General features: G+C 67.4%; 40 protein-coding genes and 2 pseudogenes (2 of these 42 cut by a window edge). 26 read left to right on the top strand and 16 right to left on the bottom strand.

What is annotated here, in order from left to right; translation table 11 throughout:
• On the top strand, positions 1 to 1,025 hold the 3' portion of the coding sequence (locus ACVKN3_RS05425) for a monovalent cation:proton antiporter-2 (CPA2) family protein (RefSeq protein ID WP_285404195.1). The gene continues 778 nt to the left of window position 1, outside the view; only the last 1,025 of its 1,803 coding nucleotides appear in the window; its start codon lies beyond the left edge, outside the window; the stop codon is at positions 1,023 to 1,025.
• Positions 1,026 to 1,270: 245 nt separating this feature from the next.
• Here the strand turns inward: ACVKN3_RS05425 and ACVKN3_RS05420 are convergent, their stop codons facing one another.
• Positions 1,271 to 4,711, bottom strand: a complete 3,441-nt coding sequence (locus ACVKN3_RS05420) for an ankyrin repeat domain-containing protein (RefSeq protein ID WP_354513690.1) — start codon at positions 4,709 to 4,711, stop codon at positions 1,271 to 1,273.
• Positions 4,712 to 4,801: 90 nt separating this feature from the next.
• Positions 4,802 to 5,104: a YcgL domain-containing protein gene (locus tag ACVKN3_RS05415; protein WP_036138187.1), complete on the bottom strand. Its 303-nt coding sequence runs from the start codon at positions 5,102 to 5,104 to the stop codon at positions 4,802 to 4,804.
• Between the two features lie 225 nt (positions 5,105 to 5,329).
• Between ACVKN3_RS05415 and ACVKN3_RS05410 the strand changes: the two genes are divergently transcribed.
• On the top strand, positions 5,330 to 6,754 hold the full coding sequence (locus tag ACVKN3_RS05410) for an OmpP1/FadL family transporter (protein WP_285404190.1): 1,425 nt from the start codon (positions 5,330 to 5,332) through the stop codon (positions 6,752 to 6,754).
• Positions 6,755 to 6,827: 73 nt separating this feature from the next.
• Here the strand turns inward: ACVKN3_RS05410 and ACVKN3_RS05405 are convergent, their stop codons facing one another.
• The 5 genes from ACVKN3_RS05405 to trxA all read right to left on the bottom strand — a co-directional run bounded on the left by ACVKN3_RS05405 (position 6,828) and on the right by trxA (position 12,003).
• The gene (locus ACVKN3_RS05405) at positions 6,828 to 7,523 is read right to left on the bottom strand and encodes a UPF0149 family protein (protein WP_285404188.1); all 696 of its coding nucleotides are present in this window, start codon (positions 7,521 to 7,523) and stop codon (positions 6,828 to 6,830) included.
• Between the two features lie 9 nt (positions 7,524 to 7,532).
• Positions 7,533 to 8,903 carry a glutamate--cysteine ligase gene (locus tag ACVKN3_RS05400; RefSeq protein ID WP_285404186.1) on the bottom strand — a complete coding sequence of 457 codons (1,371 nt, stop codon included), beginning with the start codon at positions 8,901 to 8,903 and terminating at the stop codon, positions 7,533 to 7,535.
• Between the two features lie 261 nt (positions 8,904 to 9,164).
• Complete coding sequence (locus ACVKN3_RS05395; RefSeq protein WP_354513693.1) at positions 9,165 to 9,338, bottom strand: hypothetical protein; 174 nt, start codon at positions 9,336 to 9,338, stop codon at positions 9,165 to 9,167.
• A 285-nt stretch (positions 9,339 to 9,623) separates the two neighbouring features.
• The gene (gene rho, locus ACVKN3_RS05390) at positions 9,624 to 11,522 is read right to left on the bottom strand and encodes a transcription termination factor Rho (RefSeq protein ID WP_285404182.1); all 1,899 of its coding nucleotides are present in this window, start codon (positions 11,520 to 11,522) and stop codon (positions 9,624 to 9,626) included.
• Positions 11,523 to 11,676: 154 nt separating this feature from the next.
• Positions 11,677 to 12,003: a thioredoxin TrxA gene (gene trxA / locus ACVKN3_RS05385; RefSeq protein WP_036143580.1), complete on the bottom strand. Its 327-nt coding sequence runs from the start codon at positions 12,001 to 12,003 to the stop codon at positions 11,677 to 11,679.
• A gap of 430 nt (positions 12,004 to 12,433) precedes the next feature.
• Between trxA and ACVKN3_RS05380 the strand changes: the two genes are divergently transcribed.
• The 12 genes from ACVKN3_RS05380 to ACVKN3_RS05325 all read left to right on the top strand — a co-directional run bounded on the left by ACVKN3_RS05380 (position 12,434) and on the right by ACVKN3_RS05325 (position 28,052).
• Entirely contained in the window at positions 12,434 to 14,212 is a 1,779-nt protein-coding gene (locus ACVKN3_RS05380; protein ID WP_285404180.1) for a DEAD/DEAH box helicase, read from the top strand.
• Between the two features lie 90 nt (positions 14,213 to 14,302).
• Positions 14,303 to 14,980 carry a cell division ATP-binding protein FtsE gene (ftsE, locus tag ACVKN3_RS05375; protein WP_285404178.1) on the top strand — a complete coding sequence of 226 codons (678 nt, stop codon included), beginning with the start codon at positions 14,303 to 14,305 and terminating at the stop codon, positions 14,978 to 14,980.
• Positions 14,977 to 15,957: a permease-like cell division protein FtsX gene (gene ftsX / locus ACVKN3_RS05370; RefSeq protein WP_354513696.1), complete on the top strand. Its 981-nt coding sequence runs from the start codon at positions 14,977 to 14,979 to the stop codon at positions 15,955 to 15,957. The genes ftsE and ftsX overlap by 4 nt, the downstream gene beginning before the upstream one ends.
• A 60-nt stretch (positions 15,958 to 16,017) precedes the next feature.
• The gene (locus ACVKN3_RS05365) at positions 16,018 to 16,812 is read left to right on the top strand and encodes a response regulator (protein WP_354514012.1); all 795 of its coding nucleotides are present in this window, start codon (positions 16,018 to 16,020) and stop codon (positions 16,810 to 16,812) included.
• Entirely contained in the window at positions 16,809 to 17,504 is a 696-nt protein-coding gene (gene ung / locus ACVKN3_RS05360) for a uracil-DNA glycosylase (protein WP_354513698.1), read from the top strand. Before ACVKN3_RS05365 ends, ung begins: the two co-directional genes overlap by 4 nt.
• Positions 17,505 to 17,747: 243 nt before the next feature.
• The gene (gene rpoH / locus ACVKN3_RS05355; RefSeq protein ID WP_285404172.1) at positions 17,748 to 18,608 is read left to right on the top strand and encodes an RNA polymerase sigma factor RpoH; all 861 of its coding nucleotides are present in this window, start codon (positions 17,748 to 17,750) and stop codon (positions 18,606 to 18,608) included.
• Between the two features lie 83 nt (positions 18,609 to 18,691).
• Positions 18,692 to 19,372, top strand: a complete 681-nt coding sequence (locus ACVKN3_RS05350; protein WP_285404170.1) for a response regulator transcription factor — start codon at positions 18,692 to 18,694, stop codon at positions 19,370 to 19,372.
• On the top strand, positions 19,356 to 20,726 hold the full coding sequence (locus ACVKN3_RS05345; protein ID WP_285404168.1) for a sensor histidine kinase: 1,371 nt from the start codon (positions 19,356 to 19,358) through the stop codon (positions 20,724 to 20,726). The genes ACVKN3_RS05350 and ACVKN3_RS05345 overlap by 17 nt, the downstream gene beginning before the upstream one ends.
• A 79-nt stretch (positions 20,727 to 20,805) precedes the next feature.
• Entirely contained in the window at positions 20,806 to 24,012 is a 3,207-nt protein-coding gene (locus tag ACVKN3_RS05340; protein ID WP_354513701.1) for an efflux RND transporter permease subunit, read from the top strand.
• Positions 24,002 to 25,177 carry an efflux RND transporter periplasmic adaptor subunit gene (locus ACVKN3_RS05335; RefSeq protein ID WP_354513703.1) on the top strand — a complete coding sequence of 392 codons (1,176 nt, stop codon included), beginning with the start codon at positions 24,002 to 24,004 and terminating at the stop codon, positions 25,175 to 25,177. The genes ACVKN3_RS05340 and ACVKN3_RS05335 overlap by 11 nt, the downstream gene beginning before the upstream one ends.
• Positions 25,164 to 26,585 (top strand): efflux transporter outer membrane subunit, encoded by a 1,422-nt coding sequence (locus ACVKN3_RS05330; protein ID WP_354513705.1) that lies wholly within the window; start codon positions 25,164 to 25,166, stop codon positions 26,583 to 26,585. Before ACVKN3_RS05335 ends, ACVKN3_RS05330 begins: the two co-directional genes overlap by 14 nt.
• 27 nt (positions 26,586 to 26,612) lie before the next feature.
• Positions 26,613 to 28,052, top strand: a complete 1,440-nt coding sequence (locus tag ACVKN3_RS05325; protein WP_354513707.1) for a coniferyl aldehyde dehydrogenase — start codon at positions 26,613 to 26,615, stop codon at positions 28,050 to 28,052.
• 310 nt (positions 28,053 to 28,362) lie between these two features.
• On the opposite strand, the gene tal is transcribed toward ACVKN3_RS05325, so the two are convergent.
• The 3 genes from tal to ACVKN3_RS05310 all read right to left on the bottom strand — a co-directional run bounded on the left by tal (position 28,363) and on the right by ACVKN3_RS05310 (position 33,122).
• Complete coding sequence (tal, locus tag ACVKN3_RS05320; RefSeq protein ID WP_285404161.1) at positions 28,363 to 29,316, bottom strand: transaldolase; 954 nt, start codon at positions 29,314 to 29,316, stop codon at positions 28,363 to 28,365.
• A gap of 88 nt (positions 29,317 to 29,404) precedes the next feature.
• Positions 29,405 to 31,579, bottom strand: coding sequence for a primosomal protein N' (locus ACVKN3_RS05315; protein WP_354513709.1), 2,175 nt, complete (start codon positions 31,577 to 31,579; stop codon positions 29,405 to 29,407).
• Positions 31,580 to 31,949: 370 nt separating this feature from the next.
• Positions 31,950 to 33,122, bottom strand: a complete 1,173-nt coding sequence (locus tag ACVKN3_RS05310) for a DUF3667 domain-containing protein (RefSeq protein WP_354513711.1) — start codon at positions 33,120 to 33,122, stop codon at positions 31,950 to 31,952.
• An 85-nt stretch (positions 33,123 to 33,207) separates the two neighbouring features.
• Between ACVKN3_RS05310 and ACVKN3_RS05305 the strand changes: the two genes are divergently transcribed.
• Together ACVKN3_RS05305 and sppA are read left to right on the top strand one after the other, a co-directional pair.
• Entirely contained in the window at positions 33,208 to 34,596 is a 1,389-nt protein-coding gene (locus ACVKN3_RS05305; RefSeq protein ID WP_285404158.1) for an MATE family efflux transporter, read from the top strand.
• Between the two features lie 53 nt (positions 34,597 to 34,649).
• Positions 34,650 to 36,581, top strand: coding sequence for a signal peptide peptidase SppA (gene sppA, locus ACVKN3_RS05300; RefSeq protein WP_285404157.1), 1,932 nt, complete (start codon positions 34,650 to 34,652; stop codon positions 36,579 to 36,581).
• Between the two features lie 3 nt (positions 36,582 to 36,584).
• Here the strand turns inward: sppA and ACVKN3_RS05295 are convergent, their stop codons facing one another.
• Positions 36,585 to 36,800 (bottom strand): hypothetical protein, encoded by a 216-nt coding sequence (locus ACVKN3_RS05295; RefSeq protein WP_036138147.1) that lies wholly within the window; start codon positions 36,798 to 36,800, stop codon positions 36,585 to 36,587.
• A 49-nt stretch (positions 36,801 to 36,849) separates the two neighbouring features.
• Positions 36,850 to 37,650 carry an ABC transporter ATP-binding protein gene (locus tag ACVKN3_RS05290; protein ID WP_354513714.1) on the bottom strand — a complete coding sequence of 267 codons (801 nt, stop codon included), beginning with the start codon at positions 37,648 to 37,650 and terminating at the stop codon, positions 36,850 to 36,852.
• A gap of 46 nt (positions 37,651 to 37,696) precedes the next feature.
• Between ACVKN3_RS05290 and ACVKN3_RS05285 the strand changes: the two genes are divergently transcribed.
• Complete coding sequence (locus ACVKN3_RS05285; protein WP_354513716.1) at positions 37,697 to 38,479, top strand: SDR family oxidoreductase; 783 nt, start codon at positions 37,697 to 37,699, stop codon at positions 38,477 to 38,479.
• A 12-nt stretch (positions 38,480 to 38,491) separates the two neighbouring features.
• Here the strand turns inward: ACVKN3_RS05285 and ACVKN3_RS05280 are convergent, their stop codons facing one another.
• Both ACVKN3_RS05280 and ACVKN3_RS05275 read right to left on the bottom strand, forming a co-directional pair.
• On the bottom strand, positions 38,492 to 39,130 hold the full coding sequence (locus ACVKN3_RS05280) for a DUF4124 domain-containing protein (RefSeq protein WP_285404152.1): 639 nt from the start codon (positions 39,128 to 39,130) through the stop codon (positions 38,492 to 38,494).
• A 17-nt stretch (positions 39,131 to 39,147) separates the two neighbouring features.
• Positions 39,148 to 40,092 (bottom strand): DegV family protein, encoded by a 945-nt coding sequence (locus ACVKN3_RS05275; protein ID WP_285404151.1) that lies wholly within the window; start codon positions 40,090 to 40,092, stop codon positions 39,148 to 39,150.
• A 194-nt stretch (positions 40,093 to 40,286) separates the two neighbouring features.
• Between ACVKN3_RS05275 and ACVKN3_RS05270 the strand changes: the two genes are divergently transcribed.
• The 3 genes from ACVKN3_RS05270 to ACVKN3_RS05260 all read left to right on the top strand — a co-directional run bounded on the left by ACVKN3_RS05270 (position 40,287) and on the right by ACVKN3_RS05260 (position 42,809).
• A complete protein-coding gene (locus ACVKN3_RS05270; RefSeq protein ID WP_354513718.1) occupies positions 40,287 to 41,072 on the top strand; it encodes an AMP nucleosidase in 786 nt (261 codons plus the stop codon).
• Positions 41,073 to 41,243: 171 nt separating this feature from the next.
• On the top strand, positions 41,244 to 41,921 hold the full coding sequence (locus ACVKN3_RS05265; RefSeq protein ID WP_354513720.1) for a hypothetical protein: 678 nt from the start codon (positions 41,244 to 41,246) through the stop codon (positions 41,919 to 41,921).
• A gap of 12 nt (positions 41,922 to 41,933) precedes the next feature.
• Positions 41,934 to 42,809, top strand: a complete 876-nt coding sequence (locus tag ACVKN3_RS05260) for an EamA family transporter (RefSeq protein ID WP_354513721.1) — start codon at positions 41,934 to 41,936, stop codon at positions 42,807 to 42,809.
• 144 nt (positions 42,810 to 42,953) lie between these two features.
• Here ACVKN3_RS05260 and ACVKN3_RS05255 read toward each other — a convergent pair whose 3' ends face one another.
• Positions 42,954 to 46,076: a TonB-dependent receptor gene (locus ACVKN3_RS05255; protein ID WP_354513723.1), complete on the bottom strand. Its 3,123-nt coding sequence runs from the start codon at positions 46,074 to 46,076 to the stop codon at positions 42,954 to 42,956.
• A 476-nt stretch (positions 46,077 to 46,552) separates the two neighbouring features.
• On the opposite strand from ACVKN3_RS05255, the gene ACVKN3_RS05250 reads away from it, so the two are divergent.
• Positions 46,553 to 48,211, top strand: a complete 1,659-nt coding sequence (locus tag ACVKN3_RS05250) for a Na+/H+ antiporter (protein WP_285404147.1) — start codon at positions 46,553 to 46,555, stop codon at positions 48,209 to 48,211.
• 6 nt (positions 48,212 to 48,217) lie between these two features.
• Here ACVKN3_RS05250 and ACVKN3_RS05245 read toward each other — a convergent pair whose 3' ends face one another.
• On the bottom strand, positions 48,218 to 49,003 hold the full coding sequence (locus ACVKN3_RS05245) for a TatD family hydrolase (protein WP_354513725.1): 786 nt from the start codon (positions 49,001 to 49,003) through the stop codon (positions 48,218 to 48,220).
• 336 nt (positions 49,004 to 49,339) lie between these two features.
• Between ACVKN3_RS05245 and ACVKN3_RS05240 the strand changes: the two genes are divergently transcribed.
• The 5 genes and pseudogenes from ACVKN3_RS05240 to ACVKN3_RS05220 all read left to right on the top strand — a co-directional run.
• Positions 49,340 to 51,298: a S8 family serine peptidase gene (locus ACVKN3_RS05240; RefSeq protein WP_354513727.1), complete on the top strand. Its 1,959-nt coding sequence runs from the start codon at positions 49,340 to 49,342 to the stop codon at positions 51,296 to 51,298.
• A 122-nt stretch (positions 51,299 to 51,420) separates the two neighbouring features.
• Positions 51,421 to 51,864, top strand: coding sequence for a post-PEP-CTERM-1 domain-containing protein (locus tag ACVKN3_RS05235; RefSeq protein ID WP_285404143.1), 444 nt, complete (start codon positions 51,421 to 51,423; stop codon positions 51,862 to 51,864).
• Positions 51,861 to 53,843 carry a PA domain-containing protein gene (locus ACVKN3_RS05230; protein ID WP_285404142.1) on the top strand — a complete coding sequence of 661 codons (1,983 nt, stop codon included), beginning with the start codon at positions 51,861 to 51,863 and terminating at the stop codon, positions 53,841 to 53,843. The genes ACVKN3_RS05235 and ACVKN3_RS05230 overlap by 4 nt, the downstream gene beginning before the upstream one ends.
• Before the next feature lie 123 nt (positions 53,844 to 53,966).
• A pseudogene (locus ACVKN3_RS05225) lies at positions 53,967 to 56,495 on the top strand (ESPR-type extended signal peptide-containing protein); the annotation flags it as partial.
• 171 nt (positions 56,496 to 56,666) lie between these two features.
• A pseudogene (locus ACVKN3_RS05220) lies at positions 56,667 to 57,671 on the top strand (YadA family autotransporter adhesin); its annotated part runs 297 nt beyond the window's last position; the annotation flags it as partial.

Raw genomic sequence — 57,671 nt, 5'->3', positions numbered from 1 at the left:
GGCACGAACTGGAATCCAACATCGAGCCGTTCAAGGGGCTGCTGCTGGGGCTGTTCTTCGTCAGCGTGGGCATGTCGGTCGACCTCGCGCTGCTGGTGGCCAAGCCGCTCCTGGTGCTGGGCATGGTGGCCTTGCTGCTGGCCGTCAAGGCGATGCTGATCGTGCCGCTGGGCCGGCTGATCGGTGCACTGACCACCGCGGATTCCGTGCGGCTTGCCGCCGTGCTGGCCAGCGGCGGCGAGTTCGCGTTCGTCATCCTCAACCTCGCCCAGCAGAACCGCCTGATCGACGATAGCCAGCGCGGGTTGATGGTCATGGCCATCTCGCTGTCCATGGCGCTGACACCGCTGCTGGTGCTGGCAGCCTCCCGGCTGGTCCACGAGCGTGTGCATACGCCCGACCGCGCCTTCGACACCATCGAGTCCGATACGCCGCGGGTCATCATCGCGGGCTTCGGCCGCATGGGCCAGATCGTCGCGCGCATGCTGCGCGCACAGGACATCCCGTTCGTCGCCCTGGAAAGCTCGGTGGAGCAGGTGGATACCTCGCGGCGGTTCGGTGGCACGTCGCTGTTCTTCGGTGACCCCGCGCGTCCGGAAATGCTGCGGGCGGCGCAGGCCGACAAGGCCGAGGTGTTCGTCATCGCCACCGACGATCCCGAGGCGAACATCCGCACCGCCCGGCTGGTCAGGCGACAGTACCCGCACCTGAAGATCATCGCCCGTGCGCGTAACCGCCAGCATGCCTTCCGTCTGATGGATATCGGCATCGAAGAACCCGTGCGCGAGACGTTCTACTCCAGCCTGGAAATGACACGCCACGTGCTCCAGTCGCTGGACATGCCGGCGGAGGTCGTCGACAGCCGCATCGCCCGTTTCCGCAAGCACGACGAGCAGGTGCTGCGCGCGCAGTACCTCGTCTACGACGACGACGCGGCCCTCATCCAGTCCTCGAAGGAAGCCCTGCACGACCTGCAGCAGCTGTTCGAAGCCGACGCCGTTGACGAGCGCGAGCGCGATAGTTGAGCCACGTCGATCTCGCGTCACACGACAAGCACGGCATGCATGACATGCGCGACATGCATCTGTAGGAGCGCGCGATGCGCGCGACATCTTTTTGCGATAACCCGGCAGCTGGCGCGCCAGCATGAAAGGCGCCGCGAGAAGATGTCGCGCGCATCGCGCGCTCCTACAGGGTCATCGCGCCGGCAAGCGGTGTCACCGTGCCGACATGTCGGCGGCGAAGCAAAGTCGGCGGCGCAGCAAAGGGGTCAATCGGGCTGGGCGGGCTGCCGGAGTGTCTGGCGTACGCTGGGTACGGTGCCGACCCGGCTGCCCAGTTCATGCGCGATGTCCACATAGCCCAGGTGTCGTGCGACATCGCCGGCGGTCCGGCCGAAGCCATCGGCGGCGTTGCGGTTGGCGCCGCGCTGCAGCAGCACGCGCGCCGGCCCGAGCAGGGCATGCATCGCGCTGGCGTGCAGCGCGCTGACGCCGCGGTGGTCGGCATGCTCGATCCGGGCGCCGGCATCCAGCAGCACCGGTACCAGGGCGCCGAGGTGAGTGGCATCGGCAGGGGCGCCCGGGCGCAGGTTCGCACCCAGCAACATCAGTAGCGGGGTCACGCCGTCCTTGTCGGCCTTGTTCGCATCGGCGCCCTTGCCGATCACGGTGTCTAGCAGGCGCCGCGCACGCAGGCTGTCGCTACTGCCGAAGCAGTACTGCGCGGCGGCGTGCAGGGCGGTGTGGCCGTGGGCGTCCTCGGCTTTCGCATCGGCACCGGCACGCAGCAGCATGTCGGCGATCTCCGGATAGCCCAGCGCGGCGGCGATCATCAGCGCCGTGGTCTCGCCCGGCAACCGCTGGTCGGCCGACACGCCATGCGCGAGCAGGGCCTCGACAATCGTGTCGCGTCGCGCGTTGACGGCTGCCGCCAGCGGCGTGATGCCGGAGGCGGCGGCGAGGGTCGGATCGGCGCCGGCCTGGAGCAGGTGGTCGACGACGTGACGCTGTCCGGCGCCGGACGCGCGAAGCAGGCCGGTCGCGCCCTGGTGGTCGCGTGTGTCGACGGGGAAGCCCAGTTCGATCAGCCGGTCCACGGCTTGCACATCGCCCGCGGCGGCGGCGGCGGGAAGATCGTCGGCACGCAGGGGGCGACGCGGCAGAGGCCACGCTGTCCAGCTGAGCCAGCGCTCCACATCGCCGTGTCCGATGCCCAGTCCGTAGGGTGTCTCGCCATTGACGTCGGCCGCCTCGGGATCCGCGCCGTGGGCGACCAGCAGGCGTACCAGCGGCAGGCTTTCGCCACCTTGCTCGAGCGCCGCGTGCAGCGGCGTGCGTCCGCCTGCGTCGCGAACGTTCGGGTTCATGCCGCGGGCGAGCAGGGCACCCAGCAGCGCGGTACGGCCCGTGGAGGCGGCCATGTGCAGGGGCGTGCGTCCGCGGGCGTCGGCACCGAACGGATCGGCGCCGGCCTCGAGCATCGCCAGGGTCAGGCGTTCGTCGGCGCCGTCGAGGCGGCAGATCGCCTGGCCGAGCAGACCCGCGCCGGCCGGGCTGGCGCCGGCCCGCATCAGTTGCAGCAGGGCGTCGGCCGACTGCGGCAGCTGGGGTAGCAGTGCATCGAACAGGCGGCGTCCGGCCTGGGGCGCGTCGCCGGGTGCACCCAGCCGTGCCTCGGCATGCAGGCCGTGGTCGAGCAGCCATGCGCGTGCTGCCTCGAAACCGGGACCCGCAAGGTCGACGTAGAGGGCCGACAGTTCCTCCACGGGCCAGGCGCGCACCTTGGTGGTGAACGTGGAAGCCACGGCCCAGTGGCCGAAGCGCAGGGCATCGTAGAGGTGCAGGGGCGAATCGGCGCCAGCCTCCGGCACGACCGACTCGCTGAGCGATGTCGGCAGCGGTGTTTCCGGATCGAGCAGCGCCACGAAATCCCAGCGTCCGGCCCCGGCCGCGTGGTCGAGCGCGCTCCGGCCGTCCGCGCCGGGCTCTTTCGGCTGGGCGCCGAGCGCCAGCAGCGCCCGCACCGTGGCGGCCTGGGCCCGGGGCGACTGGCAGGCGAGGGTCAGTGCGTCGCGGCCGTGGCCGTCGCGCGGCGAGGCGTCCGCGTGGGCGTCGGCCAGCAGCTGGACGATGCCCTGCGCGCCGGCGCGCGCGGCTTCCATCAACGCCGTCGTGCCGTGGCGATCGGCGAGGTTGGGTTGCGCGTGCGCCTGCAACAGCGCGCGGGCGATCTGTTCGTGCCCTTCGGCGGCCGCGGCCATGAGCGCTGAGCGGCCGTGGGCGTCGGTGGCGTTCACCGCCGCCTTGTAACGCAGCAGTACCTTCACGCCCTCTGCGTCGTCGTCGGCAATGCCGGCTGCCGCGACCAGTGCGGGTTCGCCGCCCACGGGCGAGGCCTTGGCGCCGTGTTCCAGGAGAAACCTCACCAGCGCCCAGTTGGCTGCGCGGCAGGCGATCGCCAGGGGCGTGTCACCTGCCGCGTTCACCGCATCCACCGGTGCGCCGGCGTCCAGCAGCATGGCCGCCACGGTCGGTTCGGCACTCAGTACCGCGCCATGCAGTGGCGTGTTGCCCTCGTTGTCGACGGCGGCCGCATTCGCGCCATTGGTGAGCAGGGTAAGTACGGCGTCCGGCCGGCCGTGCCAGCTGTCGCGCGTGGCGGCGTGCAATGCGGTGACGCCCTGGTGGGCGCGATCGACCTTCGCGCCCCGCGCGATCAGCGCACGCAGCAGGCGTGAATCGGGTGACAGTGCCGCCAGTGTCAGCACCGGCCGCTGGTCGCGGTCGCCGGGCTCGGCGCCGGTGTCCGGTTCGGCACCGGCCTCGACCAGCGCAACGGCGCGCGCGATATCACCCTCGCGGGTGGCGAGCAGCAGGGCACGCTCGCGGACGCCAGGCTGGCTTTCTTCCGTGCTGAGCACGGGAATGGGTGCCGGCGGGATGTCTGCCGGGCGCTCCGCGTCCTGCCCGACGTCTTCACGCGACGGGATGCCGCCCCGTTTCGCACCGAGGCGTACGCGGCGATCCGGGAGCAGCGCGCGCAAGGTGCGATTGGCGATCACCATGCCTGCCACTGGCAACAGGACCACGCCGTAGAGCGCCAGCGACGCGAGGCGCATTTCCGCAGGCAGCACGCCGTACAGGCCGGACAACGCCACGGCGCAGAACGCCAGCACCAACAGGCTGAGCGCCGCCGGGAGGAAATGGGAGAAGAAGCGCTCCTCGGCGGACAGGTGGCGGCCGAAACTCACCGAGCGCGCCAGCGCCGTGAAAATCCACGAGGCCGTTCCGCTGTCTTCGGGGTACGCGTCGTCCCAGAGGAAGATCAGGCCGAAGGCGGGCCAGGTCCGCCATAGCGCGGCAAGCGCCACGACCAGGGTGGCAGCCAGCAGGAGCGCCGCGCCCAGGCTGGGGGCCTGGGTCAGCTTGAGCAGGGGCCAGGCCACCAGCACGAAGACCACGAACGTATACGCCGTGAAAATCACCACGTAGGCCGAGCCCCGGCGCAAGGCCGTGCGCAGGTAGCTGGTTTCGGGGTCGAAGCCGATGGCATGGCACACCGCGCCCATGACCAGCGCATTCGCCAGCAGCAGCGGAATCAGCGCCAGCGGTGACGCCGTGAGGCCGGCGCAGGCGACCGCAGCAAGGACGGGAATGAACCAGGGCAGCGCTTTGAGCAGCGACGGTCGACGACGTTTGGGATTGGCCATGCGCGGGAGTATACGGACGCGCATGGCCGTACGCGGTAACGCGGCGTTAACCCTGGTAACGCACCGCGCGCCCGGCGCGGTTTCGCCTGCTCAGGCCCTGACGAGCATCTGGTCGGGGTCGATCTCGCGATTGTGGTTCGGCTGGTTGCACACGGTGAGCGTTTCGCCCGGAGGCGTCTGCAGGTGCCAGCCGCATCCGGCGAGGTTGATGAGCACTTGCTCAGTGTCGTTATGCGGCAGCTTGCGCTGGGGCGTCAGTTCCACCTCGAGCACGAAGCGCAGTTCGCCCAGCAGGAGCACCAGCGGTTCGGGAAGCATGTCGAGGCCATCCCGGCGGGTCATCCAGACGTAGGTATCGGGCTTGCGAAGGCTTGCGTAGACATAGCAGTGCATGACGGCGGTCTCGCTGGCGGTTCGAGTACCTAAGGTAGCAAAAGGCCGGCGCCCGCGGGCGCGTGCGGACCACATTCCTGCAGATTTGTTGCACCGGCACTTGCAAATTATTCGTCAAGTCGTCCAGAGTTCCCCCGCAGATTGTTAAACGCGCGTATGAAAACAAGAACGTTTCCGTTGCGCGACTGTGACATCGACCCAGACAGAACAAGCAGGAGCCCCACCATGCAGACGTTGATCCGTACCCGCCCGTTGGCCGTCGCCGCCCTTTCGCTGGCCATCGCCGGCGCGCTCGTGGCTCCGCAGGCCGCCCACGCCAGTGCCTTCCAGCTGAAGGAAAACAGTGCCGCCGCGCTCGGCCGCGCTTTCGCCGGCTCCACCGCGGCAGGTGACGATGCGTCCGTCATCGTGAACAACCCGGCCGCCATGAGCATGCTCAAGGGCACCACGTTCCAGGCCGACGTCACCGGCATCAACTTCAGCACCAAGTTCCACGGCACCGCCACCGACGCGCAGGGTCGTCCCATCTCCGGCGGCAACGGCGGCGACGCGGGCACCACCATCCCGGTGCCGGCCTTCTACGTGGCCACCCAGGTCAGCGACCGCTGGCACGTCGGCTTCGGCCTGACCGCGCCGTTCGGCTTCAAGACCGAATACGACGGCGACTGGAAGGGTCGTTACAACGCTATCAAGTCCGACTTCAAGTCGTATGACGCCACCCTGTCGGCCTCGTTCGACGTCACCGACAACTTCGCCCTGGGCGTCAGCGCCATCGCGCAGAAGACCACGGCCGAACTGACCAGCGGCATCAACTACAACACCGTGGGCCTGGGCCTGATCCAGCGCGCCGCCGCGGCCGGCCAGCTCTCACCCGCCGTGGCCCGTGCCCTGGCCGCCCAGTACGCGGCCGTGGTGCCGCCGGGCAGCGATGGCGTGGCCAAGATCAAGGGCGACGACTGGGCCTACGGCTGGCAGGTCGGTGGTCTGTGGAAGCTCACCCCGAACGACCGCATCGCGCTGAACTACCGCAGCAAGATCAAGCACACGCTGGAAGGCACGGGTAACTTCACGATGCCGAGCAACGTCTCGGCCGTGCTGTCCAACCCGACCGTCGGTGCCCTGCTCGGCAGCGGCCAGCCGCCCTTCACCCACACCAACGGCACCGCGGGCTTCACCACGCCGGTCGTGGCCACCGCCAGCTTCTGGCACCAGGACGTCAAGTTCGGCCTGGGCTTCGACCTGTCGTGGACCAAGTGGGACGAGTTCAAGGACCTGACGGTCGACTACTCGAACCCGAACCAGCCGTCCACCAGCGAGAACTACAGCTGGCGCAACAGCTACTTCCTCTCGGCTGGTGGTGAGTACTACCCGACCGACAAGCTGACGCTGCGTGCCGGTATCGCCGTGGACAGCACCCCGACCTACGACGACACCCGTTCGCCGCGCGTGCCCGACTCCACCCGCAAGTGGCTCGCGTTCGGCGTCGGCTACAAGGCCACGGAGAACTTCGAGCTCAACGCGGGCTATGCGCACATCTTCGTCAACAAGGCGCACATCGCGGGCGTCACCGATGCGACGGGCGACCGCCTGGTCGGCCAGAACGACGACAAGGGCAACCTGCTCAGCGTGTCGGCCAAGTACCAGTTCTGATCGCTTCGTCGATCGGCTGAGGCCTGATACAAAAAAACCTCCCCGGCAACGGGGAGGTTTTTTTATGGGCGGATCAACCGCCCGCGCCGCAGCACTTCTTGTATTTCTTCCCGCTGCCGCACGTGCAGCTGTCGTTGCGTCCGACCTTGGCGTCCTCGCGACGCGACGGGCGCCCGTGTTCCGGGTGACGCCGGCGATACAGCGCCGCCAGCTGGAACGGAATCTCGTTGAGCAGTGTCATCCGCTCCTCGAAGGTGGGTAGCGGCACCTCCGGGGTACCGGGCTCCGGATCGACCTGGTCGGCGGTGAGCGTGAGCAACATGCCGACGAGGGGATAGGTGGACTCGTCGAGCCACTCGGACCATTCCTCTTCCCACGCGTTGATGGCGAAGCGGAAGCCGAGCGCCCAGTCGCTGGCGAGCGGGAAGTCACCGTCGTACGTGCTGACGTCCTCGAGTTCGTCGAATGCCTCGGGAGAGTCGACGAAGGGCAGCGACTCGTCCGCCATGATCTTCGGATCGCCCGAGACACGCGCCTCGATCACCGCCCAGAACTCCTTGAGCAGTTCGGCAACCTCGGCATGCACCGCCTCGGATTCCCACGGTATCGCCTCGCCCGCGTCGAAGATGGCCATGCAGTCGTCGATGTCGACCTCGGCCGGCCCGACGATGGCTGCGGAAAACAGACCGTCCAGCGTTTCCAGCGAATAGCGGTTGGTCGAGATCAGGAGGTCGTCGAGTCGGCCTAGCCGCGTTTCATTCATCTGCATGGTGGTTGCTCAGTAAGCGTAGTCGCGGAAGACGGGATCGACGCTGCCGTTCCATGGGCCGTGGAATAGCTCGAGCTTGGTATCGGCCTGGGTCTTGCCGGACAGGGCGATCTCCTCCAGCGGCTCGAGGTACACCGACTCGTCCACGCCGCGGTGGCCCAGGCGGTTTCGCCGCTTCAGGCCCTCACGGGCGATCTTCACCGCTTCCAGCGAGAGTTCGCGCACGCTGTGATCGCGGAAACGCAGGGCAAGCGCCTCTTTCGGCACGCCGTCGCGCAAGGCATGACGCTCGGCCTTCGTGAAGTCCTTCACGAGATCCCATGCGGCATCCAGTGCAGTGTCGTCGTACAGCAGACCCACCCAGAAGGCCGGCAGGGCACACAGCGAATTCCACGTGCTGGTGTCGGCGCCGCGCATCTCCAGGTATTGCTTGAGGCGTACTTCGGGGAAGGCGGTGGTCAGGTGATCGGCCCAGTCCTTCATGTCGGCCCGTACACCAGGCAACGCCGGCAACTCGCCGCGCATGAACTTTTTGAAGTCCTGTCCGGCCAGGTCGACATACTTGCCGTCGCGGTAGCTGAAGTACATCGGTACATCGAGGATGTAATCGACATAGCGCTCGTAGCCGAAGCCGTCCTCGAACACGAAGTCGAGCATGCCGGTACGGTCGGCATCGGTGTCCGTCCATACATGCGAGCGGAACGACTTGTAGCCGTTGGGCTTGCCCTCGGTGAAGGGCGAGTTGGCGAACAGCGCGGTGGCGATGGGTTGCAGCGCGAGCGCGACGCGGAACTTCTTCACCATGTCCGCCTCGCTGGAGAAGTCGAGGTTGACCTGGACGGTGCAGGTGCGGGTCATCATGTCCAGGCCGAGCGAGCCCACCTTGGGCATGTACTCGCGCATGATCTTGTAACGCCCCTTGGGCATCCAGGGCATCTGGTCGCGGCGCCATTTCGGCTGGAAGCCCATGCCGAGGAAGCCGATGCCGAGTTCTTCCGCCACCGAGCGCACCTCGCGCAGGTGGTCGGTCACTTCGTCGCAGGTGTCGTGGATCGTTTCCAGGGGCGCACCGGAAAGCTCCAGCTGCCCGGCGGGCTCGAGCGTGATGTTGGCCATGCCCTTGGTCAGCGCCACGGGAATGTCGCCTTCACGGGCGACGTCCCAGCCGAAGCGCGTGGCCAGCGTTTCCATCAGCTGACGAATGCCGGGGCGGTCGCCGTCGAACGGGGGCGGGGTCAGGTCGTCGCTGTAGAAGCCGAACTTCTCGTGCTCCGTGCCGATCCGCCAGGCCTCGCGCGGCTTCTCGCCCTTGGCGAGGTACGCCACCAGGTCGTTACGGTCGCCGATGGGCGTGCTCTTGGCGGCGCTGGGGATGGACACAGGGGCTTTCCTTGAAGAGGGGGGCTTTAGGCCGGATGCAGCCCACATGGGGGCGCGCGCCCGACGGAAAAAGGTGCCATGCGGCCGCGCAGGGTAACAAAAGGCAGGGCGTCCTGCCGCCACGAAAGCGGCGCCGGTCGGTCGTTCATGACCGCCGAACGGCCAAAGAAAAGCCCCGGCGCTTGCGCCAGGGCTTAGGGACCGCCATGAGGCGTCGCCGTGAGTCGCGGGACGCCCCCGCCTCGCGGGGGCATCGATCGATCATGCGGCGGAGATGACGATGCTTTCCCCGTCGGTGAACCGAACTTCTTCTTCACTCCCCTCCTCGAGCCTGTCTTCGGAAAGCGCCTTGCCTTTCGCATCCATCACCCGAACCATGATCGGACCGGTATCGCCTGGTTCGTCATTGACGATCGTGACCTTTAAATGCTTCATGCCGTGTTCTCCATGGGTTTGGCTAGATAGTCCATCACGATCACGCGACGCACCAGCGCCGTGGCGTCGCGTCACGGCGGCCGACAAAGAGAGGCTGGAGTGCCTTGCATTTTACGTTGCCCAATTCGCTTACGGGTAAGCGCCGAGCGAGGTATCGCGATCAGCGCTTCATCGACGTTTCGTGAGCGCCCAGGGTGACCAGGCCGTCCCCTGCCTGGGTTCGCGGTAGCGTCCACAAAAAAGGCCGCCCACGGGCGGCCTTTTTTCCTGTGCGATGGATCGCGGTCAGCGCTTCATCGAATTGAAGAACTCGTCGTTTGACTTCGTGTTCTTCATCTTGTCGAGCATGAACTCCATCGCCGCCAGCTCGTCCATCGGGTGGAGGAGCTTGCGCAGGATCCAGATCTTGGCGAGCAGGTCCGGATCGATCAGCAGGTCTTCGCGGCGCGTGCCGGAGCGGTTGATATCGATGGCGGGATAGACGCGCTTCTCGGAGATGCGCCGGGACAGGTGCACTTCCATGTTGCCGGTACCCTTGAACTCCTCGTAGATCACCTCGTCCATCTTCGAGCCCGTATCGGTCAGCGCCGTGGCGATGATCGTCAGGCTGCCGCCTTCCTCGACGTTGCGTGCCGCGCCGAAGAACCGCTTCGGACGCTGCAGGGCGTTGGCGTCGACACCGCCGGTGAGCACCTTGCCGGAGCTCGGCACCACCGTGTTGTAGGCGCGGGCGAGGCGGGTGATCGAGTCGAGCAGGATCACCACGTCCTTCTTGTGCTCGACCAGGCGCTTGGCCCGCTCGATCACCATCTCGGCCACCTGCACGTGGCGCACCGCGGGTTCGTCGAAGGTGGAGCTGATCACTTCGGCGCGAACCGTGCGGGCGATTTCCGTGACTTCCTCGGGGCGCTCATCGATCAACAGCATGATCAGATGGACGTCCGGGTGGTTGTACTGGATGGCCTGCGCGACGTTCTGCAGCATCATCGTCTTGCCGGATTTGGGCTGGGAGACGATGAGGCCACGCTGGCCCCGACCGATGGGCGCCACCAGGTCGAGGATGCGGCCGGTGATGTCCTCGGTGGAGCCGTTGCCGCGCTCGAGCTTGAACGACTTGCGCGGGAACAGCGGCGTGAGGTTTTCGAACAACAGCTTGTTCTTCGACGCCTCCGGCGGATCGCCGTTGATGTCGTCCACCTTGAGCATCGCGAAGTAGCGCTCGCCTTCCTTGGGATGGCGGACGCGTCCGGTGATGTAGTCGCCGGTGCGCAGGTTGAAGCGACGGATCTGGCTGGGCGAGACGTAGATGTCGTCCGGGCCGGCCAGGTACGACTCGTCGGCCGAGCGCAGGAAGCCGAAGCCGTCCTGCAGGATTTCCAGCACGCCTTCCGCCCAGATGCCGCCGCCCGACCGGGCGTGGGCCTTCAGGATGTTGAACACCACATCCTGCTTGCGCTGGCGGGCCACGCCTTCGCGCACGCCGAGCGACTCGGCGAACTCGAGCAACTGGATGGCGTTCTTGCGCTTGAGCTCGGTCAGGTTGATCAGGCGATCGTTGCTGCCGGCATCGGCGTTCTCGTCGTCGTCGACGGGGTAGCCGTTGTTATTGTTGTTGCGCGGATGCTGATAATTGCCACCGCCGCCATTGCCGTTGCCCGGATTGCCGCCACCACCACCGCCACCGCCGCCCGGACGGGGCGGGTTGCGCTCGTTGCGGCGACGACGGCCGCGGCCTTCGCGCTCGGCATTGTTGGCGTTGTTGGGGCCACCGTTGGGGTTGGCGCCACCGTTGGGATTGCGGTCGTTACGGTTCTGCTGCGGGTTGGGGTTGTCGCCCCGGCCCTGCGGCTGGCCGTTCTGACCGCCCTGGCCGCCGCCCTGGGGCGGGTTGGCCTGGCCACCGTCGCGGGACTCGCCTTGCGGCGAAGCCGGTCGGGCATCCGCGGGCGGCGCCGAGGTGTTACCCAACTGCAGTTCCGCCTGGGGGGCGGGCGCGGGCATCGGTGCGGGCACGGGTGGCAACGGCGGCGGGGCCTTGACCGGAGCCGGTGCGGGAGCACTCGTCTCTACCGCCTGCGTTTCGGCAGGCGGCGCCTTGCGGCGCGTACGGGGACGCGGTTCGGTCGCAGGCGTGTCGCCGGCGCCCTTGGCGTCGTTGGAGTCTTTGGTTTCGATATCGGACACGGGCAAACCTCACGGGGCGCCGTTAAAAGAAGAAGGGAGAGGGTTCGCGACTGGGGGGACAAGCGGTGTCCCGGCGAACCCCTAGAGCCTAGCATCGCGTGAGGCGCGACGTAAAGCGCCTCACGCGGTGGCTCGGGTCATGCGATGAACCGGATCAGAGGGCGCCGTCGATGAACTTGGCCAGCTGGCCCTTGCCCACGGCACCGATCTGGGTGCCTGCCACCTTGCCGTCCTTGAACAGCATGAGGGTGGGAATGCCGCGCACGCCGAACTGACGCGGCGTCTGCTGGTTCTCGTCGATGTTGATCTTGACGATCTTCAGCTTGCCCTCGTATTCGCCGGCCAGTTCGTCGAGCAACGGCGCGATGGACTTGCAGGGGCCGCACCATTCCGCCCAGAAGTCGAGCAGGACGGGGGTGTCGGAATCGAGGACTTCCTGCTGGAACGCAGCGTCGCTCGTATGGGTGATCTTGTCGCTCACCGTTATCTCCAAAAAGGGGTGACTGGGGGGCTTGACGACCGTAACGCTCACATCGGCTACACTAAGGCGCCTCATGTCGCGGGTCGCACCGGAAGCGAAGGTCCTGGCCATTGCAGCCTCGAGCCCTCCTTCCAACGCAACTAGGGGCGCGCTTCAAGCGTTTCAAGGGCGCCGACGGGATGGTTTCCGTTGACATAGGTGAGAAGGTTACCCGTTTTCCAGCCTTTTCACCTATGCCAGCGGAAGCCGTCGGGTCGCGCGCCGCCGCCTCCGGCCATCGTGCGCCGGGCGCGTCGTAAGGCCGCCGGTGGTAACCGGCCGCCCCCGACTCTCCCGTGACGCCGGTCGGATCACCCACCGTCCCCCGACCCTACGGTCGCCGGGGATGCCGCCGCGCATGTGCGTGGCGCGACGCAGGCCATTCCTACCTATGTCCGAAACCGTTCTCACCGACGTCTTCTACGAAAACCTCGACCTCCATCCGTTGCTCCACCAAGGTCTGGCCACCGCGGGCATCACCCGCTGCACGCCCATCCAGGCACTGACCCTGCCGGTCGCCCTGCTGGGACGCGACGTCGCCGGCCAGGCGCAGACGGGCACGGGCAAGACCTTCGCCTTCCTGGTCGCCCTGATGGACCGCCTGCTCAAGCACCCGGCCGCGGCGGACCGCAAGGATGCCGATCCGCGTGCCCTGATCATCGCGCCCACCCGCGAGCTGGCCATCCAGATCGAGAAGGATTTCCAGACGATCGGCAAGGCCACCGGCCTGCGCAGTGCGCTGATCTACGGCGGGGTGGACTACGACAAGCAGCGCCAGCAGCTGCGCGACGGCTGCGACATCATCATCGCCACGCCCGGCCGCCTGCTCGACTACTACAAGCAGGATGTGTTCGGTTTCGGCGCGGTCGAGGTCATGGTCATCGACGAAGCCGACCGCATGTTCGACCTCGGCTTCATCAAGGACGTGCGCTTCATCTTCCGCCGCCTGCCGGCCCGCGAGAAGCGCCAGGTGCTGCTGTTCTCCGCCACGCTCAGCCACCGCGTGCTGGAGCTGGCCTACGAACACATGCACGAGGCCGAGAAACTGGTGGTGGAGACGGAGAACGTCACCGCCGACCGGGTCCGCCAGGTCGTCTACTTCCCCTCCAAGGAAGAGAAGATGCCCCTTCTGCTCAACCTGCTCGAAGAGAGCAAGACCGAGCGCAGCATCATCTTCGTCAACACCAAGGCCGCCGCCGAACGCATCACCGATCGCTTGAAGCGGCACAACTTCCGCGTCGGCGCCATCTCCGGCGACGTGCCGCAGGTCAAGCGCCAGAAGCTGCTCCAGCGCTTCCAGGATGGCCAGATCGACCTGCTCGTGGCCACCGACGTTGCCGCGCGCGGCCTGCACATCCCGGCGGTCAGCCACGTCTTCAACTACGACCTTCCGCAGGACGCCGAAGACTACGTGCATCGCATCGGCCGTACCGCCCGCCTGGGTGCGGAGGGCGACGCGGTCAGCTTCGCCTGCGACCTGTATGCGATGGGCCTGCCGGACATCGAGACCTACATCAACCAGAAGATCCCCACCGCCTCCATCGAGGCGAAGATGCTGGTGATGCCGGCACCGCGTCCGCGCGCCGACGGCGTGCAGGACGAAGTGGACGATCCGAACGACACCGGCGGCCACATCCCGACCCGCGGCGCGCCGCCGGAGAAGGGTGGCCGTGCCGGCCGCGACGGTCGTGGCGGGCCGTCCCGTTCCGGCGAGCGTCCGGCCAGCCGTGAGCGCCGCCCGCGTCCGCCGCGCGAGGACCAGCCCGTGGGCGGTTTCACCGCGGCATCCACCGAAATACCGATGACGACGGTCGTGGTCGCGGAGTCGGTCGAGCAACTGCCGGCTGCCGCCGAGGCCATGGCCGCCGACGGCGCGGTGAAGAAGCGTCGCCGCCGTCGCGGTGGTCGCGGTCGTGGCGCACGGGAGGGCCTCGACGTGGCGACCGACGGCCAGCAGGTGGTCGAGGCGGCGGCCACGGCCGATCGCCCGGCGTCGCCGCCGGGCGCGCGCCATAAGGACGAGGGTCCGGCCGAGTCGAACCCGGGGCGTCGTCCGTCACGCCAGGTGGCGGCGAACCGTCCCGCCGGCACGCCGGCTCCCGCGGAAAAGACGCACGAGAAAAAAGTCGGCTTCTTCCGCCGCATCGGTCGCCTCTTCGGCAGCCGCTGAGGTGCCTGCGGGCCGCCTGCATGCAGGCGGCCCGCAAAACCGTCACGACATCCCTTATCCTCTGAGGCTGAACAGCCAACGGGTGACGCGGTGATCGGTTTCGATCTGGTGAGCAAACGATACGAGGGCGATCACCAGGCCCTTACCGACGTCTCGTTCCAGGTCGCGGCGGGCGAGATGGCCTTCGTGACCGGCCATTCCGGCGCGGGCAAGAGCACGCTGCTCAAGCTGCTGGCCATGATCGAGCGCCCGACCAACGGCGTCGTCACCCTCGACGGCCAGAAGCTCAACACCGTCCGCTCGGCGGACATTCCCCGCATCCGCCGCAAGCTGGGCATGGTTTTCCAGGACCACCGGCTACTGATGGATCGCAGCGTGTTCGCCAATGTCGAACTGCCGCTGGTCATCGCCGGCATCGCGCCCGCGGATCGTTCGCGCCGGGTGCGCGCGGCGCTCGAGAAGGTCGGCCTGCTCAGCTACGAGAAGCAGTTGCCCGATGCCCTCTCCACGGGCGAACAGCAGCGGGTGGGCATCGCGCGCGCCATCGTCGCCAAACCGGCCGTGCTGATCGCCGACGAGCCCACCGGTAACCTCGACCCCCAGCTGGCGATGGAAATCATGACCCTGTTCGCCGAATTCCAGCAGGTGGGCACGGCCGTGCTCGTCGCCAGCCACGATCTCATGCTCATCAAGCGCATGAAGAAGCGCGTGGTCGTGCTGGACCACGGCAAGCTGGTGGCCGATGTGCCTGCCACGGAGGTGGTATGAACGCCGCTCGCGACACCCGCCGCCCTGCCGAACCCGCCAAGACCCAGCGCAGCGAAGCGCGCCGGATGGGGGCCTGGCGCGAACACCACGCGTGGAGCCTCTCGATCAGCCTGCGGCGCCTGGCCGCGCGTCCGCTGAGCACGCTGCTCACGGTGGCGGTCATGGGCGTGGCGCTGGCGTTGCCGCTGGCGTTCTACCTGCTGCTGGGCAATGTCGAGCGCATGGGTGACGCCCTCGGCCGCAACCAGTCCATCAGCGCCTTCATGAAGCCGGGCCAGAACGGCGCCATGGCCGAGACCGCGGCCTCCGCGTTGCGTGGGCGTCCCGAAGTGGCCGACGTGGTCGTGCGCACGCCCAAGGACGGCCTGGACGAGCTGGCCGAGGTCCAGGGCTTTTCCGGGTCGCTGCAGTCGCTGGACGTGAACCCGTTGCCCTACGTGCTTTCGGTGCAGCCGCGCAGCGGGCTGTCCGCCGAGGATGCCGGACGCCTGGTCGAGGCGATGAAGGCCACCCCCGGGGTCGACATGGTGCAGGACACCGGTGCGTGGCGACAGCGACTGGACGCCCTGCTCGGCGTCGGTACGCGCGCCGTGAGCCTGCTCGCCACGCTGCTCGGCATTGCCGCGCTGCTGGTCGTGGGCAACACCATCCGGGTCGATATCCAGAGCCGGAGCGCGGAGATCGGTGTGCTGCTGCTGGTGGGCGCCAGCCGGCCCTTCGTGCGTCGGCCCTATCTTTACGCGGGCCTCTGGCTCGGCTTCCTCGCCGGCGTGCTGGCGGTGGTGCTGGCCGTGACGCTGGAGCTGGCCATGGCCGGGCCAGTCGGGCGGCTCGCCGCGGCGTACGATGGCAGCGTCAGTTTCGGTGGCCTGCCGGCGTGGTTGCTGCTTTCGGTCCCGTTCGCCGCGGCCCTGCTCGGCTGGCTGGGTGCGCGGCTGGTCAGCGCGCGGCAGATCCGCCGCGCCGCGGCGGTCTGACAGGAGGGCACCCGGGTGGCGACTCACATCGGTTCGGGCGTGGCCGGCACGGCCCCGCGGATGCTCCTGGTCGACGGCTCCCGGGTCGTTCGCCAGCTCATTTCCCGGGTCGTCACCGCGGAAGTGCCTGGCGTGGAGATCGTGGGCGTGTCCACCGGCGCGGAGGCCCAGGTCGAGCTGCAGCGCGGCGTGTTCGATTTCGTCACCGTGGCGTTGCGCCTGCCCGATATGGATGGCCTGGACGTGGCCCGCTTCGTGCGCGAATCCGCGCCGCAGATCTACATGCCCATCGTGGTCGTTTCGGGCGACGTCGAGGAACGCCTCCATCGGCGTGAACTGGGCGAGTTCGTCACCGACTATTTCGACAAGTCGCTGGGCTTCGAGGCCCTGGCCGAATTCATCCGCGGCTATGTCCGACCGGAAGGGGGCGCCGAAGGCGAGGTGCTCTATGTCGAGGACAGCCGGGTGGTCGCGCTGGCCACGCGGCGCATGATGGAAAAATACGGCCTGACCGTGCATCACGTGATCAGCGCGGAAGACGCCCTGGTCCACCTGCATGAGGCGAAATCCCAGGGGCGGATGGGGGCTGACATCGTGCTGACCGATGTCAGCCTGAAAGGCGAGCTCACGGGCGGCGACCTGGTCGAGCGCATCCGCAACGAGTTTGGTTACGGCAAGGGTCGGTTGCCGACGCTCATCATGACCGGTGACGAAAACCCCGCCAACCAGGCCGCGCTGCTCCGCGCGGGGGCCAACGACCTGGTCGAGAAGCCCGTCGAGGAAAAACTGCTCATCACCAAGCTGCTGTTCCAGCTGCGAGTGGCGCTTCACCTGCGCGAAAGGACACGGGATTGAACGACCGCATCAAGCTGGAGCCGTCCTGGAAGGAACGGATCGGCCCTTACCTCGACCGGCCGGACATGCTGGCCCTGTCGCACTTCCTTCGGGAAGAGAAGGCGGCAGGCAAGGCGATCTTCCCGCCGGGCCCGGAGATCTTCAACGCCTTCGCGCACACGCCGTTCGACCGCGTCCGCGTGGTCATCCTGGGCCAGGATCCCTACCACGGCCCCGGTCAGGCGCACGGGCTGAGCTTCTCGGTGCGCCCCGGCGTGCGGGTGCCGCCGTCGCTGCAGAACATGTTCAAGGAGATTGAAGGCAGCCTCGGCATTCCGCGGCCCGACCACGGCTGCCTCACCCCCTGGGCCGACCAGGGCGTGCTGCTGCTCAACGCGGTGCTGACGGTGGAAGCGGGGCAGGCCGCATCGCACCAGGGCAAGGGCTGGGAAGGCTTCACGGACGCCGCCATCGACGCGCTGAATCGCGAGCGCGAAGGCCTGGTGTTTCTCCTGTGGGGAAGCCACGCCCAGAAGAAGGGCCAGCTGATCGACGGCAAGCGCCACCTGATCCTGCGCAGCGTGCATCCCTCGCCGCTGTCCGCGCACCGGGGTTTCATGGGGTGCGGGCACTTCGCCAAGACAAACGCGTACCTGGCGTCCCGGGGCGAGGCGCCGATCGACTGGTCGCTTCCGCCGGCCGCGGCTCTTTAAAGCCCGCCTCGCGGCCCAATGAGGGTGGGTGCGACGGGCGCGTCACGTCTCCCGTGTCACCGTGCTGCCTTGGCCGGGTGGCAGGGTATCCGTCTGCCTCCTGAATACCCCGGTGGGTCCATCTGGACAGGCTTGGGGTATTTCTGTACCATTCCGTACAGTTAACCGATGAACTTCGGGCTGACTTAGCACTCTCACTGCGGGACTGCTAATCTGCATACAGACTTTTTGGAGGTTCCACACATGTCCCAAGCTCTCGTTACCCGTAACTACGGGCTCCCGAGCGTCGTCGGCAGTCTGGATTCCTACATCTCGGCAGTCCATCGCATCCCGGTGCTCAGCCTAGACGAGGAGCAGTCGCTGGCGCGTCGCTTCCGTGACGACGCCGATCTGGACGCCGCCAAGCAGCTGGTCATGTCCCACCTGCGCTTCGTGGTCCACGTGGCCCGCGGCTACAACGGCTACGGCCTGCAGCTGTCGGACCTGATCCAGGAAGGCAACATCGGCCTGATGAAGGCGGTCAAGCGCTTTGACCCGGACCAGGGCGTTCGCCTGGTCAGTTTCGCGGTGCACTGGATTCGCGCCGAGATGCACGAGTTCATTCTGCGCAACTGGCGCATCGTCAAGGTGGCCACCACCAAGGCGCAGCGCAAGCTGTTCTTCAACCTGCGCAAGAGCAAGAAGCGCCTGGGCTGGATGAACGCGGAAGAAGTGCGCGTGGTCGCCCACGACCTGGGTGTTCCCGAGGCCACGGTGCGCGAGATGGAATCGCGTCTTTCCGGCCGCGATGTGGGCTTCGAGGCTCCGGCCGATGCCGATGACGACGACAAGCCGGCTCCCGCCGCGTTCCTCGTCGACGAAGGTGCCGATCCGTACGAAAATCTCGCCGAGGAAGATGCGAGCAACAACCAAATGGGCGCGCTGTCGTCGGCGCTCGGCAACCTGGATGCCCGCTCGCGCGACATCATCCAGCGTCGCTGGCTGGCCGAGGACAACAAGGCCACGCTGCAGGATCTTGCGGACGAGTACGGCGTTTCCGCCGAGCGTATCCGCCAGATCGAAGCGAACGCGATGAAGAAGATGCGCGTCGCCATCGCCGCCTGAGTGCCGCGTTGGGCGTAAGATCCGGAACGGCCCCTCGGGGCCGTTTTCCGTTGTTCCTTTTCGTTTTGTCGGAGTCGCTGCGGATGCCGAAGGCCCTGGTCATCGAGGACGATGAAGTCACCGCGCGCGACATCGTCGCGGAGCTGGCCGCGCACGGCCTCAGCGCCGACTGGGTGGCCAATGGCCGCGACGGCCTCGCCCGCGCGCTGGCCGACGGCTACGACATCATCACGCTCGATCGCATGCTGCCCGGCATGGACGGCATCGACATCGTGTCCGCGTTGCGCCAGCGCCGCATCGATACTCCCGTGCTGATGATCAGTGCCTTGTCCGACGTGGACGAGCGTGTCCGTGGACTACGCGCCGGCGGCGACGATTACCTCACCAAGCCGTTCTCGCCGGACGAACTGGCCGCGCGTGCCGAAGTGCTGTTGCGCCGACGACGGCCGAGCGCGAACGAGACCCGGCTGCACGTGGCCGACCTGGAACTCGACCTGGTCAAGCACAACGCCCTGCGTAACGGCCAGCCGCTCACCCTGCTGCCCACGGAGTTCCGCCTGCTCGAATTCCTCATGCGGAATGCGGGGCAGGTGGTGACGCGGCAGATGATCTTCGAGCATGTCTGGGGGTTCCATTTCGATCCGGGTACCAATGTCATCGATGTCCATATCGGACGCCTTCGCCGCAAGATCGACGGCAGCGGCCAGCCGCCGCTGATCCGCACCGTGCGCGGATCGGGATACCTGCTTGCGCCCGCTGACTGACGCCTGGCGTTCCGCCACCTCGCGACTGATCCTCATCTACGGGGCGCTTTTCGCGATCTGGTGCGTGGTGTTGCTGGGCGTGGTGCAGTGGGAAACCTCGCGCTACCTGACCGGCGTGGTCGACCAGATGCTGGCCGCGCGCATCCATTACCTGGAAACCACCGATCCGCATCGCCTGCCGGAAACCGTGGAAGCGGCCAGCGCCGTCGACGTGCAGGGCTTCATGTGGGTGGGGCTGTTCGCGGCCGACGGCCGGCGTATCGCGGGCAATATCGCGCACGTGCCGGCCGAGCTGACCGAAGACGGCGTGGTGACCTCGGTGCAGGCCAACGTCCTCGCCTCCGCACGCCGCTCACCGCTGCGCGCCCGCGGTGTCACCCGCCTGTTGCCCGGTGGCCAGCGCCTTGTGGTGGCCAAGGACAGCACGACCATCGATGGCCTGGGCGCGATCATCCGCCGCGGCCTGCTGTGGGGACTGTCGCTCACGCTGATCCCCGGCGTGTTGGGTGGCGTGCTGATCGCGCGTGGCCCCGCGCGGCGCATCCGTGCCATCCAGCAGGCGATGGCGCCCATTCGCGAGGGTGACCTCAGTGTCCGCCTGCCGGTGACGCGTGGCGGCGACGAGGTCGACCTGCTGGCCGCCACCGTCAACACGGCCCTGGGCGAGATCGAACGACTGCTCGGCGAGGTCAAGGGCGTGACCGACAACATCGCCCACGACCTGCGGACACCGCTCACGCGTGTCCGCACGCGGCTCTATCGGCTGCAACAGCAGTTTGCCGCGTTGCCCGAAGGCGACGCGCTGGAGGCGTGCGTGGCCGACATCGACACCGTGCTGGGGCGCTTCCGCGCACTGCTGCGCGTGTCGGAGCTGGAGGATCGCCAGCGCAGTGCGTGCTTCGAGCCGCTCGACATCGGTGCCGTGCTGCGCAACGTGCACGAGTTCTACGCCCCGCTGGCGGAGGACCGCGGCCAGGATTTCCGCCTGGAAGTGGGTGCGCTGCCGCCGCTACGCGGCGATCCCCAGCTCATGTTCGAGGCGTTCGCCAACCTCGTCGGCAACGCCATCAAGTTCACCCCGGACCACGGTACGGTGTGCATGGTGGCCTTGACGGACGCCTCCGGCGAGGCGCGCATCGACATCGCCGACACGGGCCCGGGCATTCCCGAGGGTGAGCGCGAAGCGGTATTCCGGCGCTTCTATCGTGCCGACGAAACCCGCGCCAAGCCAGGGTGCGGCCTGGGGCTGGCGATCGTCAGCGCCATCGTGAGGCTGCATGGCTATTCGCTCGCGGTCGGCGGTGACGAGCGCGGCGCCGTGTTCTCCGTGACATGCCCCGCCGTGCCAGCCTAAACAAATCTTAACTACGGCCTGCGGGCCCGTGGGGGCAAACTTCGCCGCGACGCAGCATTCGCGCACGGAATCCTTTCCCATGATCGGCATCGTCCGGATCGCACTCACGCGACCGTATACCTTCATCGTCCTCGCGTTGTTGATCCTCATCGTGGGTCCGCTGGCGGCGCTGCGCACGCCGACGGATATCTTTCCCGACATTCGCATTCCGGTGATCGCGGTGGTGTGGCAGTACACCGGCCTGCCGCCCGACCAGATGGCCGGCCGCGTGACCTCGCCGTTCGAGCGGGTGCTCACCACGACCGTGAACGACGTGGAGCACATCGAAGCCAATTCGATCCAGGGCTTCGGCATCGTCAAGATCTTCTTCCAGCCGACGGTGGACATCCGCACGGCGAATGCGCAGGTCACCGCCGTCGCGCAGACCCTGCTGAAACAGCTGCCCCCGGGCATCACGCCGCCGCTCATCCTCAACTACAGCGCCTCCACGGTGCCGATCATCCAGCTGGCGCTGTCCGGCAAGGGCCTGACCGAGCAGAACCTGGGCGACCTGGGCCTCAACGTCATCCGCCCGCAGTTGACGTCCGTGCCGGGCGCGGCCATTCCGTACCCCTTCGGCGGCAAGACGCGCCAGGTGCAGATCGACATCGATCCCGGTGCGCTGCAGGCGCGCGGGCTGTCCGCGCAGGATGTGGCCAACGCGCTGGCCGCGCAGAACCTGATCACGCCAGTGGGCACGCAGAAGATCGGCCGGTTCGAGTACACGCTGCAACTCAACAACGCGCCCTCGGTGATCGACGAACTGGGCAACCTGCCCGTGAAGACCGTGGACGGCGCTACCGTGTATATCCGCGACGTGGCCCACGTGCGCGACGGCTCACCGCCGCAGACCAATATCGTGCACGTCGACGGTAACCGCTCGGTGCTGATGACGGTGCTGAAGAACGGCTCCGCCTCCACGCTGGCGATCATCCAGGGCATCAAGGACCGCGTTGCCGGGTTGAAGGAATCCGTGCCTCCCTCGCTGGAGATCAAGCCGATCGGCGACCAGTCGCTGTTCGTCAGCGGTGCCATCGAGGGAGTGGCGCGCGAGGGCGTGATCGCCGCCGCGCTGACCAGCCTGATGATCCTGCTCTTCCTCGGCAGCTGGCGCTCCACCGTCATCATCGCCACGTCGATCCCGCTGTCGATCCTGGGCTCGATCGCCGGACTATCGGCGTTCGGCGAGACCATGAACATCATGACGCTGGGTGGCCTGGCGCTGGCGGTGGGCATCCTGGTCGACGACGCCACCGTGACCATCGAGAACATCAACTGGCACCTGGAGCAGGGCAAGGACGTCGAGACGGCGATCCTCGACGGCGCCGCGCAGATCGTCACCCCGGCCTTCGTGTCGCTGCTGTGCATCTGCATCGTGTTCGTGCCCATGTTCTTCCTCAACGGCGTGGCGCGCTTCCTGTTCGTGCCGATGGCCGAGGCGGTGATGTTCGCGATGATCGCGTCGTTCATCCTCTCGCGCACGCTCGTGCCGACGATGGCGAAGTACCTGCTGCATCCACATACGCACGACGATCCGCATGGCGAGGGCAAGGCGCCGTCGCGCAATCCGCTGGTGCGCTTCCAGCGGGGTTTCGAGTCACGCTTCGAGGCGGTTCGCGAGCGCTACCACGGGCTGCTCGGCATGGCGCTCGCCCATCGCAAGGTGTTCGTGATCGTCTTCATGGCGTTCGTGGTGCTGTCGTTCGGGCTGGTGCCGATGCTGGGGCGTAACTTCTTCCCGTCGGTGGATTCCGGCCAGATCCTCATGCATGTGCGGGCGCCGGTCGGTTCGCGCGTGGAGGAAAGCGCGCGCATCTTTGCCCAGGTAAGCAACGCCGTGCGCCGCATCATCCCGCGGGAAGAACTGGGGACGCTGGTGGATAACATCGGCCTGTCCAACTCGGGTATCAACAATGCGTACAACAACACCGGCACCATCGGTGCGCAGGACGGCGACATCCAGATTGCATTGAACGAGGGGCACGCGCCCACGGCCGATTACATCCGCACGCTGCGCGAGAAACTTCCGCGGGAATTTCCGGGTACGACGTTCTCGTTTCCGCCCGCGGACATCATCAGCCAGATCCTGAACTTCGGCTCGCCGGCACCGATCGACCTGCAGGTGCGCGGCCCCAACCTGTCGGCCAACTTCGCCTACGCCGATCGCCTGTTGCGTGACATCCGCCGCGTGCCCGGCGTAGCCGATGCGCGGATCCAGCAATCGCAGGCCAACCCCACGCTGAACGTGAACATGGACCGCAGCCAGGCCCAGCAGGTCGGCATCACCGCGCGCGACGTCACCAGCAGCCTGGGCGTGAACCTGGCCGGCTCCAGCCAGATCGCGCCTACCTACTGGCTCAATCCGCAGAACGGCGTGTCGTATCCCATCGTGATGCAGACGCCGCAATACGCCATGGACTCGCTGGCCGACCTGCAGAACGTGCCGGTCACGCCCAGCAGCGGCACGGCGGGTTCCCAGATCCTCGGTGGCTTCGCCACCATCGAGCGGACGGCCACCAACGCGGTGGTCAGCCAGTACAACATCCAGTCGATGGTGGAGATCTACGCCACTACGCAGGATCGCGACCTGGGCGCCGTGGCCGCGGACATCCAGCGCATCATCGACGCGCACAAAAAGGACCTGCCCAAGGCGTCGAGCGTGGCCCTGCTCGGCCAGGTGCAGACGATGAACAACGCGTTCTCCGGGCTGATCTTCGGCCTGCTCGGCGCCATCGTGCTCATCTACCTGCTGATCGTGGTCAACTTCCAGTCGTGGAGCGACCCGTTCGTGATCGTCACGGCGTTGCCCGCAGCCATCGCCGGCATCGTCTGGATGCTGTTCGCCACGCACACCACGCTGTCGGTACCCGCGTTGACCGGCGCGATCATGTGCATGGGCGTGGCCACCGCCAACTCCATCCTGGTGGTCAGCTTCTGTCGCGAGCGCCTGGCCGAACTCGGCGATGCCACCGCCGCAGCGCTCGAGGGCGGCTTCGTCCGCTTCCGTCCGGTGCTGATGACCGCACTGGCGATGATCATCGGCATGGGCCCGATGGCGCTGGGCCTGGGCGAGGGCGGTGAGCAGAACGCGCCGCTCGGCCGCGCGGTGATCGGTGGCCTGATCTTCGCCACGATCGCCACGCTGCTCTTCGTCCCCGTCGTTTTCAGCATCATCCACGGCCGTCGCGGCCATGCGTCCCCCACACCACCGGCGAAGCCCTCCGGAGAGCCTGTCCATGTCGCCTGATACGTTGCATACCCCACCGCCGCGTCGTCTGCGCATCGTCGGCATCATCGCCGTCATCGTGGTGCTGGCGATCGTCGTCGCCGGCATCGCCACGCGCGCCAACGACTCGCACAAGCTGCGCGCCTGGACGGACGAGCAGGCCGTGCCCACGGTGAATGTGGTCGAGCCGCAGGGCGGGCAGGGTGGCGGCGAGCTCAATCTTCCCGGCCGGTTGCAGGCCTATGCCCGCGCGCCGATCTACGCGCGCACCAGCGGCTACCTCAAGTACTGGAAAGCGGACATCGGCCAGAAGGTGAAGGCCGGCGACGTGCTGGCCGAGATCGAAACGCCGGATCTCGACCAGCAGCTGCTGCAGGCGCGGGCCGACCTGGCCAGTGCGCGCGCCAACGAGGCGCTGGCGCAGACCACGGCGAAGCGTTGGAAATCCATGAGCGATTCCGATTCCGTCTCCCGGCAGGAAGTGGATGAGAAAACGGGCGACTACGAGGCCAAGCATGCGCTCGCCACCGCGGCGCAGGCCAACCTGGAACGTATCCAGGCGCTGAAGGGGTTTGCCCGGCTCACCGCGCCGTTCGACGGCACCGTGACGGCGCGCGAGACGGATGTGGGTGCGCTGATCAATGCGGGTGGAGGGGGCCAGGAGCTGTTCGTCGTCTCGGACACGCGCAAGCTGCGCATGTACGTCAACGTGCCGCAGAACGACGCGCCGTCGATCAAGCGGGGCTCGACCGTGAAGCTCACCGTGCCGGAATACCCGGGGCGTACCTTCACGGGTATCGTGGAATCCTCGTCGTCCGCCATCAATGCGGCCACGGGCACCACGCTGGTCCAGGTGTCCGTCGACAACGCCGAAGGCGCGCTGCTGCCCGGTGCCTACGCCAGTGTGACTTTCGACCTGCCCGGTAACGCCGCGTTGTTCAGTGTTCCTGCCAGCGCGCTGGTATTCGACGACCGGGGGCTGCGCGTCGCGGTGCTCGATGCGCACGACAAGGTGAGCTTCCGCACCGTTACCGTCGCGCGTGACATGGGCAAGACCGTGCAGCTGTCCTCCGGGATCGCCCGCGGCGATCGTCTCATCGAGAGCCCGCCGGACGGGCTGGCAGATGGCGACACCGTGCGGGTGAACGCGCCGAAGAAGGCGGAGGGTGATCATGCGCCGGCCTGAGCGGGTAGCGCTGGTGGCCCTCGTCGCCGTCGGCATGACGGCCTGTTCGCTGGCGCCGCCGTACCGGGCCCCCGAGGTGCCCGTGGCACCGCAGTACGCCAATGCAGTCTCGCCGTGGACGGAGGCGAAGCCCGCCGATCGCCTGGCGCGCGATAGCTGGTGGACCCTCTATGGGGATGCCCGACTCGATGCGCTGCAAGTGAAGCTGCTGGCCAACAACGCGTCCCTCGCCGCCGCGCTGGCGCATTACGAACAGTCCGAAGCCGTTCTGCGCCAGGTGCGCGCAGGCCTGTTCCCGCAGATCGGCCTGAATGCCAACGGCACGCGCAACCGCGAGTCGGACACCCGGCCTTTGCGCGGTGCCACGTCGCCGTCGTACTACAACGCGTACACGATCGGTGCGCAGCTGGATTATGAGGTGGACCTGTGGGGGCGCGTGCGCGATACCGTCACCGCGGGCAAGGCCGAGCAGGTAGCCGCCGCGGACGATCTTGCCGCCGCGCGCCTCAGCCTGCAGGCGCAGCTTGCCGACAGCTACCTGCAACTCAACGGGTTCGACCGGCAGGTCACCGTGTTGAAGCAGAGCATCGACGCGTTCGCCCGGGCATTGAAGCTGACGCAGTCCCGGCATGACGGCGGCATCGCCTCCGGCCTGGACGTGGCGCGCGCACAGACCCAGCTATCCAGCGCGAAATCGCAGCTGACCCAGGCGCAGGCACAACGCAGCCTGGTGCTGCATGCGATCGCCGTGCTGGTGGGCGATACGGCCTCGAACTTCCAGCTCGCGGCCGACGACGGGCAGGTCAAGGTGCCGACCCTTCCGCTGGAGGTGCCGTCGCTCATTCTCCAGCGTCGCCCGGACATCGCGGCGGCAGAGCGACGCACGGCCGCCGCCAACGCGCGCATCGGCGTGGCGAAATCCGCGTTCTACCCGCAGCTGACGCTGGACGGGCAGGGTGGCTGGCAGAGTTCGTCGTGGGGCAGCATCGCCACGGCGCCCAACCGTTTCTGGGCGATCGGGCCGACGCTGGCGCTCAACCTGTTCGACGGCGGTCGCCGCAAGGCCGTGGTCGCACAGGCGCAGGCCGCCACCGACGAAGCCGGCGCGCGCTACCGCGACGTAGTGCTCAATGCCTTCGCCCAGGTCGAGGACAACCTCACGCTGCTGCGCGACCTGGGTGCGGCACTCGTCGACCAGCGCGCCGCCGCCGATGCGGCCCAGCGATCGGTCGACCTGTCGATGAACCGCTACCGGGAAGGCGCGGTGGGCTACCTGGACGTGGTGCAGGCGCAGACGACCGCGCTGGATGCCCGCCGCAACGTCATCGACCTGGAAACCCGCCAGCTGCGCGCCAGCGTGCAGCTGATCCGCGCCCTGGGTGGTGGCTGGTCTGCGTCCGCCACCTGATCACGCATCCGGGCTTACACTGGCCGGATGCAGAACATTCTCGACCGCCAGAAAGCCGCCCAGCTCGCCGAAGGCCCGCCTTCGGCAGAGACGCGCATCGACCGCCTCGATCGTGCCATCGGCCTGCTGGTCGATCACGCGGACGCCATCACCCAGGCGCTGAGCGAGGACTTCGGCCACCGCAGCGTGGATGCCTCGCTGTTCACCGATGTGGCGGCGTCCATAGAACCGTTGAAGCACGCAAAGCGCCATGTGCGGGCGTGGATGCGCCGCGAGCGCCGCGCGGTGTCGCCCGCGCCGCTCGCGTTGCTGGGTGCACGGGCGTGGGTGGACTACCTGCCCAAGGGGACGGTGGGCGTTATCTCGCCGTGGAACTTCCCGTTCAACCTCACCTTTGCGCCATTGGCGGGGGTGCTCGCGGCCGGCAACCGCGCGATGATCAAGCCGTCCGAACTCACGCCGCGTTGTTCGGCGCTGATGCAGCAGATGATCGGCACCGCGTTCGCCGACACCGAGATCGCGGTGGTGACCGGCGGTCCGGACGTGGGCGAGGCGTTTTCCCGGCTTCCCTTCGACCATTTGCTGTTCACCGGTGCCACCTCGGTGGCGAAGCACATCGTACGTGCGGCGGCGGAGCACCTCGTGCCGGTGACGCTGGAGCTGGGCGGCAAGTCGCCGGCCATCGTCGGTCGCGATGCCGATCTGGACCTCGCAGCGCGACGATTGATGTTCGGCAAGACGCTCAATGCGGGGCAGATGTGCGTGGCGCCGGATTATGCGCTGGTACAGCGCGATCGTGTCGAGGCGTTCGTCGCTGCGCTCTCGCGTGCGGCGGGGGTGATGTTTCCGAGGTGGTGGGACAGTCCGGACTACACATCGATCGTTAATGATCGGCATCATGCGCGATTGATGGGTTACCTAGACAATGCGCGTGCTGGCGGTGCGACTGTGCGCATGCTTGTTCCCACCGACACGGAGCTTGCCGTGCCCGTCGACGTTGACGTTAGCGCGGTCGCTGCCAGCGCAGATCGCCGCATCCCGCCGATGGTGGTGCTCAACGCCAACGACACGATGGACGTCATGCGCGACGAGATCTTCGGGCCGATTTTGCCGGTGTTGCCCTACGACGGTATCGACGACGCCATCGCGTACGTCAACCGGCACGAACGGCCGCTCAGTCTTTATTATTTCGGCAACGATGTGGCGGAGCAGGAGCGCGTGCTGTCGCGCACGGTGGTCGGTGGCGTCACGATCAACGATACGGTGATGCACCTGGCGATGGACGATTTGCCGTTCGGCGGTATCGGTGCGTCGGGGTCGGGTGCGTATCACGGCAAGACGGGGTTTCTTACTTTCAGTCATGCGCGGCCGGTCTACAGCCAGGCACGTTTCGATGTAACTGCGATGCTTAGGCCGCCGTATGGTTCGACTATAAAGCGACTGATGCGCCTCAAGCTCCGCCGCTGAAACTTTGCCGTGGCATGTGCTTGCATGTGTAGGAGCGGACGATGTCCGCGAAACCCTCAACGCGCCTATAACGACCGATGCCTTTCATTACAACAGGCGTCGCGGTTGTAGGAGCGCACGATGTCGCGAATTCATTTCGTTTTGCGTTCGGAAACGCCGGCAGGGGTGTGGGGGTGCGGCTTCGTTTGTAATAGGGAGTGTTTAGGGTTCGCGGACATCGTCCGCTCCTACATTCATTGTGCGCTGGCGGGCGCATGAAAAAGGGGCCGACGTGGGTCGGCCCCTTTTATGGTCCAGCGGTGAGCGAGGTTTACAGCTTCGCGCCCAGCAGTTCTTCGAGCTTGCGCTGGTCGACGGCGAACTTGCGGATGCCTTCGGCGAGCTTGTCGGTGGCCATGGCGTTTTCGTTGTGGCCCCAGCGGAACTTGGCTTCGTCGATGCGGCCCGGCTTGTCTTCGCGGCGGCCGCTGTCCTTCAGCGCGACCGGCAGGTCGCTGGTGTTCTCTTCCAGTTCCTTGAGCAGGTTGGGCGAGATGGTCAGGCGGTCGCAGCCGGCGAGGGCCTGGATCTGGCCGATGTTGCGGAAGCTGGCGCCCATCACGACCGTCTCGTAGCCGTGCAGCTTGTACCAGTCGTAGATGCGACGGACCGACTGCACGCCGGGATCTTCCGCCGGCTCGTAGGTCTTCTTGTCGGTGTTGGCCACGTACCAGTCGAAGATGCGACCGACGAAGGGCGAGATGAGGAACGCGCCGGCTTCGGCGCAGGCGACGGCCTGTTCGAAGCTGAAGAGCAGCGTGAGGTTGCAGTTGATGCCTTCCTTCTGCAGCTTCTCCGCGGCGCGGATGCCTTCCCACGTGGAGGCAAGCTTGATCAGGATGCGCTCTTTCTTGATGCCGATGTCTTCGTAGAAGCCGATCAGGCGCTTGGCTTTCTCGATGGACGCGTTGGTATCGAAGGAGAGGCGGGCGTCGACTTCGGTGGACACGCGGCCCGGCACGATCTTCAGGATCTCGCGGCCGACCAGCACGGCCAGACGATCGCCGGCGTCGGTCAGCTGCTGGTCGCGGCTGTTGCCCTGGCTTTTCGCCCAGTCGATGGCTTCGTCGATGTAGCCCGAGTACGCGGGGATGCCGGCGGCGGCCAGCAGCAGGGACGGGTTGGTGGTCGCGTCTTCCGGCTTGTACTTGGCGATGGCGGTGATGTCGCCGGTATCGGCCACGACGGTGGTGATCTTGCGCAGTTGCTCGAGCTGAGTGGTCACGTTGAGGGTTCCGTTACCTGATAAGACCCCTATTGTCGCGCCGTTCGGCGTGAAGGGACAGGCATCCGCACGTATCGGTTCAGCAAGTTCAATACAGGTCGATGGGATCCACGTCGAGCGACCAGCGCACCTTGCGTGCCGCGGGCAAGGCTACCAGCGCCTGCTGCCAGGGCCGCAGGAAGCCGTGCAGCCGTGCGCGCGTGCCGGCTTCGACCAGCAGCTGCCCACGGTGGCGCCCGGCCCTCAGTGGCATGGGCGCGGGCATGGGGCCGGCGACGCGCAGGTCGGCCGGATCGCCCAGGGCCCCATGCGCCTGGGCCAGGAACTCGTCCACCTCGGCGCGGCCATGCGCATCGGCGCGCAGCAGCACCTGATGGGATAGCGGTGGCAGCTCGAGGAGCCGCCGTTCCTCGAGCAGCTCCGTCGCCACTGCGGCGTAACCGCCGCGCAGCAGGGCGTGCAGCATCGGATGGTCGGGGTGGTGCGTCTGCAGGAGCACGCTGCCGGGTTTGCTCGCGCGGCCGGCCCGTCCGGCCACCTGGACCACCAGCTGGGCCAGGCGCTCGCTGGCACGGAAATCGACACTGTGCAGGCCTTCGTCCACCCCGACGATGGCCACCAGGGTGAGGTTGGGCAGGTCGTGACCCTTGGCCAGCATCTGCGTGCCGACGAGGATGGCCGGCTTGTCTTCACGCAGGTTGTCGAGGATCTGGCCGAAGGCATCCTTGCGCCGCGTGGTTTCCCGGTCGATGCGCACCACCGGTACGTCGGGGAAGCGCTCGACGAGGGCTTCCTCCAGGCGCTCGGTGCCCTGGCCCTGGGGACTGATGTTGGCCGAGCCGCACGCGGGGCAGGCCGTGGGCACGGCGGTGATGTTGTCGCAGTGGTGGCAGATCAGGCGGCGCCGGCCGGCGTGCAGGGTCATGGGCCGGTCGCAGCGCGGGCAGTCGGCGTGCCAGCCGCAGTCATAACACAGCAGCACCGGCGCATAGCCGCGCCGGTTGCGAAATACCAGCGCCTGCTCGCCGCGCTCGACGCAGGCCGCCACGGCGTTGATCAGGGTGGGCGACATGCCGTGGTCCAGCCGCTGGGCGCGCATGTCGACGATCTGCACGCGCGTGGACTGGGCCGCGCCCGGCCGGCCCTTCAGCACCAGCCGCCGGTAGCGGCCGGCGGCGACGTTGCCCAGGGTTTCCAGCGAGGGCGTGGCCGAACCGAGCACCACCGGTACGCCGTGCGCGCGGGCACGCACCAACGCCAGGTCGCGTGCGTGGTAGCGGAAGCCTTCCTGCTGCTTGTACGAGGCGTCGTGCTCCTCGTCGACGATGATCAGGCCGGCGGCGGGCAGGGGGGTGAACACGGCCGAACGCGTGCCGAGGACGACACGGGCGCTGCCGTTGCGCGCCCGCAGCCAGGCACGGGCGCGCTCGCCCTCCGCCAGGTTCGAGTGCAGCACCTCGATGGCCACGCCCAGGCGCTCGCGCAGGCGGCGCACCGTTTGCGGCGCGAGGCCGATCTCCGGCACCAGCAGCAGGGTCTGCTTGCCTTCCGCCAGCGCGCGTTCGATCAGGGCGAGGTAGACCTCGGTCTTGCCGCTGCCGGTGACCCCGTCCAGCAGGTAGGGCTGGAACCCGCCGAACCCCTCGGCGATGGCCGCCACCGCGGTGGCCTGCTCGTCGCTCAGCGCCGGGCCGGGCGCACGGGTCAGCAGGGGACCGGCATCGTCGTCGTCCTGCCGGACGACCAGGCCTGCCTCGGCCAGCCGTCGTGCGGCAGCCCGCCAGTCCGGCAGGGCCAGGCCCAGCTCGTCGGCGGCCCGGGGGCCCTCACGCAGCGCGTCCAGCAGCGCGGCGGAGCCGCCCTTGCGGCGTTTGGCCTCACGGGCCACGTGCCCCTCGGGCGTCAGGGACCAGGTCTCGCGACCGGTGGCGGGCAGGGCGCGCGGCTCGCGCAGCGCCAGGGGCAAGGCATTGGCGAAGGCCTCGCCCGGCGCGGCGGCCCAGTAATCCGCTGCCCAGGCCAGGGTCGCCATCAGTTCGGCGTCCAGCAGCGGGGCGTCGTCGAGCACTTCGCTGACCCGTTTCAGCCGCTTGACCCCCACCGCGGCCTCAGCGGCGGGGTCGACGACGATGCCTACCATCTCGCCGCGGCCGAACGGCAGGCGCACACGCGAGCCCGCCCTCGCTTCGCCTGCCGCCGGTGGCAGGTAATCGAAGAGGGTGAGCAGGGGTACCGGTAAGGCGACGCGAAGAACGAGTGTCATGCCAGGCCTAGTTTACCGGTGTGTGCCGATTCCGCTGGTCAAGGTTTGACCAGTTCACCATGGGCTTGGACCCCATTGGCACCACGGCGGCGAGGAAACGCAGGTAAGTGCCCGCCGTCGGAGGGGTTTCCATGTTATCCACAAGCGCTGTGGATAAGTCTGTGGATGAGCCTCGGATGGAGGGTGCCCAAGGCGCATGGCTAGGCCCTTCCGGTTAGCTTGCGTACATTTTAACCAGACTGAAATACACTTTATTTTCAGTAGCTTGCAAATTGGTCATGGTGGGCGTTCACAAAGCTTCCGCAAAACCTTGACAAAAGCGAAGGGTTTGCCGCGCCTGTGTACAACCGCTGCCGGGCCGGAAAAAATCCTAGTGGCTCATGCCGATAAGGAAGGCTACCGCGACGACGACGAGCAGCAGCCAGAAATACAGGCTTCCGATCAGCCAGTACTTCAGCAGGGTGATGCCCCAGCCCTGCCGATAGACGCGTTTCTGCATCAGCAGCAGGTAGACCGGCATCCATACCCAAAGGGCGAACTGCACCAAGCCGATCAGGCTGCCACCCACGGCGAGGTGGGGCTGGATCGCGGTCCGTGCGAAGCCGAGCAGGGTCAGTGCCATCAGCGACAGGAACAGGAACGCGTGGCTGTGCAGCGCCACGATCACGTGTTCCATGTACAGCCGGCGCCGGAACACATAGAACAGCTTGAGGATCAGCGCAAACAGCGGAACCATCACGAACATGGCCTGGGGCAGCACCGAGAAGAAGCCTTCGATGATCCGGTGCATGGCTTCCTGGCGCTGCTCGCCGCCGTTGAGCACGGGGATAAGGTTGGCCTTGAAGTGGGCCAGCGCGGTGTCGATGCGCCGGTTGACGGGGGCGGGCAGCCAGGCGATGTCCATCTTGGTCCGATCGCCAAACCAGCTTTCCACCTTCTGTTCGCCGGTGCGTCTCGCCTCCGGTAGGGGCTCGTCGGCCTGGTCGGGCAGGGGCGCCGCGTTCAGCTGGGTCAGGCGCGCGTTGGCGGCCTGGCGGATGACGCCGGCCGCCATGCCCAGGCCGGCCTTGGCTGCAGCGGGCATGACCGGGTCGTCGCGAGCGTCATGCACTTCGCGGATCTGGTCGTCGTAGAGGGTGTGCACCTCGTCAGCGGTCTTTGCCGACGCAAAGGCTTCCAGGGCGCCTGCGGGGGCAGGCTTGCCGTCGTTGCTGCCGAACTTCGTGTCGCCGATGGCCAGGTGCAGCAGGAAGAACGCCAGCAGGCAGAACACGAACATCAGGCGGAACGGCGCGACATAGCGCACGCGGCGGCCCGAGAAGTATTCCAGGGTGAGGTAGCCTGGCCGGCTGAACAGCGGCGGCAGCGTATGGACGATGCGCTCGTCCATGTGGAAAAAGATATCGCCCGCGTCTTCCAGCATGTGCGAGACAGGCTTCAGTACGCTTCCGATGGACTGGCCGCACGCGTGGCAGAACTCGCCCTGCAGCGGCGTGCCGCAGTTTGCGCACATCCGCCCGGCCGATGGCTCGAGATCGTTCATTCCGTAGGTTCCCCTTGTCCCCTGCGGGGTCGGATGATCGCACGGGGGACGCTACAATGGACGGCCCACACGTCATTGCCCTCCCATGTCCCTCGACCGCGCCCGCGCCCGTCGCGAGATCGGCGCCACCGTCCGGTTGGCCCTGCCGATGATCGCCGCGCAGCTTTCCGCCATCGGCACCAACGTCGTCGACGCCGTGCTCGCCGGTCACCAGGGTGCGCATACGCAGGCTTCCGTGGTCACCGGCGCCAATATCTGGGTGCTGGCGATCGTCACCGGCATCGGCACCATGATGGCCGTGCCGCCCACGGTCGCCCAGCTCGACGGGGCAGGGCGTCGCGGCGAGGTAGGCGCGGTGTTCCACCAGGCGCTGTACATCGCCTGGGCGCTCGGCCTGCTGCTGGCCGTGGCGGTGTGGCACGCCTCGCCGCTGATGGACGTGTTCGGCGTGGTCGAGTCCATGCGGGCGGACGTGCGCGCCTTCCTGCACGCGATCTGCTTCGCGGCGCCGGCGCTCACCACCTATTTCGCCCTGCGCGGGCTGTCCGAGGGGCTTTCCATGCCCCGTCCCTCCATGTACTTCAGCTTCGGCGGCCTGCTGGTGCTGGCGCCGCTGGGTTACGTGCTGATGTACGGCAAGCTCGGCATCCCGCCGATGGGCGCGCGTGGCAGCGGTATCGCCACGGCGATCGTGCTCTGGCTGGAAACGATCGGCTTCGGCATCTACGTGTTCCGCCACCGCAACTACCGCGACCTCAACCTCCGCCAGCGGATGGCCCCGCCGGACCGTCGGCAGATCGCCCAGTTGCTGCATATCGGCGTGCCCATGGCCATTACGCTGCTGATGGAGGCGGGGTTGTTCGTCGCCGTGGCGCTGTTGATCGGACGGCTGGGCGAGACGGTGACGGCCGGCCACCATGTGGCCCTCAACGTGGCCTCGGTGGCCTTCATGATCCCGCTGGGCCTGTCCATGGCAATCACGGTGCGGGTCGGCAACGCCGCCGGTCGCGGGGATGCCGCCGGGGTGCGCTACGCGGGCATGTCCGGCATCGTGCTGGTGCTGGTCACGCAATGCGTGTCGTCCGGCATCATGCTGCTCCTGCCTGGCCCCATCGCGCGCCTCTACACGGGCGATCCCGCGGTGGTCGCCATGGCGTCGCAGCTGCTCGTCCTGGCCGGCCTGTTCCAGTTTTCCGACGGCATCCAGGTCGCCTCCAATGGCGCCCTGCGCGGCCTGAAGGACACCCGGGTGCCGATGGTCATCACCCTGTTCGCTTATTGGGGAGTGGGCATGCCCATCGGCTGGTGGCTGGCATTTCCCCAGCAGCTGGGCGCCCGCGGCATGTGGATGGGCCTGATCGCCGGTCTGAGCATGGCCGCCGTGTTGCTGTTCGCGCGGTTCTGGCGCAGCAGCGCCCGGGCCCGCTGGCGCGACGATCCGGACAATGTGGCGCCCGTGTCTTTCCACACGTGATGCCGACGACCCGACGCGCTACGCTGCACACCATCATCAAGGAAGCCATTTAGATGTCGGATCGCTACGACGCCGTGCCCCCGCCCCTGCCCGATCGCCCCCAGCCGGTTCCCCCGGTGCCGCCGGCGGCGACGCGTCGCGGTGGCTTCGGTCGCTTCATGCGCACCCTGGGCCGGGGTATCAACCTCACCCGGCTGATCGTCATCAACGTGTTTTTCTTCGGCCTGCTCGCACTGGTGCTGCTGGGCCTGTTCGTCGGCAGCCGCGGTGCCCGGGTCACCGACCAGACGGTGCTGGTGCTGGCGCCCGAGGGCGCCCTGGTCGAGCAGTACAGCGCCGATCCGCTGTCCCGCGCGCTGGGCCGCATGTCGGGCGACGCGGTGAAGCAGGTGCAGGTGCGCGACATGGTGCGCGCCATCGACGCCGCCGCCACGGACGCGCACGTGACCCGCATCGTGTTGCGGCCGGACCGCCTCCAGGCCGGCGGCTTCGCCTCGCTGCGTGAGGTGGGCGCCGCGCTGGACCGCTTCCGCGCCACCGGCAAGCCGGTGCTCGCGTGGGGTGCCAGCCTGGACCAGAGCCAGTACTACCTCGCCTCGCATGCGGACAAGGTCTATATCGACCCGCAGGGTGGCGTCATGGCCACGGGCCTGGCCAATTACCGCCTGTTCTACAAGGACCTGCTCGACCGCCTGGGCGTGCAGGTGCACCTGTTCCGCGTCGGCCAGTTCAAGAGCGCGGCGGAACCGTTCATCCTCGATCACGCTTCGCCGGAATCGAAGGAAGCCGACGCGTTCTGGCTCGGCGGCCTCTGGTCCACGTGGATCGACGAGGTGGCGGCCCGCCGTCACCTCGACCCCGCGGCGCTGCGCGCCGATGTGGACGACCTTGCCGATCGCGTGCGCGATGCCAAGGGCAGCCTGGCCGACCTGGCCGTCGAGGAAAAACTCGTCGACGGCATCGCCACCGAGCAGCAGTTCGTGCAGATGCTGCGCAAGCAGGGCGTACCGGCCGGCAAGAAGGAACAGGGTTTCCGCCAGGTGGACCTGAGTGGCTACCTGGCCGATCGCGGCCTGTCCAACGCGGACATGCTGGCGACGGGCGACGGCGTCACGGTGGTGGTCGCCGAAGGCGAGATCACCGGCGGCAAGCAGGCGCAGGGTTCGATCGGTGGCGACTCCACGGCCGCGCTCATCCGCAGCGTGCGTAACGACGGCCGCACGAAGGCACTGGTGCTGCGCGTGAACTCGCCCGGTGGTGAGGTGTATGCCGCCGAGCAGATCCGCCGCGAGGTCGAACTCACCCGCGCCGCAGGCATTCCCGTGGTGGTGTCCATGGGCGACGTGGCCGCCAGCGGCGGCTACTGGATCTCGATGAATGCCAACCGCATCTATGCCGAGCCCAACACCATCACCGGCTCCATCGGCATCTTCGGCATGTTCTTCACCGTGCCCGACACCCTTGCCAAGCTGGGCGTGAAGAGCGACGGCGTGGCGACCGGTCCGCTGGCCGGCGCGTTCGACGTCACCCGCCCGCTGGACCCGAACGTCGGCGTGCTGATCCAGAGCATCATCGACAAGGGCTACCGCGATTTCGTCGGCAACGTGGCGAAGGCGCGCGGCAAGGACTTCGCGTCCATCGACGCTATCGCGCAGGGTCGCGTCTGGACCGGCCAGCAGGCGCTGGAGCGCGGCCTGGTCGACAAGCTCGGCAACCTCGACGATGCGATCCGCGATGCGGCGCAGGAGGCCCATCTGGGCAAGGATGTCCACGTGCGTTATGCCGAGAAACCGATGGGCGCGTTCGAGCGTTTCCTGACCAACGTCGGCGACAGCACCGAGGCGCACGTGGCGATGTCATGGGGCGTGCGCCTGCCGTCCTGGGTGGCGATGTTGCCGAAGCTGGCACCGGAGTTCGCCTTGTTCCGCACGGCGGAGGCGGGCAAGCCCAACGTCTACGCCTACTGCTTCTGCTCGCCGCGGTAAGGCTTATTGCTCCTGCGCGCGGAGCGCGGCGTCCTGGGCCTTGGCCTGGGCGTCGACCGTGTTCTGCACGTCCTGGGCTTTTTTCTTCTGCGCCTCGAGTGAGTCCCAGGGCGTGTGCACGCGCGCCTGCGGCGCCGGCGGCTCCTGGGCAGGTGCCGGCGGCTTCGAGCATCCCGCACAGGCAAGCGCGATCAACACGGGTAAAGCGGCACGGTTCATGGCAGGCAACTCCTCGGGAGACGCCCCGGAGTCTCTCGCGCAGGCGGTGTCAGCGCAATCGCGTGCCGTAGAACCCGCCGGTGCACTGCACCTGGATGGGCCAGTCGAACAACGCCGAAAGCCGTGCGTCCGTCAGCAGCGCCGCTTTCGGACCCTGCGCGAACAGTGCGCCGTCATGCAGCATCACTACCTGGTCGATCTCCGGAACGATCTCCTCGACGTGATGGGTGACCAGCACCAGGGTGGTGCCCTCGCGGGCCAGTTGGCGCAGCAGTTCGACGAAGCGCCGCCGTGTGCCGGGGTCCAGTCCGGCGCTGGGCTCGTCCAGCAGCAGGGCGCGGGGACGATGCACCAGTGCGCGCGCGATCAGTACACGGCGGGCCTCGCCCGTGGAGAGGGTGCTGACGTCGCGGTCGGCGAGATGATTCGCGCCGACGCGTCGCAAGGCCTCGGTGGCGCCTTCACGCATCGTGTCACTCACCTCGTGATCGAGGCCCAGCGTCGTCGCGGCAAAGAAGCCGGAAAGCACCACATCCATCGCCGTATCGCTGGATGCCTCGAACTCGCGGCGCAGGTCCGCGGATACCACGCCGACCAGGCGACGCAGTTCGGCCACGTTCCAGCGGTCGCGACCGAAGACCTGCACGACGGGTGAGCGATCCGCATGCACCAGCGGATAGAGCCGGCGCTCGATCAGCTTCACCAGGGTGGATTTGCCCGAACCGTTGGGCCCGAGGATGGCCGTGTGCTGCCCTTCGGCGATGACCAGCGACAGCGCATCGAGCAGTGTTCGACCGTCGCGCACCACGGTGGCCCGGTCGATCGAGAGCAGGGGAGTCTGGACGTCCATCCCCGGAGCATACCTTGTAGGATGCGCTCAACGACGGAGACCTTTCATGCATCCACGACTTTCCAGCTGGCGCCTCGACGGGCGCACCGCACTCGTCACCGGCGCGAGCAAGGGCATCGGTTATGCCTGCGCGCGCGAACTGGCCGCACTCGGCGCCGATGTGCTGCTGGTCGCCCGTGACGAACTGGTCCTGCAGGAAGTACGCGACGAGCTGGCCGACGAGTGTCCCGATGTCGAGATCCTCGGCATGGCGGCCGACCTTGCCGAGCAGGAAGACCGCCTCGCCGTGTTCGACTGGGTGGTGGACCTGGACGTGGACCTTTCCATCCTGGTCAACAATGTTGGCGGCAACACGCCACGTGCCACGCTCGACTACGAGGCCGACGAATACCGCGCCTTGTTCGAACTGAATGTCTTCTCCGCGTTCGAGATGAGCCGGGCCGCTTATCCGCACCTGATCCAGTATGCCAATGCGGCCATCGTCAACGTCGGCTCGGTGTCCGGCATGACACACGTGCGTACGGGCTCCCCCTATGGCATGACCAAGGCCGCGCTGCACCAGATGACTCGCAACCTGGCCGTCGAATGGGCCGAGGACGGTATCCGGGTGAACGCGGTGGCGCCGTGGTACATCCGCACGCAGCGCAGCGAGCCCGCACTGGCCGACACGGAATACCTCGAGGAGGTGCTCGATCGCACGCCCATGGGCCGGATCGGTGAACCCGAAGAGGTCGCCGGTGCGGTGGCCTTCCTCTGCCTGCCGGCCTCCAGCTACGTCACCGGCGAGATCGTCGCGGTGGATGGCGGGTTCCTGCGTTACGGGTTCTGATCGCGCCGGCGATCAGCCGCAGCCCGCCAGTTGCCGGCTCAGCGCGGCATCTTTCGCTTCCAGCGGCGGGCGGTCGCTCTTGAAGGCGTTGCGCAAGGCCTTGCGGTTGGCGTCCGCCTCGTCGTGCAGCACACGGCAGGTCTCGTCCAGGCTCAGGCGACGGCAGGTGTCCTGCACCCAGATGTAGTTGGTGTTGGTGAGCACGCCGACGCTGCCCTTGCCACGATTGAGCTCCGGCGCCGAGGCGATGGCGGCGTTGCGGCCGCTATAGGCCTCGCCGAGGGTGCCGCCGAAGTCACCGACCACACCCGACGGCGCGAGATAGGGCTCGGTGTTGCCGTCCGACCGCGTGTACGGCGTGCCGTCGGTGGCACGGATGCAGCCGTAGCGGTGGGGCGGTGGCGCGTCGGGCATCGTGGACGGCGCGGTATCCGGCGCCGGTGCCGTCTCACCGACCGGGGGCATGTCCACCGCCGGGGGTGCACTACGCGTGGCTGCCGGCGCGGGATCGGCCAGTCGGATCATCTGTTGCTGCTGGGTCTTCGGGCATGGGGTCTGCTGGTAGATGACCTGGCCGGATGCCATGCACTTGTAGACCGTCTCCGCGCGCGTGGCGTCGCTGGCCAGCATGGCCAGGGCGACGAGGACCATGTGCCGGCCGTGCACGGTCAGAACTCGGCAACGTGGTCTTCGCCGGCCAGGCCGAGCGTCATCGCGCCTTCGCCGACGTTGACCATGCCGGTGATGCTCATCGGGCTTTCAAGGATCTCGACACCGGCATCGCCACAGGCACGGGTGAGCGGATGGTAACCGGGCAGGTTGCGCATGTCGTCCAGGTCGCCGCCGTAACTCAGCGACAGCGACGGCACCAGCAGCCCCGCCTGCACGCGGCGTGACGCGTACTCGAACAACGATTGCGCACCGTGCTCGAACCCCCGCACCTTGCCGACCGGGCCGGTCTCGCCACGGTGGGCGCGCAGGATCGGCTTGATGTCCAGGGCGCTGCCCAGCATCGACGTCAGGAAGCTGACGCTGCGGTCGCCCTTGCTGCGCGCACGCGAACGCAGGTAGTTGAGGTCCCGCGGCAGCATGTAGCCGTACGAGCAGTCGGAGATGTGGGCGGCGCGCTCGCGTACCTCGGCGGGCGATTTGCCCGCCCGGATCATGCGTACCGTCTCGGCGATGGCCGGCACGGAGCCGGCGAAGATAGTGCGGGTGTCGACGACGCGCATCAGGAACGGACCCGTCTGTCCCGCCGCCTCGCGAAGGGGCCGGTAGTTCTTGAGGATGGCGAAGCTGGCCTTGATCACGTTGTCGTGGATCGGGCTGCGCGTGGCCATGATGGTCAGGCAGACCACGCAGTCGAACCGCGCCACCATGTGATCGAGCACCAGGTTTTGCACATCCTCGACCGAGCTGGCCTCGGTTTCTGCCGAGTGGCTGCGGCTGCCCAGCTTCTGGTCGAGGAAACGCCGGATCTCGTCGGGGTCGCGGTCGTCCTTGAAGCTTTGGCCGTCCACTTTGACCGTGACGGGCATGACCGCGATGCCGTTGTGCTCGATGAATTCACGCGGCACGTCGCAGGCCGCATCGATCGCCACTCCGATTCGCATCGGCACCCTCCCATCCACGGCCGCAAAGCCTCGCGGCGCCCGAAACGCCCGCTGCGTCCCATGTCCTCCGCTGGGCCGGATGCTACACTCCGCCGATTGAATTTGGCACTCCGCCGGCGTGGCGTCGCCGGTAACCGCGCCGTCGGACCGTGAAGGTGGCCTCCGCCGCCGGCGCACGCGCAACCGGATTCCCCATGAAAACCAAGAATGAGATCGTCTCCAACTGGCTGCCCCGCTACACGGGCACCCCCCTGGAGGCCTTCGGCCGGCACATCCTGCTGACCAACTTCGGCCACTACGTCGAGCGCTTCGCCACCGACCACGGGGTGGAGGTACGCGGTCGCGACCGCGCCATGCCCAACGCCACGGCCGACGGCATCACCTTGATCAACTTCGGCATGGGCAGCCCCAATGCCGCGACCATCATGGACCTGCTCAGCGTGATCGAGCCGGAGGCCGTGCTGTTCCTCGGCAAGTGCGGTGGCCTGAAGCGCAAGAACGCCATCGGCGACCTCATCCTGCCCATTGCCGCCATCCGCGGCGAGGGCACGTCCAACGATTACCTCCTGCCCGAGGTGCCGGCCCTGCCGGCGTTCCAGCTGCAACGCGCGGTATCGACGATGATCCGCGACCTGGGCCACGACTACTGGACCGGCACCGTCTACACCACCAACCGCCGCGTATGGGAACACGACGAGGCCTTCAAGGACTACCTGCGGCGCACGCGCAGCATGGCCATCGACATGGAAACGGCCACGATCTTCGCCGCCGGCTTCGCCAACCACATTCCCTGCGGTGCACTGCTGCTGGTTTCCGACCAGCCCATGATCCCGGAAGGCGTGAAGACCGAAACCAGCGACGCGGCGGTCACGGCCAACTTCGTCGACCGGCACATCAAGGTAGGTATCGAGGCCCTGAAACTCGTGCGTCGGCACGGGCGGAGCGTGAAGCACCTGCGCTTCGAGGATGAAGCGGACTGACGTGAGGTAAGGCTCAGGGGTGCGGCGCCGGCCATCGAAACGCCGGCGTTCCGCCGAGAATGTGGCGCACGTCACGTTTCACGCGGGTACCCCTGAAACTCAGAATTCTTCTATATCGCTCTCCTCGGCCGGGTCCTAGCGTTCCCGCTTCCTTTCATGGGGGGCAATGCAATGAGTCAGGCATTTCGGCTGGACGATCACGTGCGCGAGTATCACTACGATTACGCCACGACACTGGACGGGATCATGGACGCGGCCCAGTGCGCACTGCTGGTCGAGCGGATAAACGCACTCATCGATGCAGGCCAGGTGAAGCTCGTGGATCACGAAGGGCGGGGAACCGATGCAGTCTGCGACACAGGTGGCCGCTATCTTCACCACATCTTCGAGGGCGACGACGTACGCCGCCACTTGCCGGAACTGATGGCCGTCTATCGGGCGATCCTGCCCCTGGTCGCCGCGGTGACCAGCCAGGAGGCGGTTCTCTCTCCTTATCCCCGGTCGGACGTCAATATCAAGGTCTACCCGCCGGGGGGCGGCACGTTGGGCGAACACTACGACACCAACGGCATCACGGTACTGCTCTTCCTGACGGACAACCGCGAGGCGCCGCTGCGCATGCAGATACCGCGCGCGCATCCTTCGCGGGGCGCGTGGGTGGAGCGACGGACCATCCACGCCCGCGCCGGTACCCTTCTGGTGATGAAGGGGAGGGAGGTGCTTCATGATTGCGAGCCGACGGTGAGCGAACAGAAAATTTCCGTGGTCCTCAATTATTACGTGCGTGGCGATACATGGCGTCACGCATCTTTCGACGATTTCGTCTACGACGGTGTGGCACCGGCCTAAGGGGCTTTGACGATGCGTATGCGCGACCTGTTGCTCGGTGTCTTGGTTACCGTGATCTGGGGCAGCAACTTCTCGGTGATCGAGGTCGGCCTTCGCGATCTCGATCCCTTCCTGCTCACGGCGCTGCGGTTCCTCATGACCGCCCTGCCGCTGATCTTCTTCTTTCGCCGGCCGGCGAACGTGCCGCTGGCTGCGGTGGCTGGCTACGGCATACTGTTCGGCGTGGGGCTATGGTTTGTTGTGAACCTTGCCATGTCCCAAGGGATGTCGCCGGGGCTATCGTCACTGGTGCTGCAGTTCGCGGTGTTCTTCACCCTGCTGCTGAGCGCGTTGGTCTTCGACGAGCGGATCCACCGGCCGCAGGTCGTCGGGATGGTCCTCGCCGTGGGTGGCCTGCTGCTGGTCATCGGCTACACGCAGGGTGCTGCCACCGTGCGCGGCGCACTGCTGGTGCTACTCGCCGCACTCAGCTGGAGTGTCTGCAACCTGCTGGTGAAACGATACAAGCCGGCGGACATGCTGGCCTTCATCGTCTGGTCGAGTGCCTTCGCCGCCCCGGCGCTGTTGCTGCTGACCGCCTGGGTGCGCGGTGCCGCGCCCTTCGTCGCGCTGGGCCATGGCGTCACGCTGGCTGCGGTTGGATCGATCCTTTTCCAGGCGTATGTCACCACGATTTTCGGCTACTCCGTCTGGAATACCTTGATGAAGACCTATCCGGCGGCCACGGTGGCGCCACTGTCGTTGCTGGTGCCCGTGTCGGGTATCGCCACGTCGTGGCTCGTCTTCGACGAGCACTTTGCACCGGGTGTGTGGGGTGGTGTGGGGGTGATGCTTTGTGGGGTGGTTGTGTTTGTGCTTGCGCCTAGGTGGGGGCGTCGGGTGCGGTGATCGCGGACATCGTCCGCTCCTACAGGCAGTGGTGAGGCCGGGGCGAAAAAAAGGCCGTCCGTGGGAGCGGACGGCGATTCGGGGAGGTTTGCAAGGTGGCGCGCCACGGAGGATGGCGCGCGCCCTGTCTTCTTGTCGTGGTGCTTAGAGCGAGAAGTCGTACTCGGCCGACAGCTGCACGTAGCGCGGCTGCTGGAAGCTGGTCGGGATCTTGTACGTGGTGCCGGACAACGAGTTGCCGTTGTTGTCTTCGCCCACTTCGTTGATCGTCGCCGTGTGCTGCTTGTTGAAGATGTTGAACACGTTGGCCGAAATGGTCAGCCCCTTGGCCCAATCGGGCTTGTAGGCCGCATTCAGGTCGATGTTCCAGTAGGTCGGCGTGCGACCCACCGAGCCGCGCTGCACCACGAAGCCGTTGCAGTAGAGGTACGCGCCGCCGCCGTAACCGCCGATGGTGCCGTCGATCGGGTTCAGGCCGTAGCAGTTTTCCGGGCGACCGGTCTGCAGCAGCGCGTTGGCACCGACCAGGAACTGCGGCGAGATCTGCCATGCCCCGTAGATCTTGAACGTGTGCTTGCGATCGTTGGGCAGGTAGCCGTTGGTGCCGGCCATGATCTCCGGATAATCGAACAGCTCGGTCGTGCCGGTGTCGGCCTGGCCGTTGGCCGAGTCCACGCCACCTTCCGAATTGCCGCGGGTGTGCGACCAGACGTACGACGCCTTCATGTACCAGGTGTTGTCGAAGTTGCGCTCGGCGGTCAGCTGCATCGCCATGTAAGAGCGCTTGTACTTCGGCTCGCCCACGACGGCGCCGGGCAGGTGGATGTCGTACAGCGTGCCGGTGGCATCCACGGGCGTGCGCAGGGTGACCGAACTGCCGGGATTGAAGATGTAGCAACCCGGCACATTGGTCGCGGAGGGCGACAGGTTGGTGGTGTCGAGGTTGAGGCCGTACTGCGCATTGGCTGCCGCGGCGATCGGGCGGAAATCGCACGAGTCGTCGATGCCGGTCAGGATCTTCCGGTAGATCGCCTTCGCGCCGAACGTCCAGTCGGCTACCTGCTGCTGCGCACCGAGGATGAACTCACGCTGCTTGAACGGCTTCAGGTCCTTGGTCGCCACGGCACCCGGATTGGGCACCACACCGGCCTCGCCGTTGGAGTACTGGGTGACGGCGCGCGCCGGGTTGGCTGCCGCATAGGCGGCCGGCACCGGACCCAGTCCGGTCGGTGCACCCGTGGTCGGATCGATCCCCGTATAGCTGAAATAGTTGATCTGGTAGAGCGAGGCTGCCGCACCACGCAACGCCACGTTGCCGTCCAGCGGAAGCGAGTAGTCGCCCGCGCTGCCGTACACCTTCAGCGACGAGTCGCCATGCACGTCCCACGAGAAGCCCAGGCGCGGCTGCCAGCTGTGGATCTGGCTGACGTAGGTCTGGCCGAGGCTGTTGGTGTTGTTGAAACCGTCGTTGCGCACGCCGATACGGGCAACGAAGTTATCGGTGACGTGCCAGTTGTCCTGCAGGTAGTACGACTTCTGCGTGATGCCTACCTTGGCACCCGTCGCGAACACGGCCTGCTTGACGACGTTGTCCGACGGGTTGAGTGTCGCATCGTAGCCCAGGATCGAAGCCGGAATAGGCTGGTAGGTGTACGTCGAACCCCCTTCGTACGCCGTGCCGGTATCGGTCGTGAAGTGGTCGCGTGCCCAGCCGGCCTTCAGGTCGTGGTCGCCCAGGTGGTACTCGAAATCGATGCGACCGGCATTGCGCTTGTCCTCGCCGTTGGGCGTGGTCAGCTCGCCCGCCGACGTGAACGAGCAATGCGGTGCCGCAGGGGCGGAGCCGGCGACCACCGGATTGCGCTGGTCCACGATCACCGGGCAACCCGGCGAATTCACCGCGTCGAAGATGTTGCCGTCGTACTGCTCGAGCGTGCCGTCCGCCGTGGTCGCGCGTTCGACGCGACGGTTGGTGCTCTTGCCGTACTGCGCCGACACCGTGAAGTCGTCCGTGATGTAGCTGGTGTACTTCAGGATATTGTTCATGCCACCGGTCTTGTCGTACTGCTGACCGAGGTAGTCGCCGCGATGGGGCTGGCCGTTGTCGTCGTAGTTGTAGCCGTAGATGCTCTGTTGTTCCGTGCTGGTATCGCTGAAGCCGGTGTACTCGAGGATGTTGTTCTCGTTGATGTTCCAGTCCAGCTTGACCAGGTAGCGCGGGTCCTTGATGGTCGTCTTGTTGAAGCTGCCGCCGCCGGTGGCGTCGCCGTAGTGCTCGTCCGCCGTGCGCGTGCCGCCGACGAGCGCGAACATGAACAGCTTGTCCTTGATCAGCGGGCCGCCCAGCCACGCGTTCCAGCGCTGGCCGAAGTCGGTGGCATTGCCGCTACCGTTGTTGCCCACCACGTAGTTGCTGTTGTGGCGGTTGTTCTGCAGCAGCGATCCGTTCTGCAGGTAGATGTTGGGCTGGTTGGCCTGCAGCTGGTACGGGTTCCAGGTGTAGTCGATGCCGCCCTTCCACTCGTTGGTGCCGCGCTTGGTGTTGACCGAGATCACGCCGCCGGTGGAGTTGCCGTATTCGGCGCCGTAGCCGCCGTCCTGGATCTCTTCCTGGTCGATGGCCTCGAACGGCACCTGCGCATAGGTCAGGCTCTGGAAGAAGTTGGTGACGTTGAAACCGTTGACGTAGTAGCTGTTCTCGGCCACGGAGGCACCGCCGAACGACGCCAGGTTGCCGAAGGCGCTGTCGCCCTTGGTCGCGCCGGGTGCCAGCAGCGCCACGGCGGTCTGGTTACGCGCCAGCGGCAGCTGCTTGATCTGCTCGGCGGTCATCACCGTGTTGGTCTGGCTGGAGGTGATGTCGATCGGCGGCAGTGCGTTGGCGGTCACCGACACCGTGGTCAGGTCCTGCGGGCCGCCTGCCGCGGTGGTGGAAGCGGGTGCCAGGAGGTTCAGGTTGAAGCCCTGGCCCGCCACGACGGTGACGTTCCGCGTGGTGTTCTGGCCGCCCTTCACCGAGGTGATCTTGTAGTCGCCCGGGGGCAGCGACGAGATATTGAAACGGCCGTCGCTGCCTGCGGTAGCGCTGCGGCTCAGGCCGCTGCCGCTACTGGTGGCGGTGACCTGGGCACCGGCATCCGCCGTACCGTACACACCGCCCACGGTGCTTTGCGCGAACGATGCGGCGCTGACGATACCGAGCCCGACGGCAATGGCCAACGAAAGCGAACGCCGCCGTGCGCGGTCCGATGAATGACGCAACTGCATGTAGATCTCCCCGGCCACAGGCCCATTGGTTCAAAGTCGCGCCGCCGTCGGCAGAAGGCGGTCGCGGTGTCGTGACGAAAACGGATGGCCGTCCGGGCCCCCTTGGTGGCGCCGACATCCTCCGCGTCGAAGCGCCGCGTGCGTGGTTAACGAAACCGCAACAAGCAAGCCGAAGCTAAGTCGCGCCGATGTGTGCACTCAAGGCGATTTGCATGAACGGATTTCCTTGCGCCACTTGCCTGCGCCGCGATCGCATGGATCAGTCGCTGCCGTCGAATGGGCCGATTGGCGTTACATAGCCATGGATCTCGGTTCCAGACGCAAGAACGCGCGATGCGCGCGCGTCCGGCGATAAAGAAAATTTCATGGAAGAAGGTTCCTGCGCAGGGCTTGCGGGGCCTCCTGATCTTTCAGAAGGCTTTCAAGCCGGCGACAACGGCCTTGCCTGATGTGCGTCCCGTCGCTAGTTTCCCCGGATGTCACTCGTCATCACCATCCTCGTACTGCTCCTGGTCATCGCGCTGTCCGGGGCGATCGTGCGCATCCTGCCCGTCCGGCTACCGCTACCGCTGATCCAGATCGCGCTGGGTGCCCTGCTGGCCCGCCCGTTCGGCATGCACGTGGAGTTCGACCACGAGCTGTTCTTCCTGCTGTTCATTCCGCCATTGCTGTTCGCGGACGGCTGGCGCATCCCCAAGCGGGAGCTCTTCCTGTTGCGCGGGCCCATCCTCGCCCTGGCCATCGGGTTGGTGTTCTTCACCATCGTCGGGGTGGGCTACTTCGTCCACTGGATGATCCCCACCGTGCCCCTCGCCGTGGCGTTCGCGCTGGCTGCCGTACTCTCGCCGACCGATGCCGTGGCGGTCACCTCGATCAGCGGCCAGTCGCCCATTCCCTCGCGGCTGATGCACATCCTGTCTGGCGAGGCGCTGCTCAACGACGCGTCCGGTCTGGTGGCCCTGCAGTTCGCCGTCGCCGCTGAGCTCACCGGGCGCTTCTCGCTGGCGTCCGCCGCCGGCGATTTCGTCGTGATGGCGCTGGGAGGGGTCGCCGCCGGCGTACTGGTCGGTGTCGGCTTCGGTATGTTCCGCCGCCGGCTGGTGCGCTGGAGCGGCGAGGTGGATCCCGCCGCCCAGGTGGCCCTTTTGCTCCTGCTGCCGTTCGCCGCCTACCTGCTGGCCGAGCACTTCGGCGCGTCGGGCATCCTCGCCGCCGTGGCGGCGGGCATGACCATGAACTACACCGACGTCCTCAAGGGCGGCTACGTGGCGACGCGTATGCAGAACTTCGCCGTGTGGTCGATGGTGGAGTTCGTCTTCAACGGCATGATCTTCCTGCTGCTCGGCCTGCAGCTGCCGGCCATCGTCGACGGTGCCAAGGTCGACATCGCGCAGGCGGGTGGCGGCCCCCTCTGGTACCTGGTCGCCTATGTACTGGCCATCACGCTCGCCCTGGTGGTGCTGCGCTTCATCTGGGTGTGGGTGTCGCTGCGCTTCGTGTTCATGCGGGCCCTGCATCGCGGCAAGAAGCGACCCCGGGTCGGCACGCGCCTGATCTGGACGACCGCGCTGGCCGGCGTGCGCGGGGCGATCACCCTGGCCGGCGTGCTGTCGCTGCCGCTGATGAAAGACGTGGGCGTGGCGTTTCCCACGCGCGACCTGATGATCTTCCTCGCCTCGGGGGTCATCCTCAGCACGCTTGTACTGGGCGCCATCGGTTTGCCGTGGCTGGTGAAGGGGCTGAAGATTCCCGGTGAAGACCCACGCGTGCGCGAGGAGCGCAAGGCGCGGGCGCTGGTCGCCGAAGCGGCGCTGCGCAGCATCGAGCAGGAGCAGCGGCGCGTGGCGGAGGAGGGCGACGAGCATGCCATCGCACTGGCCTCCCGGGTCGGCGCGCGCGTGATGGGCGACTACCAGCAACGCCTGGAGGCGGCGGGCGAGGAAGGCGACGTGCCACACAAGGCCCGCGCCGAGGCGGGCACCGAACGCGCGATGCGCGTGGCCGCGCTGCGTGCGGAGCGCCGCGAGCTCTACGAACTGCGGCGCAAGCACGCGATCAACGACGAGACGCTGCGTACCCTGATGCGCGAGGTGGACCTGGCCGAGGCTTCGTTGACCGGCCTGCACGCCGGCTGATCCGGTTCACAAGCCGAAGAAACGCTCGCTGGTACGGACGGTGGACTCGGTGAGTACTGCGGCCGTCTCGCCACGGTCCCGGGCCACCTCGTCACGGATGTGCGCGAGGTACATCGGCTCGTTGCGCCGGTCCTTCGGCAGCGGGCGCACCGTGCGCGGCAGCAGGTAGGGCGCATCGGTTTCCAGCATGAGCCGGTCGGCGGGTATCGATCCGACCAGCTCGCGCAGGTGGGCACCACGGCGCTCGTCGCAGATCCAGCCGGTGATGCCGATGTGGCAGTCCAGGGCCAGGTAGTCGCGTAGCGCCTCACCGGTGTCAGTGAAGCAGTGCACGACCGCGGCCGGAAGGCGGTCGCGGTAGCGCGTGAGGATGGCGAGGAAGTCGTGGTGCGCGTCCCGCTGGTGCAGGAACACCGGCTTGCCCAGGTCCGCGGCGATCGCCAGCTGTCGCTCGAATACCTCCCGTTGCACCTCGCGCGGTGAGTAATTGCGGTTGTAGTCCAGCCCGGTCTCGCCGATCGCACGAACTTCCGGCTCGCGGCCCCACGCGCGCAGTAGCGCGTCGGTGGCATCGTCGTAGTCGATGGCGTGATGCGGATGCACGCCCGCCGTGGCAAAAAGTCGGCCGCCGCTGGCCTTCGCCAGGGCCAGGGCGTGCTCGCTGCCCTCTCGCGATGCCCCGGTTACCACCATCCGGCCCACGCCATGCGCCGTCGCGCGGGCCAGCACATCGTCAAAATCTTGACGGAACGATTCGTGGGTGAGGTTGGCGCCGATGTCGATCAAGTCCATGAATTGGTTCGCTTTGGGACAAGGGTTTGAATGCGGTGCGCGCGTGTTATTGCCGCGCAACACCATGAATTAAAACATGTATGGACGTCCGATCGCGGCTATTGCGGGATTTCCCGGTAACAGCTGTCCGACGTCGATCGGCATGTCGTCAAAATATTGACGTTCGTATTTTCCTACTGCTAGGTTCAACGAACGCCGTCAGGGAGACGGGCATCAGGGGACGTCAGAAGGATCTCAAAGCAGGTGTCTCAAGGGGACGTCGTCACACACGTCGAAAAAGGGAAGGGGGCCGGTCACCGGTTCCTGCAGCAGTACCACGGGCAGAGGGTAGTGCAGATGGTAAATCGCATCGTCGCGGGGACGCTCGTCGCCTCGCTTCTCCTGGGCGTCACGCCCGGTGTTTTCGCCGCGGGGCCGAACGCGCCCCAGGCCACGTTCGACGTCAGCAGCCTGCGGGCACCGACCGGCTACGACCGTTTCATCGTCACCTGGCGTGACGGCACCACGCAGCGCATCAGTGCCTCCGCGGCCACGCAGGCGATCGGCGCAGCGCTCTCGCGCACCGCTGCCACCACCAGCCAGTTGCGCGCCGGCAAGGTCGCCACGACGCAAGCCGTTTACGGACGCAAGCTCGCTACGGGTTCCGACCTGGTCCGCACCTCGCGCAAGCTGTCGCGCAGCGAAGCCGACACCTTGATCCGGCAGATCGCCGCCGATCCCGCCGTCCGGCATGTCGAGCCCGACGCGATGATGCAGAAGATCGACGATATCCGCGCCGCGGCGGTCACGCCGGTGGTAGTCGACGATACGTACTACGCCCGCTACCAGTGGCATTTCCGTCCGGCATTGGGCGAGGCCGAGAAGATCGGCAGCGACACCACCAGCTTCGCCAACCGCGGCGGCAGCAATGTCGCCAATGCATGGAACCTCGCCGACGGTTCGGGCGTCACCGTGGCCGTGCTGGATACGGGCATCACGCAGCATCCGGACATCGACCTGTCGCTGGCCGATGCGGGCTACGACTTCATTTCCGACGGCTTCGTGTCGGGCCGCTCGACGGACGCGCGTGCCCCCGGCGGCTGGGATACGGGCGACTGGACCACCGAGGACAAGTACCTGCTCGCCAACGGCGGCTGCATCGATCCCTCCGCCGGCGACCAGCAGGAAGATTCCAGCTGGCACGGCACGCACGTGTCCGGGACGATCGCGGAGCTGAGCAACAACGCCACCGGCATGGCCGGCATCGCCTATAAGGCGAAGGTACTGCCGGTGCGTGTGCTCGGCCATTGCGGCGGCTACACCTCCGACATCGCGGACGCGATCGTCTGGGCTTCGGGTGGGCATGTCGACGGCGTCCCCGACAATGCCCATCCCGCGCAGGTCATCAACATGAGCCTGGGCGGCGGTGGTTCCTGCGCGTCCGATGCGGTGACCTCCGATGCCATCGCCTCCGCGATGTCGCGCGGCACGACGGTGGTCGTCGCCGCGGGCAACTCGGGCGCCGACGCAGCGAACTACTCGCCGGCCAGTTGCCCCGGCGCACTCACCGTGGCTGCCAACGGCATTGCGGGCAAGCGCGCCTACTACTCCAACTACGGCAGCACCGTGGCGCTGTCCGCACCGGGTGGCGGTATCTACGCGAACGACGGCTCCACGGGTGCCACCGTGCAGGCGGGCTTCATCTGGTCCGCGATCAACGCCGGTACGCAAGAGCCCACGACCGCCAGTTACGGCGGCATGGCGGGTACCTCGCAGGCGACGCCGCATGTGTCCGGCTCCGTGGCCCTGATCCTCTCCGCGACGAAGGCGGCCGGCCTGGCCACGCCGACACCGGCCGCCATCCGCACGTTGCTCACCGCCACGGCGCAGGCCTTTCCGGCCACGCCGGACAAGCCGATCGGCGCCGGCATCCTCGATGCGTACGCCGCGGTGAACAAGGCGCTCGGCAACGATCCGGGCGAGCCCGGCGGTGACGCCACGGCCCTGGCCAACGGGGTCGCGTTGCCCGGCCAGGCCGGTCGCGCCGACGGCGTGCTGGTCTACCGCATCGATGTGCCCGCGGGTGCGCGCTCGCTTGCCTTGCGCAGCTTCGGTGGCAGCGGCGACGTGTCGCTCTACGTGAAGGGTGGCGAAGCCGCGTCGTCGAGCGTCTACGACTATCGGTCGATCAAGCCGTCGACGAACAACGAAGCGGTGACGGTTGCCCGTCCCGCGGCGGGCAGTTGGTACGTCACGGTGGTGGGTGTGAAGGATTTCGCGAACGTCACCGTGCAGGCAAGTTTCACGGCGCCATGAACCAGGCCCGCCGACGCGTCATGCGTCGGCGGGCCTGTGGGGGTTTTTTACGCTGGCGAGGGGGTCTTCGCCGGTGGGCGTGCAGGGAGGGGTCCCGCCGCCGTCTTAGGGAGGTATCGGCAATGCATTCACCAACACTGGCACAGGCCCTCGGCCTGGTGCTGACGGGCATCTTCACCGTGGCGGGCGCGGCAAGCGCCGCCGAAACGTCACCGGCCGCCGCACCGCAGACCGTCATGGTCCAGGGCGTGCAGGTCGCCATCGACCCGTCGACCGGTCGGCTGCGTGAGCCCACCGCCGCCGAGCGCGCCTCGCTGTCCAAGGCCTTCCAGGCCAGCGGTGGCAACGCCGCTTCGTTGAGCACGCAGCCACGCACCGCCGCGGAGGCGCGCTCCACCTTCCGCACGCTCAGCCTCGGCAACGGCGTGCATGCCAGGTCAGTGCGCGTGCCGCAGGAACTCATGAACAGCGTCGTCGCCGAACGCATGCCCGACGGCAGCGTCGCCGTGCACCACGACGACCACGGCGTGCAACCTGCGACGAACGCACCGGAGGTGACACGATGATCCGCCGCAACCTCCTGTTCACCGCACTGGCCGCCGCCAGCCTGTTCGGCAGCATCGGCGTGACCCAGGCCGCGGACATCAAGATCGTCAACCAGGACACCGGCACCGGCAAGGGCCTGGACGATCCGACGCCGGTCTCGCCGGTCGGCGGCAACCCGGGTACCACGTACGGCAAGCAGGCCCTCAACGTCTACCTGTTCGCCGCGGACATCTGGGGCGCCGTGTTGCAAAGCGACGTGACCATCGTCAACAACGCCACGTTCAAGCCGCTGTCGTGCGACGCGACCTCCGGCGTGCTGGGTTCGTCCGGCACCACCAACATCTACTATTTCGACGACACCAGCACGCTGCCGGCGGGCGCGGTGCGCAACACCTGGTACCACGCCGCGCTGTTCGACGCGCTGACCCACGAGGACGGCTCGCCCGGCGAGGCGGATATCCAGAGCCAGTTCAACGGCGCGCTGGGCACCACCGGATGCCTCGAAGGCTCCAAGTGGTACTTCGGCCTCGACGGCAAGACGCCGGCGGGTTCGATCAACTTCCTCAACGTCGTGCTGCACGAGATGGCCCACGGCCTGGGTTTCTCCGGCTTCAACAGCCTGACCACCGGTTCCGGCTACGTGGGTGACGACGGCGTGGCGCGTCCGGACATCTACTCGTCCTTCGTCTACAACGATACGCAGATGAAGAAGTGGTACGACCTGACACCCGCGCAGCGCGTCACGGCGGCACTGGACGACGGCAAGCTGGTGTTCACCGGGGCGACGGTGAAAGCCGAAGCGCCGCTGGCCCTCGGCCTGCCCAACGTGTTCAAGGTGACCGCGCCGGCCGCGGCCGCCGGTGAGTACGGCTATTCGCAGGCGGCCTTCGGCCCCGCCGCCACCGCGGCCAACTTCACCGGCAGCCTGGTGCAGGCCGCGCCGGCCGACGGGTGCACGGCGATCACCAACGCCTCGGCGCTGGCGGGCAAGATCGCCATCATCGATCGCGGTACCTGCGACTTCACCGTCAAGACGCTGAACGCTCAGGGTGCCGGCGCCACCGCCGTGCTCATCGCCAACAACCAGGCCGGTGCGATCACGCCGGGAGGCACCCCCGCCTCGCCGGTGAACATCCCGGTGATCGCGGTCAGCCAAGTGGACGGCAACAAGCTCAAGGCCAACCTGTCGGGCCTGACCGGTACCGTGGGGCAGGGCAGCGGCCTGGCCGGCGCGGATGCGCAGGGCAACGTGTTGCTCTATGCACCGACCACGCTGGCACAGGGCTCGTCGTTCTCGCACTACGACACCCGGCTCACGCCGAACGCGATCATGGAGTATGCGATCAACCAGGACCTGGTCGGCCAGATCGACGTGGACCTGACGCCGGCCCTGTTCCAGGACATCGGCTGGGGCCTCAACCGCACCTCGCAGAAGCTGCTCACCTGCGACACCGGTATCCCGACCCTCGTTCCGGGTGGCGTGATCATCGGTGCCAACGTGATCTCCAACGCGAAGATCCTCGCCAGTTCGTCCGCCACGGTGGGCGATTACCGCGCCGCGGTACGTGGTTATGCCACGCAGCTCGCCAGCGACGGCCTGGTCACGGCGACGCAGGCGTCCAGCCTGAATGCCTGCCTGTCCGATGCGCAGACGCAGGCGCAGTACGCGGCCTGGGGTCCGGCCACGGCACCGTCGGCCATCGTGCTGGGCAACAACGCCGCACTGGGTAACCAGAAGGGCGCGCTCGGTGCCTCGGTGGCCTACCAGCTCACCGTGCCGGACAACGCGAAGACGCTCACCCTGCGCACCTACGGCGGGTCGGGCGACGTGTCGATCTCGGTGGCCGATCCCAAGGGTGTGGTCAAGGTCCAACCGAACCGTCCGGGTAACAGCGAGCCGTTCACGGCGAGTAAGCCGGCCGCCGGCGTGTGGACGCTGACGGTGAAGGGCGAAGCGGCGTACTCGGGCGTCACCGTCCTGGGTGCGTACACGCTCTGAGGACGTGCCGGAACGCGGCCCCGGTTCGCCGGGGTCGCGCTCCACGAGGGGGCCCGCAACGCGGGGCAAGGGGTTTCGTAAAAAGACGTATGGACGGCCGAACGATGCTTGTCGTCGGGCCGTATGGACATTCTCGTCCGGCGTGTGACGACGGAAGGACGACGGGCCGCGCGCAGCGCGCCCGCGCACCGATCGCTCATGGCGGATATCTGGGAGGAACGTGACGTGAACACCATTTACAGCAAGGTTTGGAACGCATCGCTCGGCATGCTGGTCGTGGCATCGGAACTGGCACGTGCCAGGGGCAAGGGCGGCGCCTCCCGTCGCCTGCGTGCCACCATGGCGGCGCTGCCGCTGGTGGCCGGTGTGATGCTGGCCCTGGGCAGCGGGCCCGTGCAGGCCAAGGACAACGGTACCGTGTGCGGCGGTTTCCTGCTGGGCCTGCAGGGCAAGGCACCGGCGGCCAAGGGCAACGACGCCTTCGCCTGCGGTCAGGCTGCGAAGGCCATCGGCGATTTCAGCATCGCGCTGGGCACGGATGCGAAGGCCAGCGGCAACGCCAGTTCCGCCGTCGGCCAGGATGCCCAGGCCACCGGCGATTTCTCTTCCGCGATCGGGCAGGGCACGCGTGCGTCGGGTGCGGACAGCACGGCGGTGGGACAGGGTGCCAACGCTGCCTCGGTGGGCAGTACGGCGATCGGGCGTGGCGCCCGCGCCATCGCGAACAACGCGGTGGCGATCGGCAGCGACAGCATCGCCAACCGCGCCAACAGTGTGTCCGTGGGCCGCGCGGGTGCGGAGCGGCAGGTGACCAATGTCGCCGCCGGTACCCAGGCCACCGACGCGGTGAACAAGGGTCAGCTCGACAAGGTGTCCACGACCGTGACCGGCGTCTCCCGCAGCGTGGACACGCTGTCGAAGCGCGTCGACGGCGTGTCGGGCGATGTCACCGCGCTGGCCGACAGCGTCAGCGACGCCACCCATTACTACAAGGCGAACGGTGCGGGTGACGGTAGCGACGATGCGCAGGCGGTCGGCGATTACGCCACGGCCTCGGGTTCCGGCGCGTTCGCCAACGGTACGGGTACCAGCGCGTTCGGCGCCGGTGCGGTCTCGACCGGCGCGTTCGCCACGGCCACCGGTTACGGTTCGGTTGCCTCGGGCCAGAACAGCGCGGCGTACGGTTCGGGCGCACAGGCTACGGCCAACGGCACGACGGCGATCGGCGCGCAGGCGCTGGATGCGGATGGCAATCCGCTGATCACGTACACCTCGACTGGCGAAGCGGTGGGGCCGGCGACGGCCTCCGGCCTGGCCGCCACGGCGATCGGCGCGAGCGCGCAGGCGGAAGGTGCCTATGCGACCGCGCTGGGCACGGCGGCGTTCGCCCAGGGTGAGCAGTCGACGGCCAGTGGTTTCCTCGCCCAGGCCTCGGGCAACGGCGCCACGGCGACCGGTTCGCAGGCGTTTGCCGATGGCGAACTGTCGGTCGCGAACGGCTACGGCTCCTCGGCCTACAGCGCCGGTGCCGTGGCAGTGGGTGGCAGCGCCAGCGCGTCGGGTGCGGGCAGCGTGGCGATCGGCAACGCGGCAGAGACCGGTTTCGGCCTGTTCGGGCTGGAGGCGGAGAACGCGGTGGCGCTGGGCAGCAACAGCTGGGCGCTGGGCAACAACGCCACGGCGCTGGGTGCGAACGCCTGGGCGCTGGGCGAGAACTCGGTGGCCCTGGGTGCCGGCTCGCAGGCGGAACGCGACAACACGGTGTCGGTCGGCGATGTGGGTAGCGAGCGGCAGATCACGAACGTCGCCGCGGGCACCGAAGCTACCGATGCGGTGAACAAGGGACAGCTGGACGCGGTGTCCACCGCTACGGCGGATGCGGGCCATTACTTCAAGGCGAACGGCAACGGCGACGGCTCGGACGATGCGCTCGCTTCGGGTAACTACGCCACCGCGGCGGGCTCCGGTGCGTTTGCCGGCGCCGATGGCGCCACGGCGTTCGGCAGCGGTGCCGTTGCGACGGGCGCGAATGCCACCGCCAGCGGTTACGGCAGCCTTGCCACGGGTGCGAGCAGCGCGGCCTACGGTGCCAACGCCGAGGCGTCCGGTGCGGGCGCCACCGCGACCGGCGAGGGCAGTGCGGCGTTCGGTGACGAATCCAGCGCGCACGGCCACGGCGCGATCGCCGATGGTGCCGGTGCGTCGGGTTACGGCGCGGGCAGCCTCGCCAGCGGCGACTACGCCACGGCGGTCGGCCAGGGCGCGATCGCCCAGGGCACCGGTTCGTCGGCGATCGGCAGCGGTGCCAGCACCAATGCGTCGTTCGCCACGGCCGGCGGTTACGGGGCGTCGGCCTCGGGCCAGAACAGCGCGGCGTACGGTTCGGGCGCACAGGCTACGGCCAACGGCACGACGGCGATCGGCGCGCAGGCGCTGGATGCGGATGGCAATCCGCTGATCACGTACACCTCGACCGGCGAAGCGGTGGGGCCGGCGACGGCCTCCGGCCTGGCCGCCACGGCGATCGGCGCCAGCGCGCAGGCGGAAGGTGCGTATGCGACCGCACTGGGCACGGCGGCGTTTGCTCAGGGCGAACAGTCCACGGCCAGCGGTTTCCTGGCCCAGGCCTCGGGCAACGGCGCGACGGCGACCGGTTCGCAGGCGTTTGCCGATGGCGAATTGTCGGTGGCGAACGGTTACGGTTCCTCGGCCTACAGCGCCGGTGCGGTGGCGGTGGGTGGCAGCGCCAGCGCCTCGGGCGCGGGCAGCGTGGCGATCGGTAATGCGGCGGAGACGGGCTTCGGCCTGTTCGGGCTGGAGGCGGAGAACGCGGTGGCGCTGGGCAGCAACAGCTGGGCGCTGGGCAACAACGCCACGGCGTTGGGTGCGAACGCCTGGGCGCTGGGCGAAAACTCGGTAGCCCTGGGCGCCGGCTCGCAGGCGGAACGCGACAACACGGTGTCGGTCGGCGATGTGGGCAGCGAGCGACAGATCACGAACGTCGCCGCGGGCACCGAATCTACCGATGCGGTGAACAAGGAACAGCTGGACGCGGTGTCCACCGCCACCAGCGATGCCGGTCATTATTTCCGGGCCAACGGCGCGGGCGACGGCAGCGACGATGCGCAGGCGGTCGGCGATTACGCCACGGCCTCCGGCTCGGGTGCGTTCGCGGCGGGTACCGGCGCGACGGCCACGGGTGCGGGCGCAGTCGCCACCAGCGATTTCTCCACGGCGAACGGATACGGCAGCGTGGCCAGCGGGAAGAATGCCGCGGCCTTCGGTGCCGGCGCGCAGGCCACGGGCGCCGGCAGCGTCGCGGTGGGCGGCAACGCCATCGACGCGGACGGCAATCCGTTGATCTCCGACACGAACGGCAACCCGGTCGATACCGGGGCCACGAGTGCGGGCGTTGGCGGCACGGCCATCGGCGCAAGTTCGCAGGCCAGCGGTTTCGCGTCCACGTCGGCCGGCGTCGGCGCCTATGCCTCGGGCGCGCAGTCCACGGCGCTCGGTGCGGTGGCGAATGCCACGGGCGATTACTCGACCGCGGTCGGCACGTCGACCACCGCCTCGGGCGCGGGTTCGGTGGCGGTAGGTGGCCCCGGCAACCTGGCGGGCCTGGGCCTCGTCTATACGGGTGCCACCGGTGACAGCGCCGCGGCCTTCGGTGCCGGTGCGCAGGCGACCGCCGATTACGCGACCGCCCTGGGCGGCATCGCGGCTGCCGAAGGCGTGGGCAGCACGGCGCTGGGCTATTTCGCTTATGCGCCGGGTGACAATGCCACTGCCCTGGGCATCAACAGCTGGGCATCCGGTGCCAGCAGC

The organism is Luteibacter sp. PvP120 (assembly GCF_054055715.1).
The sequence above is the reverse complement of the archived record's forward strand: the minus strand, read 5'-3'. Positions and strand labels throughout refer to the sequence as shown.

Bases quoted from the DNA above. Each gene is read 5' to 3' on its own strand.
- ACVKN3_RS05420 (WP_354513690.1), bottom strand. From the start codon at position 4,711: ATGGCCAATCCCAAACGTCGTCGACCGTCGCTGCTCAAAGCGCTGCCC.
- ACVKN3_RS05415 (WP_036138187.1), bottom strand. From the start codon at position 5,104: ATGCACTGCTATGTCTACGCAAGCCTTCGCAAGCCCGATACCTACGTC.
- ACVKN3_RS05410 (WP_285404190.1), top strand. From the start codon at position 5,330: ATGCAGACGTTGATCCGTACCCGCCCGTTGGCCGTCGCCGCCCTTTCG.
- ACVKN3_RS05405 (WP_285404188.1), bottom strand. From the start codon at position 7,523: ATGCAGATGAATGAAACGCGGCTAGGCCGACTCGACGACCTCCTGATC.
- ACVKN3_RS05395 (WP_354513693.1), bottom strand. From the start codon at position 9,338: ATGAAGCATTTAAAGGTCACGATCGTCAATGACGAACCAGGCGATACC.
- ACVKN3_RS05380 (WP_285404180.1), top strand. From the start codon at position 12,434: ATGTCCGAAACCGTTCTCACCGACGTCTTCTACGAAAACCTCGACCTC.
- ftsX (WP_354513696.1), top strand. From the start codon at position 14,977: ATGAACGCCGCTCGCGACACCCGCCGCCCTGCCGAACCCGCCAAGACC.
- ACVKN3_RS05365 (WP_354514012.1), top strand. From the start codon at position 16,018: ATGCTCCTGGTCGACGGCTCCCGGGTCGTTCGCCAGCTCATTTCCCGG.
- rpoH (WP_285404172.1), top strand. From the start codon at position 17,748: ATGTCCCAAGCTCTCGTTACCCGTAACTACGGGCTCCCGAGCGTCGTC.
- ACVKN3_RS05350 (WP_285404170.1), top strand. From the start codon at position 18,692: ATGCCGAAGGCCCTGGTCATCGAGGACGATGAAGTCACCGCGCGCGAC.
- ACVKN3_RS05340 (WP_354513701.1), top strand. From the start codon at position 20,806: ATGATCGGCATCGTCCGGATCGCACTCACGCGACCGTATACCTTCATC.
- ACVKN3_RS05335 (WP_354513703.1), top strand. From the start codon at position 24,002: ATGTCGCCTGATACGTTGCATACCCCACCGCCGCGTCGTCTGCGCATC.
- ACVKN3_RS05330 (WP_354513705.1), top strand. From the start codon at position 25,164: ATGCGCCGGCCTGAGCGGGTAGCGCTGGTGGCCCTCGTCGCCGTCGGC.
- ACVKN3_RS05325 (WP_354513707.1), top strand. From the start codon at position 26,613: ATGCAGAACATTCTCGACCGCCAGAAAGCCGCCCAGCTCGCCGAAGGC.
- ACVKN3_RS05315 (WP_354513709.1), bottom strand. From the start codon at position 31,579: ATGACACTCGTTCTTCGCGTCGCCTTACCGGTACCCCTGCTCACCCTC.
- ACVKN3_RS05310 (WP_354513711.1), bottom strand. From the start codon at position 33,122: ATGAACGATCTCGAGCCATCGGCCGGGCGGATGTGCGCAAACTGCGGC.
- ACVKN3_RS05305 (WP_285404158.1), top strand. From the start codon at position 33,208: ATGTCCCTCGACCGCGCCCGCGCCCGTCGCGAGATCGGCGCCACCGTC.
- sppA (WP_285404157.1), top strand. From the start codon at position 34,650: ATGTCGGATCGCTACGACGCCGTGCCCCCGCCCCTGCCCGATCGCCCC.
- ACVKN3_RS05295 (WP_036138147.1), bottom strand. From the start codon at position 36,800: ATGAACCGTGCCGCTTTACCCGTGTTGATCGCGCTTGCCTGTGCGGGA.
- ACVKN3_RS05290 (WP_354513714.1), bottom strand. From the start codon at position 37,650: ATGGACGTCCAGACTCCCCTGCTCTCGATCGACCGGGCCACCGTGGTG.
- ACVKN3_RS05285 (WP_354513716.1), top strand. From the start codon at position 37,697: ATGCATCCACGACTTTCCAGCTGGCGCCTCGACGGGCGCACCGCACTC.
- ACVKN3_RS05280 (WP_285404152.1), bottom strand. From the start codon at position 39,130: ATGGTCCTCGTCGCCCTGGCCATGCTGGCCAGCGACGCCACGCGCGCG.
- ACVKN3_RS05275 (WP_285404151.1), bottom strand. From the start codon at position 40,092: ATGCGAATCGGAGTGGCGATCGATGCGGCCTGCGACGTGCCGCGTGAA.
- ACVKN3_RS05270 (WP_354513718.1), top strand. From the start codon at position 40,287: ATGAAAACCAAGAATGAGATCGTCTCCAACTGGCTGCCCCGCTACACG.
- ACVKN3_RS05265 (WP_354513720.1), top strand. From the start codon at position 41,244: ATGAGTCAGGCATTTCGGCTGGACGATCACGTGCGCGAGTATCACTAC.
- ACVKN3_RS05260 (WP_354513721.1), top strand. From the start codon at position 41,934: ATGCGTATGCGCGACCTGTTGCTCGGTGTCTTGGTTACCGTGATCTGG.
- ACVKN3_RS05255 (WP_354513723.1), bottom strand. From the start codon at position 46,076: ATGCAGTTGCGTCATTCATCGGACCGCGCACGGCGGCGTTCGCTTTCG.
- ACVKN3_RS05250 (WP_285404147.1), top strand. From the start codon at position 46,553: ATGTCACTCGTCATCACCATCCTCGTACTGCTCCTGGTCATCGCGCTG.
- ACVKN3_RS05245 (WP_354513725.1), bottom strand. From the start codon at position 49,003: ATGGACTTGATCGACATCGGCGCCAACCTCACCCACGAATCGTTCCGT.
- ACVKN3_RS05240 (WP_354513727.1), top strand. From the start codon at position 49,340: ATGGTAAATCGCATCGTCGCGGGGACGCTCGTCGCCTCGCTTCTCCTG.
- ACVKN3_RS05235 (WP_285404143.1), top strand. From the start codon at position 51,421: ATGCATTCACCAACACTGGCACAGGCCCTCGGCCTGGTGCTGACGGGC.
- ACVKN3_RS05230 (WP_285404142.1), top strand. From the start codon at position 51,861: ATGATCCGCCGCAACCTCCTGTTCACCGCACTGGCCGCCGCCAGCCTG.